This is a genomic window from Henriciella mobilis, assembly GCF_003576315.1.
GTDB classification, from domain to species: Bacteria; Pseudomonadota; Alphaproteobacteria; order Caulobacterales; family Hyphomonadaceae; genus Henriciella; species Henriciella mobilis.
This window is the reverse complement of sequence record NZ_QWFZ01000003.1, coordinates 835,728-888,962: the sequence shown is the minus strand read 5'-3', so window position 1 is coordinate 888,962 and position 53,235 is coordinate 835,728. Positions and strand designations below refer to the sequence as shown.

61 protein-coding genes, 2 tRNA genes, 1 other RNA gene, 1 pseudogene and 1 riboswitch (2 of these 66 running past the window's edge) are annotated in these 53,235 nt (G+C 62.9%); of the genes and pseudogenes, 38 read left to right on the top strand and 27 right to left on the bottom strand.

Going from position 1 to position 53,235, the window contains the following annotated elements; translation table 11 throughout:
• The 5 genes and pseudogenes from D1227_RS04575 to thiC form a co-directional block, all read left to right on the top strand.
• Window positions 1–552, top strand: the 3' portion of a protein-coding gene (locus tag D1227_RS04575; RefSeq protein ID WP_119403942.1) for a hotdog family protein. 162 nt of this gene lie to the left of the window's left edge; the window shows 552 of its 714 coding nt (coding positions 163–714); the start codon falls outside the window, past its left edge; it ends in the stop codon at window positions 550–552.
• 82 nt (window positions 553–634) lie between these two features.
• Entirely contained in the window at window positions 635–1,585 is a 951-nt protein-coding gene (locus D1227_RS04570) for a hypothetical protein (RefSeq protein WP_119403941.1), read from the top strand.
• 42 nt (window positions 1,586–1,627) lie between these two features.
• Window positions 1,628–1,798: riboswitch (TPP riboswitch) on the top strand.
• Complete coding sequence (locus D1227_RS04565; RefSeq protein WP_233349586.1) at window positions 1,793–2,215, top strand: DUF1801 domain-containing protein; 423 nt, start codon at window positions 1,793–1,795, stop codon at window positions 2,213–2,215. Its footprint overlaps the riboswitch before it by 6 nt.
• Window positions 2,212–3,054, top strand: a complete 843-nt coding sequence (locus tag D1227_RS04560; protein WP_119403940.1) for a hypothetical protein — start codon at window positions 2,212–2,214, stop codon at window positions 3,052–3,054. The genes D1227_RS04565 and D1227_RS04560 overlap by 4 nt, the downstream gene beginning before the upstream one ends.
• Before the next feature lie 16 nt (window positions 3,055–3,070).
• Window positions 3,071–4,879 (top strand): annotated as a pseudogene (gene thiC, locus D1227_RS04555) (phosphomethylpyrimidine synthase ThiC); the annotation flags it as partial.
• 128 nt (window positions 4,880–5,007) lie between these two features.
• On the opposite strand, the gene D1227_RS04550 reads toward thiC, so the two are convergent.
• Window positions 5,008–5,901 (bottom strand): hypothetical protein, encoded by an 894-nt coding sequence (locus D1227_RS04550; protein WP_119455219.1) that lies wholly within the window; start codon window positions 5,899–5,901, stop codon window positions 5,008–5,010.
• A 107-nt stretch (window positions 5,902–6,008) separates the two neighbouring features.
• On the opposite strand from D1227_RS04550, the gene D1227_RS04545 reads away from it, so the two are divergent.
• Window positions 6,009–6,512, top strand: a complete 504-nt coding sequence (locus tag D1227_RS04545; protein WP_119403937.1) for a hypothetical protein — start codon at window positions 6,009–6,011, stop codon at window positions 6,510–6,512.
• Window positions 6,513–7,038: 526 nt separating this feature from the next.
• Complete coding sequence (locus D1227_RS04540; protein WP_119404044.1) at window positions 7,039–7,260, top strand: SlyX family protein; 222 nt, start codon at window positions 7,039–7,041, stop codon at window positions 7,258–7,260.
• A gap of 58 nt (window positions 7,261–7,318) precedes the next feature.
• On the opposite strand, the gene D1227_RS04535 is transcribed toward D1227_RS04540, so the two are convergent.
• Window positions 7,319–7,642: a YkgJ family cysteine cluster protein gene (locus D1227_RS04535; protein WP_119403936.1), complete on the bottom strand. Its 324-nt coding sequence runs from the start codon at window positions 7,640–7,642 to the stop codon at window positions 7,319–7,321.
• A gap of 167 nt (window positions 7,643–7,809) precedes the next feature.
• Here D1227_RS04535 and D1227_RS04530 point away from each other — a divergent pair, with 167 nt between their 5' ends.
• Both D1227_RS04530 and D1227_RS04525 read left to right on the top strand, forming a co-directional pair.
• Window positions 7,810–8,280: a VOC family protein gene (locus D1227_RS04530; protein ID WP_119403935.1), complete on the top strand. Its 471-nt coding sequence runs from the start codon at window positions 7,810–7,812 to the stop codon at window positions 8,278–8,280.
• A gap of 8 nt (window positions 8,281–8,288) precedes the next feature.
• The gene (locus D1227_RS04525) at window positions 8,289–8,654 is read left to right on the top strand and encodes a VOC family protein (RefSeq protein ID WP_119403934.1); all 366 of its coding nucleotides are present in this window, start codon (window positions 8,289–8,291) and stop codon (window positions 8,652–8,654) included.
• Between the two features lie 7 nt (window positions 8,655–8,661).
• Here D1227_RS04525 and D1227_RS04520 read toward each other — a convergent pair whose 3' ends face one another.
• Window positions 8,662–8,907 carry a YdcH family protein gene (locus tag D1227_RS04520; protein ID WP_119403933.1) on the bottom strand — a complete coding sequence of 82 codons (246 nt, stop codon included), beginning with the start codon at window positions 8,905–8,907 and terminating at the stop codon, window positions 8,662–8,664.
• A 196-nt stretch (window positions 8,908–9,103) separates the two neighbouring features.
• On the opposite strand from D1227_RS04520, the gene D1227_RS04515 reads away from it, so the two are divergent.
• Window positions 9,104–9,502: an RcnB family protein gene (locus D1227_RS04515; RefSeq protein WP_119403932.1), complete on the top strand. Its 399-nt coding sequence runs from the start codon at window positions 9,104–9,106 to the stop codon at window positions 9,500–9,502.
• A 57-nt stretch (window positions 9,503–9,559) separates the two neighbouring features.
• Here D1227_RS04515 and D1227_RS04510 read toward each other — a convergent pair whose 3' ends face one another.
• On the bottom strand, window positions 9,560–10,093 hold the full coding sequence (locus D1227_RS04510; RefSeq protein ID WP_119403931.1) for a hypothetical protein: 534 nt from the start codon (window positions 10,091–10,093) through the stop codon (window positions 9,560–9,562).
• A 168-nt stretch (window positions 10,094–10,261) separates the two neighbouring features.
• On the bottom strand, window positions 10,262–10,660 hold the full coding sequence (locus tag D1227_RS04505; protein WP_119376029.1) for a DUF4168 domain-containing protein: 399 nt from the start codon (window positions 10,658–10,660) through the stop codon (window positions 10,262–10,264).
• A 186-nt stretch (window positions 10,661–10,846) separates the two neighbouring features.
• Here D1227_RS04505 and ssrS point away from each other — a divergent pair.
• The 4 genes from ssrS (at window position 10,847) to D1227_RS04490 (ending at window position 14,147) form a co-directional block, all read left to right on the top strand.
• A non-coding RNA gene (gene ssrS, locus D1227_RS20555) (6S RNA) lies at window positions 10,847–11,003 on the top strand.
• A 58-nt stretch (window positions 11,004–11,061) separates the two neighbouring features.
• Window positions 11,062–11,922, top strand: coding sequence for a DMT family transporter (locus tag D1227_RS04500; RefSeq protein ID WP_119403930.1), 861 nt, complete (start codon window positions 11,062–11,064; stop codon window positions 11,920–11,922).
• Between the two features lie 39 nt (window positions 11,923–11,961).
• A complete protein-coding gene (locus D1227_RS04495) occupies window positions 11,962–13,416 on the top strand; it encodes a lipopolysaccharide biosynthesis protein (protein ID WP_119403929.1) in 1,455 nt (484 codons plus the stop codon).
• Window positions 13,417–13,424: 8 nt separating this feature from the next.
• The gene (locus tag D1227_RS04490) at window positions 13,425–14,147 is read left to right on the top strand and encodes an inner membrane-spanning protein YciB (protein ID WP_119403928.1); all 723 of its coding nucleotides are present in this window, start codon (window positions 13,425–13,427) and stop codon (window positions 14,145–14,147) included.
• Here the strand turns inward: D1227_RS04490 and D1227_RS04485 are convergent.
• Window positions 14,110–14,673, bottom strand: coding sequence for an NUDIX hydrolase (locus tag D1227_RS04485; RefSeq protein ID WP_119403927.1), 564 nt, complete (start codon window positions 14,671–14,673; stop codon window positions 14,110–14,112). The genes D1227_RS04490 and D1227_RS04485 overlap by 38 nt on opposite strands.
• A 114-nt stretch (window positions 14,674–14,787) precedes the next feature.
• Here D1227_RS04485 and D1227_RS04480 point away from each other — a divergent pair, with 114 nt between their 5' ends.
• Complete coding sequence (locus tag D1227_RS04480) at window positions 14,788–15,393, top strand: MarR family winged helix-turn-helix transcriptional regulator (RefSeq protein WP_119376100.1); 606 nt, start codon at window positions 14,788–14,790, stop codon at window positions 15,391–15,393.
• A gap of 3 nt (window positions 15,394–15,396) precedes the next feature.
• Here the strand turns inward: D1227_RS04480 and D1227_RS04475 are convergent, their stop codons facing one another.
• From D1227_RS04475 to ccmA, 5 genes are read right to left on the bottom strand one after another with little or no spacing between them, the layout of a single operon-like run.
• Window positions 15,397–15,906, bottom strand: coding sequence for a redoxin family protein (locus tag D1227_RS04475; protein WP_233352884.1), 510 nt, complete (start codon window positions 15,904–15,906; stop codon window positions 15,397–15,399).
• An 8-nt stretch (window positions 15,907–15,914) separates the two neighbouring features.
• Window positions 15,915–16,067 carry a hypothetical protein gene (locus D1227_RS19890; protein ID WP_158586560.1) on the bottom strand — a complete coding sequence of 51 codons (153 nt, stop codon included), beginning with the start codon at window positions 16,065–16,067 and terminating at the stop codon, window positions 15,915–15,917.
• Window positions 16,068–16,073: 6 nt separating this feature from the next.
• Window positions 16,074–16,805 carry a heme ABC transporter permease CcmC gene (gene ccmC / locus D1227_RS04470; protein WP_119376023.1) on the bottom strand — a complete coding sequence of 244 codons (732 nt, stop codon included), beginning with the start codon at window positions 16,803–16,805 and terminating at the stop codon, window positions 16,074–16,076.
• 21 nt (window positions 16,806–16,826) lie between these two features.
• Entirely contained in the window at window positions 16,827–17,489 is a 663-nt protein-coding gene (locus D1227_RS04465; protein ID WP_119403926.1) for a heme exporter protein CcmB, read from the bottom strand.
• Window positions 17,486–18,061 (bottom strand): heme ABC exporter ATP-binding protein CcmA, encoded by a 576-nt coding sequence (gene ccmA, locus D1227_RS04460; protein ID WP_119376021.1) that lies wholly within the window; start codon window positions 18,059–18,061, stop codon window positions 17,486–17,488. The genes D1227_RS04465 and ccmA overlap by 4 nt, the downstream gene beginning before the upstream one ends.
• A 135-nt stretch (window positions 18,062–18,196) precedes the next feature.
• On the opposite strand from ccmA, the gene acnA reads away from it, so the two are divergent.
• Both acnA and D1227_RS04450 read left to right on the top strand, forming a co-directional pair.
• Complete coding sequence (gene acnA / locus D1227_RS04455) at window positions 18,197–20,971, top strand: aconitate hydratase AcnA (RefSeq protein ID WP_119376099.1); 2,775 nt, start codon at window positions 18,197–18,199, stop codon at window positions 20,969–20,971.
• Window positions 20,972–21,074: 103 nt separating this feature from the next.
• Window positions 21,075–21,740: a DUF1223 domain-containing protein gene (locus tag D1227_RS04450; protein ID WP_158586559.1), complete on the top strand. Its 666-nt coding sequence runs from the start codon at window positions 21,075–21,077 to the stop codon at window positions 21,738–21,740.
• Window positions 21,741–21,749: 9 nt separating this feature from the next.
• Here the strand turns inward: D1227_RS04450 and phaR are convergent, their stop codons facing one another.
• The gene (gene phaR / locus D1227_RS04445) at window positions 21,750–22,376 is read right to left on the bottom strand and encodes a polyhydroxyalkanoate synthesis repressor PhaR (protein ID WP_119376019.1); all 627 of its coding nucleotides are present in this window, start codon (window positions 22,374–22,376) and stop codon (window positions 21,750–21,752) included.
• A gap of 171 nt (window positions 22,377–22,547) precedes the next feature.
• Between phaR and phbB the strand changes: the two genes are divergently transcribed.
• Window positions 22,548–23,273, top strand: a complete 726-nt coding sequence (gene phbB / locus D1227_RS04440; RefSeq protein ID WP_119376018.1) for an acetoacetyl-CoA reductase — start codon at window positions 22,548–22,550, stop codon at window positions 23,271–23,273.
• Between the two features lie 11 nt (window positions 23,274–23,284).
• Here the strand turns inward: phbB and D1227_RS04435 are convergent, their stop codons facing one another.
• Window positions 23,285–24,052, bottom strand: coding sequence for a thermonuclease family protein (locus D1227_RS04435; protein WP_119376017.1), 768 nt, complete (start codon window positions 24,050–24,052; stop codon window positions 23,285–23,287).
• Window positions 24,053–24,104: 52 nt separating this feature from the next.
• On the opposite strand from D1227_RS04435, the gene D1227_RS04430 reads away from it, so the two are divergent.
• Window positions 24,105–24,181 (top strand) — tRNA-Arg (locus D1227_RS04430).
• Window positions 24,182–24,184: 3 nt separating this feature from the next.
• On the opposite strand, the gene D1227_RS04425 is transcribed toward D1227_RS04430, so the two are convergent.
• Entirely contained in the window at window positions 24,185–25,414 is a 1,230-nt protein-coding gene (locus D1227_RS04425; protein WP_119403924.1) for a kynureninase, read from the bottom strand.
• Between the two features lie 71 nt (window positions 25,415–25,485).
• Here D1227_RS04425 and D1227_RS04420 point away from each other — a divergent pair, with 71 nt between their 5' ends.
• Window positions 25,486–26,457 carry an alpha/beta hydrolase family protein gene (locus D1227_RS04420; RefSeq protein ID WP_233349588.1) on the top strand — a complete coding sequence of 324 codons (972 nt, stop codon included), beginning with the start codon at window positions 25,486–25,488 and terminating at the stop codon, window positions 26,455–26,457.
• Here D1227_RS04420 and D1227_RS04415 read toward each other — a convergent pair.
• The 3 genes from D1227_RS04415 to D1227_RS04405 are packed head-to-tail and all read right to left on the bottom strand — an operon-like array spanning window position 26,454 to window position 29,051.
• Complete coding sequence (locus D1227_RS04415; protein WP_119403922.1) at window positions 26,454–27,413, bottom strand: N-acyl homoserine lactonase family protein; 960 nt, start codon at window positions 27,411–27,413, stop codon at window positions 26,454–26,456. The genes D1227_RS04420 and D1227_RS04415 overlap by 4 nt on opposite strands.
• 43 nt (window positions 27,414–27,456) lie before the next feature.
• Window positions 27,457–27,858, bottom strand: coding sequence for a phosphoribosyl-AMP cyclohydrolase (hisI, locus tag D1227_RS04410; RefSeq protein WP_119376013.1), 402 nt, complete (start codon window positions 27,856–27,858; stop codon window positions 27,457–27,459).
• Window positions 27,858–29,051 (bottom strand): CaiB/BaiF CoA transferase family protein, encoded by a 1,194-nt coding sequence (locus D1227_RS04405; protein ID WP_119403921.1) that lies wholly within the window; start codon window positions 29,049–29,051, stop codon window positions 27,858–27,860. The genes hisI and D1227_RS04405 overlap by 1 nt, the downstream gene beginning before the upstream one ends.
• Window positions 29,052–29,080: 29 nt before the next feature.
• Between D1227_RS04405 and D1227_RS04400 the strand changes: the two genes are divergently transcribed.
• Both D1227_RS04400 and D1227_RS04395 read left to right on the top strand, forming a co-directional pair.
• Complete coding sequence (locus D1227_RS04400) at window positions 29,081–29,977, top strand: hydroxymethylglutaryl-CoA lyase (RefSeq protein WP_119403920.1); 897 nt, start codon at window positions 29,081–29,083, stop codon at window positions 29,975–29,977.
• A gap of 102 nt (window positions 29,978–30,079) precedes the next feature.
• Window positions 30,080–30,874 carry an SDR family NAD(P)-dependent oxidoreductase gene (locus D1227_RS04395; RefSeq protein ID WP_119403919.1) on the top strand — a complete coding sequence of 265 codons (795 nt, stop codon included), beginning with the start codon at window positions 30,080–30,082 and terminating at the stop codon, window positions 30,872–30,874.
• 7 nt (window positions 30,875–30,881) lie between these two features.
• On the opposite strand, the gene D1227_RS04390 is transcribed toward D1227_RS04395, so the two are convergent.
• Together D1227_RS04390 and gloB are read right to left on the bottom strand one after the other, a co-directional pair.
• Window positions 30,882–31,322 (bottom strand): cupin domain-containing protein, encoded by a 441-nt coding sequence (locus tag D1227_RS04390; RefSeq protein ID WP_119403918.1) that lies wholly within the window; start codon window positions 31,320–31,322, stop codon window positions 30,882–30,884.
• A 2-nt stretch (window positions 31,323–31,324) separates the two neighbouring features.
• On the bottom strand, window positions 31,325–32,086 hold the full coding sequence (gloB, locus tag D1227_RS04385) for a hydroxyacylglutathione hydrolase (protein WP_119403917.1): 762 nt from the start codon (window positions 32,084–32,086) through the stop codon (window positions 31,325–31,327).
• A 45-nt stretch (window positions 32,087–32,131) separates the two neighbouring features.
• On the opposite strand from gloB, the gene D1227_RS04380 reads away from it, so the two are divergent.
• Both D1227_RS04380 and D1227_RS04375 read left to right on the top strand, forming a co-directional pair.
• On the top strand, window positions 32,132–32,941 hold the full coding sequence (locus D1227_RS04380) for a class I SAM-dependent methyltransferase (RefSeq protein ID WP_119403916.1): 810 nt from the start codon (window positions 32,132–32,134) through the stop codon (window positions 32,939–32,941).
• 29 nt (window positions 32,942–32,970) lie between these two features.
• On the top strand, window positions 32,971–33,315 hold the full coding sequence (locus D1227_RS04375) for a P-II family nitrogen regulator (protein WP_119376006.1): 345 nt from the start codon (window positions 32,971–32,973) through the stop codon (window positions 33,313–33,315).
• Window positions 33,316–33,389: 74 nt separating this feature from the next.
• Here D1227_RS04375 and D1227_RS04370 read toward each other — a convergent pair whose 3' ends face one another.
• Entirely contained in the window at window positions 33,390–34,001 is a 612-nt protein-coding gene (locus D1227_RS04370; RefSeq protein ID WP_119403915.1) for a methionine biosynthesis protein MetW, read from the bottom strand.
• A complete protein-coding gene (gene metX, locus D1227_RS04365) occupies window positions 34,001–35,137 on the bottom strand; it encodes a homoserine O-acetyltransferase MetX (RefSeq protein WP_119404043.1) in 1,137 nt (378 codons plus the stop codon). Before metX ends, D1227_RS04370 begins: the two co-directional genes overlap by 1 nt.
• A gap of 132 nt (window positions 35,138–35,269) precedes the next feature.
• Between metX and hisC the strand changes: the two genes are divergently transcribed.
• From hisC to D1227_RS04350, 3 genes are all read left to right on the top strand, one after another.
• On the top strand, window positions 35,270–36,352 hold the full coding sequence (hisC, locus tag D1227_RS04360) for a histidinol-phosphate transaminase (RefSeq protein WP_119403914.1): 1,083 nt from the start codon (window positions 35,270–35,272) through the stop codon (window positions 36,350–36,352).
• A gap of 3 nt (window positions 36,353–36,355) precedes the next feature.
• A complete protein-coding gene (locus tag D1227_RS04355) occupies window positions 36,356–37,288 on the top strand; it encodes a prephenate/arogenate dehydrogenase family protein (protein ID WP_119403913.1) in 933 nt (310 codons plus the stop codon).
• 291 nt (window positions 37,289–37,579) lie between these two features.
• A complete protein-coding gene (locus tag D1227_RS04350) occupies window positions 37,580–38,053 on the top strand; it encodes a CC0125/CC1285 family lipoprotein (RefSeq protein ID WP_147373258.1) in 474 nt (157 codons plus the stop codon).
• Here D1227_RS04350 and D1227_RS04345 read toward each other — a convergent pair.
• Window positions 38,050–38,757 carry an SDR family NAD(P)-dependent oxidoreductase gene (locus D1227_RS04345; RefSeq protein ID WP_119403911.1) on the bottom strand — a complete coding sequence of 236 codons (708 nt, stop codon included), beginning with the start codon at window positions 38,755–38,757 and terminating at the stop codon, window positions 38,050–38,052. The two genes, D1227_RS04350 and D1227_RS04345, sit on opposite strands and share 4 nt — an antisense overlap.
• Before the next feature lie 203 nt (window positions 38,758–38,960).
• Window positions 38,961–39,047, bottom strand: a tRNA-Leu gene (locus D1227_RS04340).
• Between the two features lie 88 nt (window positions 39,048–39,135).
• Between D1227_RS04340 and D1227_RS04335 the strand changes: the two genes are divergently transcribed.
• Window positions 39,136–39,738 (top strand): exopolysaccharide biosynthesis protein, encoded by a 603-nt coding sequence (locus D1227_RS04335; RefSeq protein ID WP_119403910.1) that lies wholly within the window; start codon window positions 39,136–39,138, stop codon window positions 39,736–39,738.
• 138 nt (window positions 39,739–39,876) lie between these two features.
• Window positions 39,877–40,350, top strand: coding sequence for a disulfide bond formation protein B (locus D1227_RS04330; protein WP_233349597.1), 474 nt, complete (start codon window positions 39,877–39,879; stop codon window positions 40,348–40,350).
• A 20-nt stretch (window positions 40,351–40,370) separates the two neighbouring features.
• Here the strand turns inward: D1227_RS04330 and D1227_RS04325 are convergent, their stop codons facing one another.
• The gene (locus D1227_RS04325; RefSeq protein WP_119403908.1) at window positions 40,371–40,835 is read right to left on the bottom strand and encodes a DUF3429 domain-containing protein; all 465 of its coding nucleotides are present in this window, start codon (window positions 40,833–40,835) and stop codon (window positions 40,371–40,373) included.
• 137 nt (window positions 40,836–40,972) lie between these two features.
• On the opposite strand from D1227_RS04325, the gene D1227_RS04320 reads away from it, so the two are divergent.
• From D1227_RS04320 to lpdA, 4 genes are all read left to right on the top strand, one after another.
• On the top strand, window positions 40,973–41,608 hold the full coding sequence (locus D1227_RS04320) for a hypothetical protein (RefSeq protein WP_147373257.1): 636 nt from the start codon (window positions 40,973–40,975) through the stop codon (window positions 41,606–41,608).
• Between the two features lie 170 nt (window positions 41,609–41,778).
• Window positions 41,779–42,138 carry a hypothetical protein gene (locus D1227_RS04315; RefSeq protein WP_119403906.1) on the top strand — a complete coding sequence of 120 codons (360 nt, stop codon included), beginning with the start codon at window positions 41,779–41,781 and terminating at the stop codon, window positions 42,136–42,138.
• Window positions 42,139–42,218: 80 nt separating this feature from the next.
• Window positions 42,219–42,584 carry a hypothetical protein gene (locus D1227_RS04310; RefSeq protein WP_119375994.1) on the top strand — a complete coding sequence of 122 codons (366 nt, stop codon included), beginning with the start codon at window positions 42,219–42,221 and terminating at the stop codon, window positions 42,582–42,584.
• Between the two features lie 83 nt (window positions 42,585–42,667).
• Window positions 42,668–44,053: a dihydrolipoyl dehydrogenase gene (gene lpdA, locus D1227_RS04305; RefSeq protein ID WP_119403905.1), complete on the top strand. Its 1,386-nt coding sequence runs from the start codon at window positions 42,668–42,670 to the stop codon at window positions 44,051–44,053.
• A 10-nt stretch (window positions 44,054–44,063) separates the two neighbouring features.
• Here the strand turns inward: lpdA and D1227_RS04300 are convergent, their stop codons facing one another.
• Entirely contained in the window at window positions 44,064–46,637 is a 2,574-nt protein-coding gene (locus D1227_RS04300) for a ligase-associated DNA damage response DEXH box helicase (RefSeq protein WP_119403904.1), read from the bottom strand.
• A gap of 98 nt (window positions 46,638–46,735) precedes the next feature.
• Here D1227_RS04300 and D1227_RS04295 point away from each other — a divergent pair, with 98 nt between their 5' ends.
• Entirely contained in the window at window positions 46,736–47,413 is a 678-nt protein-coding gene (locus tag D1227_RS04295) for a hypothetical protein (RefSeq protein WP_119403903.1), read from the top strand.
• Here the strand turns inward: D1227_RS04295 and D1227_RS04290 are convergent.
• Window positions 47,410–48,885, bottom strand: a complete 1,476-nt coding sequence (locus tag D1227_RS04290) for a serine hydrolase domain-containing protein (protein ID WP_119403902.1) — start codon at window positions 48,883–48,885, stop codon at window positions 47,410–47,412. The two genes, D1227_RS04295 and D1227_RS04290, sit on opposite strands and share 4 nt — an antisense overlap.
• A gap of 123 nt (window positions 48,886–49,008) precedes the next feature.
• On the opposite strand from D1227_RS04290, the gene D1227_RS04285 reads away from it, so the two are divergent.
• Window positions 49,009–50,040 (top strand): ligase-associated DNA damage response exonuclease, encoded by a 1,032-nt coding sequence (locus tag D1227_RS04285; protein WP_119403901.1) that lies wholly within the window; start codon window positions 49,009–49,011, stop codon window positions 50,038–50,040.
• Between the two features lie 62 nt (window positions 50,041–50,102).
• Window positions 50,103–50,441, top strand: a complete 339-nt coding sequence (locus D1227_RS04280; RefSeq protein ID WP_147373256.1) for a hypothetical protein — start codon at window positions 50,103–50,105, stop codon at window positions 50,439–50,441.
• A 27-nt stretch (window positions 50,442–50,468) separates the two neighbouring features.
• On the opposite strand, the gene D1227_RS04275 is transcribed toward D1227_RS04280, so the two are convergent.
• Complete coding sequence (locus tag D1227_RS04275) at window positions 50,469–50,894, bottom strand: PaaI family thioesterase (RefSeq protein WP_199288307.1); 426 nt, start codon at window positions 50,892–50,894, stop codon at window positions 50,469–50,471.
• Window positions 50,895–50,923: 29 nt separating this feature from the next.
• Here D1227_RS04275 and D1227_RS04270 point away from each other — a divergent pair, with 29 nt between their 5' ends.
• Both D1227_RS04270 and D1227_RS04265 read left to right on the top strand, forming a co-directional pair.
• The gene (locus tag D1227_RS04270) at window positions 50,924–52,564 is read left to right on the top strand and encodes a cisplatin damage response ATP-dependent DNA ligase (protein WP_119403899.1); all 1,641 of its coding nucleotides are present in this window, start codon (window positions 50,924–50,926) and stop codon (window positions 52,562–52,564) included.
• 48 nt (window positions 52,565–52,612) lie between these two features.
• A protein-coding gene (locus tag D1227_RS04265) for a hypothetical protein (RefSeq protein WP_119403898.1) crosses the window boundary here: on the top strand, window positions 52,613–53,235 show its 5' portion. The gene runs 130 nt beyond the window's last position; only the first 623 of its 753 coding nucleotides appear in the window; it begins with the start codon at window positions 52,613–52,615; its stop codon lies beyond the right edge, outside the window.

The following is a 53,235-nucleotide window of genomic DNA, read 5'->3' as shown; positions in this document are numbered from 1 at the left end:
GGCGTCACCACGCTGCATGATGGCGACGCGGTGATCATGACGGCCCGGCCCGAAGCCCCGTCCATTGCGCCGCGCCCGGCGCCCTCCTTCGAGGCAGCGAAAAACGCCAGCGAACACCCCCGGCCTTTCGGCGCCGGTGAGCAGTCGGTCTGCTTTGTCTGCGGCCGCAACCGGGCAGAGGGCGAGGGCCTGCGCATCTTCTGCGGGCAGCTCGACGACGGAGAAACCGCCGCCACGGTCTGGATCCCGCACGAGACCTTTGGCGGCGAAGACGGGCTGGTGCGGCCGGAAATCCTCTGGAGCGCGCTCGACTGTCCGGGCGGCTTCTCCCTGCCGGATGTCGACCGCGCGCTGTTGGGTGAGATGAATGCCGAAATCCTCGAGCGCCCGCCTGTTGGCGAGCCACTGATCATCCAGGCCTGGCGCACAGGCGGAAAGGGCCGCAAGCACTTTGCCGGCACCGCGCTCTACCGCCCGGACGGCACGCTGCTCGCCCATGCCGATACGGTCTGGTTTGCCGTGGATACGGCGCAGTTCGAGGCCAATGCCTGAGCCGGCGGCCCCCTTGCAGCGCCCGGCTTGAGGCCATGCGGGCATCGCCCTACCCTCTTTGAAACGCATTGAGGGGACGCCCATGATCAGACCGCTCGCCATCGCCCTGGCACTCGCAGGCCTGCCGTTCGCCGCCGCGGCGCAGGCCGCTGAAACGACCTGTCCAGACGATGCCTTCCAGCAGGTCAAAACCCTGCTCGACCGGATCGACGCCTTGCCAGCAGACAGTGGCCCGCCCGAGGCACTGAACGCCGACGTCCAGTCGCTCCATTCGGCCTGTCCCGGCAATATCGAGGTCCAGCTGCGCGTTGCCATGGCGGCCTGGCTGCTCATCGATTTCGAACCGGACAGCGACGGCGTCGCGCGCCAGGCTGTCTTCGCATCAGACGCCCTTCGCGATGTCGAACGCCGCTGGATGGCAGACGATGCTGCAGAGAGCTGGCCCTACGCCAAGGGGACGCCCCCGGAAAAGCGGGCCGAAGCGCAGGCCGAAGCCCGCGCGTCGCAGATCGACCTCGCCAAACAGATCCTCCAGGGATTTGTCGTGAAAACCATGTTCGAGCGGATGCTTGAGGGTATTTACGATACCGGGTTTGACGGCCCGGACGAGACGGCCTGTCCGTATGCCTCGTCCGATCTCCTGGCCGCAGAAGTGGAGACACAGTACGAATTCATTGCCCAGCTGGCGCAGCAGGTCGACCAGCAAGGCGCCGTCATTCCCAGCCTTCCGAATGTCTACCGGCTGAACCTGCTGCGTGACCGCTGTGAGGCCGCGGGCCGCCCGATCGCAGAAGGCGTCGCGGAATACTATGTGCAGCTCGCCGACTTCGCGCAGGCCTATTCTGGCCGCCCCCTGCCTGACGGCTCGCCCGCCCCGGATGACCTTCCGGAGCAGCTGGCCAAGGCCGCGCTAAGCCAGCTCGACGCCTATGAGACCCTGCCAGAAGACCCAAGGGCGGATGCAGAACAGGCAGACGCCACCATTGCCGACATAAGACGGCGCGCCAACGCCGTCCTCGCCGAGGCCGGCTGAGCGCTTGCCCCTATGCAGCGCCTGCCACTTCCGTTAGGGTCAACCATATCCGAGGGGCGCGCATGGCAAGCGCTGAGATCGGGCCGAGGATCATTCAGGGAAAGTGGGAAACGGTTTCCCGCCCGGAATGATCCCATCGCAAAGATGGCCGCCTGAGCACCCTTTGAACCTGATCCGGGATGAACCGGCGTAGGAACGGAGCAAGACTTGGGCGCCAGCGTCACCCTTCCGAATATCCCGGCCGCCGTGAAAGCGGTCTATGACGGCTATCCGAAGCCCGCGCGCATCCAGCTCCTGAAGCTCCGCGACCTCGTCTTCGAGACCGCCGAAACCCTGCCCGAAACCGGCCCCATCACCGAGACACTGAAATGGGGCGAGCCGTCCTACCTGAACAAGGCCGGCACGACGATCCGCCTTGCCTGGTCAGACAAGCGCCCGGATGTCGTCGGCCTCTTCGTCAATTGTCAGACAAGCCTGCTCGACGACTGGCGAGAGCACTATTCCGAAACGCTCGACCTCATCGGCAACCGCGAAATCCGCCTGCCCCTCGGCGCGCCGCTCCCGCTCGAGCCCCTCCGCCACTGCATCGCCATGGCGCTCACCTACAAGAGCCGGAAGGATGAGAAATGACGCTCCAGAAACACCGCTTCGCATGGCTAATGCCGCCCCTGTTGTCGTTGCTCTGCGCCTGTGCAGGCACGAATAGCGATCCGGAAATCCTGCCAGAAGCGCAGGCGCTGGAGCCGGGGACAACCCTGCACTATGTGCGTTCCAATCAGGACCTGACCAATCCGAGGGACATCTACGTCCACCTTGTCAGCCCCACAGAGCTCGCCGTTGTGAAGCGGCAGGCGCCGTGCACGGATGCGGCACTCGTAACAGCGAGCTTTGATCCCGAGACGGGCGAAGCGCTGACCATGACAGGCGGCCGGCTTGACCGGAATGGCGAACAGGTCGCCCAGACATTTTTGACGTTCGATCCCGACACGCGGATGATTGAGATCCGCTTCGGCAGCCCTGACGGGACGGAACCGCAACTGGCGGAGACCGCGCCGCCCGCGCCCTGGCGCATGTATGACTTCGACCTTGCAGAGTTTGCGCTGTTCGGGCCGGCAGGCATGCAGGGAACGGAGGACTTCACCTTCGGCCTTGCATTGGCCTGGCCTGCCGACGATGCCCCGCCATTTCAGATCCTCGGCGACTACAATGCCGAATTATCTAACTCCCAACTCGGAGACGACGGGCTGGCGAAGTGGAACATGTTCAAAGTGACCGGCGACGGTATCGAGGAGGGCGACCTCTGGCTCGATGCCCGCTCCGGACACGTTGTCCAGGCGTATTTCCAGCGACCCAATCACCCTGGATATGACGACTTCAACCTACGCCTTGTGGAAACCATGGAGGGCGCACCAGCCTGGACCACGCTTCTCCAATCGCACTGGACGACCTGTCCGGAAGATTCTGACTAACTGAAAGTCCCCCATCATGAACAAGCCCACCCCTCAGTCCGACTTCTCAACCCCGAAAGTCACGACCGGCCCGCTGCCCGCGAGCCGCAAGGTCTACACCCATCCCAAGGCCGATCCGAGCCTCAGCGTCCCGCGCCGGATGATCGACCTGCACCCGTCGGCCAATGAAGAGCCGGTGCCGGTCTACGACACCTCCGGCCCATACTCCGACCCGTCGGTCACCATCGATGTCGAGAAGGGCCTTGCGCGCCACCGGACCGACTGGGTGCTGGAGCGCGGCGGCGTCGAGGAATATGAAGGCCGCGACGTGCGCCCGGAGGATAATGGCGGGGTTTCCGGCAAGCATCTTGCCCGCGAATTCCCCACGAAACATCGCCCGCTCAAGGCAACGAATTTCGACCCGACCGGCAGTGTCGCGCTCAACCCGAAGCGCACCGACGCCGACCGCGAGGCCAACCGCAAGCCGGTCACCCAGTATGAGTTTGCCACCGCCGGCATCATCACCAAGGAAATGATCTACGTCGCCGAGCGCGAGAATCTCGGCCGTCAGGAAATGCTGGAAAACGCGGAAGCGCAGATCGCCCAGGGCGAGAGCTTCGGCGCCGAGATCCCGGCCTTCATCACCCCGGAATTCGTCCGCGACGAGATCGCCAAAGGCCGCGCCATCATCCCGGCCAATATCAACCATCCGGAGCTTGAGCCACAGATCATCGGCCGCAACTTCCTGGTCAAGATCAACGCCAATATCGGCAACTCCGCCGTGACCTCCTCCGTGGAAGAAGAAGTCGACAAGATGGTCTGGGCGACGCGCTGGGGCGCCGACAATGTCATGGACCTGTCGACGGGCCGCAACATCCACAACACCCGCGAATGGATCATCCGCAACAGCCCCGTCCCGATCGGCACCGTGCCGATCTACCAGGCGCTGGAAAAGGTGAACGGCGTCGCCGAGGATCTCACCTGGGAGATTTATCGCGACACGCTCATCGAGCAGGCCGAGCAGGGGGTGGACTATTTCACCATCCATGCGGGCGTGCGCCTTGCCTATATCCACCTCACCGCCAAGCGCGTCACCGGCATCGTCTCGCGCGGCGGCTCGATCATGGCGAAATGGATGCTCGCCCACCATACAGAGAGCTTCCTCTACACCCATTTCGAGGACATCTGCGACATCATGCGCGCCTATGATGTCTCCTTCAGCCTCGGCGATGGCCTCCGCCCCGGCTCCATCGCGGACGCCAATGACGCGGCCCAGTTCGCAGAGCTGGAGACCCTCGGTGAGCTCACCAAGATCGCCCACGCCAAGGGCTGCCAAGTGATGATCGAGGGGCCGGGCCACGTCCCGATGCACAAGATCAAGATCAATATGGACAAGCAGCTTCGCGAATGCGGCGAGGCGCCCTTCTACACGCTCGGGCCGCTGACCACCGACATCGCGCCAGGCTATGACCACATCACAAGCGGCATCGGCGCGGCGATGATCGGCTGGTACGGCACGGCCATGCTCTGCTACGTGACGCCCAAGGAGCATCTCGGCCTGCCGGACCGCGACGATGTAAAGGTCGGTGTCATCACCTACAAGCTCGCCGCCCACGCCGCAGACCTCGCCAAGGGCCACCCCGCCGCGCAGGTGCGCGACGATGCGCTATCCCGCGCCCGGTTCGAGTTCCGCTGGGAGGACCAGTTCAACCTCTCCCTAGACCCCGAAACCGCCCGTGACTATCACGACCAGACCCTCCCGAAAGAAGCCCACAAGGTCGCGCACTTTTGCAGCATGTGCGGCCCGAAATTCTGCTCCATGAAGATCACCGCCGAAGTCCGCGACTATGCGGCTGGCATGACGGATAATGAAAAGGCCGACCTCGAGCGCCAGGCGCGGGAGGCGGAGGAGGGCATGAAGGCCAAGAGCGCGGAATTCATGGCGCAGGGGGCTGAGATTTATGTGGAGCGTGATTAGCGAAGAGGAATATCTGATCGCCAGAACTTTAAACGCTTCATCGGTTTGAAAGTCTCTATAAAAGTCTGCTCGTCAGTCGGGGAGCAGCGAGGACCGAATCCGATTGATCTCACGGCGGATGAGCCGCGAAAAATTGTCGGCAGGCTAATATATCTGGTTTGCCCGTATGCGCCATTGCGAATTTTTACTTCAAATGGTTTAGCGAACGGCCCAGGAAACTTGCCTTTTGCGAGTTGCATGATTCCATCGTCTAAACCCGAATCTGAATTCGAATTGATCTGGACAGAGCGAGTCATTCGAATTTCTTGTTCGCTTGAAAAGCGGTGATCTTTGAAACAAAATTGCTCAAACACGAAGTAGGTGGCGAGAAGCTCCAGCGGAATTTGTGGAAACAATTTCTTCGCTTGATCCATCATGTATAGATTGGCTTCTACTAAATTTTTTAGATAGCCATCCTCATAGATTACCTTGTGCAAACGAATTCCGGGATACTTCCAGAACCAATAGGCATTGAAACCAATTACGCATCCTGATGCGCGGTCAGCGTATCGTTCCCATTGCGAGAGGTCGTCGCCATTTTGAGTGAACGAACCAATGAGCATGCATTGCCCATCTTCAAAACCTTTCAGACGCTCTTTGTATACATCAATTGAGCTTGAGCTGTATTCCGTTGATAGCTTGGCAATTTCGTCTCTAAAGCGTTGTTTGGCGAAGGTGAACTCTGATGCGTCATTTGTTTTTTGATACTCTGAGAGCCAAATACTCTGACCTTCCAGAATAGCTTTCGCCGCTTCCAAACTTGTATAGTGGTAGATTAATTCGCCGGGCTTCGGATCGAAATAGTGCCGAACGTACTTACCGTCGAAGAGAATTTTTTCGACGTCGGTCATCTTCCGTACACCGACGGCATCAAGCGCTTGCTTCAAAGGGAGTGGTAGCTTGGAGACAGCCAAAGTATTTATCGGTTTCTCTTTTTTGATCAGTGCGGATGACCATAATGGTACGTAAAGCGAGCAGACTAGTTGCGTTAGATGACATTGTCAGCTCTGCTTTCGATGACGAAGAATTACTCATCAGTCCAGTTTTACGCGGCCATCTTGTGGTTGAGGCTCTGCTGGTGGAGCTAATATTGACATCTGAGCATGACGAAAACAGCGTTTGGCGTTGGAGTTTTCCCAAGAAAACGGAATTTGCGGCAGACAACGCTCTTATGCCGGCACAATTGAAGAAGGCGCTGGATCTGCTGAACGACTTTCGAAACGACATCGCGCACATATTCGATCATCAAGTGTCAGCCGAACAGGTTCATAAGCTTGCTAAGGATTTAGAGCACCATGGAGTTGAGTTTTCTGACTCACTAGGAAATCGACCGTTCGAAGATGTCGTTGCAGATTATGATGGCATTTGCGGTATGCTTTACGAACTGCTGTGGTGCTTAAGTTTCGAAGTGGCGCAATGCCTTCTTTCAGCTGGCGGCCGGGATTTGTTTTCCGAAGAATAGCTTCGGACATTCAGGCCCAATGGCAGTTTCTGCCAATGGGCCACAGCCAGCTTCTTTCGATCTGATTTTGCGGGTCAAGGGCGCTTCGCGTCCGGAGGATTTCACCCTTGACCCGCAAAATCAGATCGGACACCCAAACAGGACTCATCAACTCCGTCGCTCAATAGCAGCGAACTCTACCAATTCAGGTAATGTATGCGCCTAACCGACAAAGATGGCTTCGGCCCGAAACGACAATCAAATGGAATGTTCGTGGCCTGTGATCGCCACAGCGGTTCTAAGTCGTGGCTTCCAGAGAATGAAATCTACTTCAAGTCCGAAGACGACCTTATCAAACATCTTCAGGCCGACAGTAGCCTATATACACGAATTGATGTTCCTCACGCGCAAGGACGGGGTAAAGTAGATGGAAATGCGCGAGTTGCACATAAGCTGCTGGTTGACGGAAAGCCCATCGGCAAGACGTAAGCAGGTGATCTCACCTCGCCGCTCCGCTCCCCTCACACCCGCCGCTAATCCCTTCGCCATGTCAGACACACCCGACACCGCCTCCCGCCTCGACGAGCTTGAAATGCGCGTGGTTCATCAGGACCAGACGATTGAGGACCTTAACGCGGCGATCACGGCGCAGTGGAAGCTGATCGAGCGGCTGGAGCGGCAGGTGGAACGCCTCGCCGAGCGCGTCGCGGACGCTGAACAGTCCACCGGCCCAGCCGCCCCCGTCGACCGGCCTCCCCCGCACTATTAGGGCGCTCTCCCCTTCACCCCCGGGAGAAAGGACAGGAGCGCCAATTCCGAGCGTGGGGTCAGGCGGCTACGGGCGGGCGGACCTTTTCGCCCAGCAAGCCATTTGCGCGGATCGCCTTCTGGCACTCGAAGCTTCCCGCCCTGAAGGCGCGGCAGGCTTCGGGGCGGTCTTTATAGACACCGCAAACCGCCTTGCCGCTGGAAAGGTCGAGATGGACGCAGTGGCCGCACTCGAACTTCACATAGGTCTGCCCGTCCTCGGCAAAGAGGCTCTCGGGCGGCAGGGCGCGCGCGGCGTCCCAGGGAAGGAGGGCAAGGTAGCGCGGATTGCGGCTGAAGCAGCACGCCCCGCAGGACACACAGTCAAACGCCTTGTCGGACATGGCTTGTCAAAAAACCCACCGCGCGGATGCGGCCGCCCGCATCGGCCCGCGGCGGCTGGGAGATAGGGCGTAGCGAGGCCGCCGGCAAGATGGATTTTCGCAGCGGGGCCGTCGGCATGGAGGCGGGGTGACTTGACGCGGGCTCGGGCGCGGGCTTCACCTTCGGCATGAGCCAGGCCATCGCCCCCTTCCATCTCGCTTTCCCCGTCCACGATCTTGCTGCCGCGCGGGCCTTCTATGGCGGGCTGCTCGGCTGTCCGGAGGGGCGGTCTTCGGAGGAGTGGGTCGATTTCGATTTTCACGGCCACCAGATCGTCGCGCACCTGGCGCCTGAGCTTTGTCCCGGCGCGGCCAGTGGCCCAGGCAGCCCTGAGCCCGCTCCATCGCGCAGCGGGGAGCAAACCAATCAGGTCGACGGCAAGGGCGTCCCCGTTCGCCATTTCGGTCTGGTGCTGGACATGCAGTCCTGGCAGGCATTGGCTGAAAAGCTTGATGGAAAGGTCGATTTCCTGATCGAGCCCTATATCCGGTTCAAGGGCGAGCCCGGAGAGCAGGCGACGATGTTCTTCCTCGACCCGTCCGGCAATGCCATCGAGATCAAGGCCTTCGCCGACATCGCGCGCCTGTTTGCAAAATAGGTCTGCCCATGCTTGCCCTGCGCCCCGTCCTTCCCGTAACCGACATGGCCAGGAGCATTGCCTTCTGGAAAGGGCTGGGCTTCAAGCTCGCCTTCTGCGACAGCGAGCCGCCTGAACAAGCCGATTATGCGGGCGTTCGCGGCCACGGTCTCGAGCTGCACCTGCAGACATTCACCCCTGGCCAGCTCTCGGTTACGCAGGTGATGAATATCCGCATCGAGACCAGCTCACGCGAGGAACTCGAAAGACTGCACGCGGCCTGGGCCCGCCAGATCGACATTTCCGCGCCCTTGGAAGAAAAACCATGGGGCACGGTCGAATTCGGGTTCCGGGACCCAGACGGGGCCCCGTTCCAAATCTACTGCGACAGCTGATGCCGGCTCAGTGTGTCCGTTCGTTCAGCATGGCGGCGATCTGGTCCTTCAGGTAAAGGCGCTTCTTGCGCAGCTCGGCCTGATAGGTATCGCTTGCCGGTTCCACATCGGTTTCGATGCGGTGAATCTGCCGGTTTACTTCGTGATACTGCTCGGCGAGGCGCGCAAAATGCGGGTCCGAATGCTTGAGCGTGTGGATATGCTCAACGGCAGCGGGAAACTCTTCCACCAGTTCGTGCGGCGTGTGCGACATGACTAACCTCCTCTTCGGCCTGAATTCACGAGCACCAGATTGCCAGGACCGAGGCCCGCCTGACCATACAGGAATCTACTTATGGCTGGGCGGAATTCGACGCTGAACGCACGATAACGGGCTCAGGGGCGGAACCGGACGCCACGAGCGTCCGTTTTCCTTCCATGCAGAATGCAGGACGAAAGGAAACAGGACCATGACGTCTATCCGTAATTTGTCTGTCGCAGGCGCCGTCGCTGCGGCTTTCGCCGTTGCCGCCAGTGCGCCGGCCTTTGCCGATCCGCCACACTGCCCGCCGGGCCATGCCAAGAAGGGCTGGTGCGGACCGGGCTGGAAGGCCGATGGCTATGACCAGTGGCGCCAGCGCAGCGACGAACAGCGCGCCTATGATGAAGGTTATGAGGACGGCCGGCGCGACGCGATCCGCTATGATGGCCGGTATTATGATGATTACCGGGTGATCCGCGACTATGGCCGCTATGGCCTCAACCCACCGCCGAGCGGCCACTACTATGCAGAGGTGGATGGCGACATCATGATGGTCCAGCTGGCCACCCAGCTTGTCACCGAGCTGCTGACAGGCCACCGCCAGTAGACCTTCCACAGCACCAGAACACGCTGGCGCCCGGACTGCACATTCGGGCGCCTTGCGTTACATGGGCGGGAAAATCCTGTCCTCCAGCCCTTCGCAGTCGGCCGACTGGAGCGGTTTATCCATGAAACCGTCCGGCGCGGCCGTATCAGGCGTGATGGACCAGGTCATCGTGCCCACCTGAGTATCGCCATCGACCTCAGTGACGGAGTCGAACGCGTAGAGCCCATCCTCGCCAAACCCGCCATTCGTCAGCTCGATCCAGAAGCTGGCGTAATAGGCGGCTTCCTCCTGGTGGATGTTGCCGTAATTGGTTCCGGAAACATCGCCCTCTTCAGTGACTTCAATCTCCATGGCCTCGGTGGTATCGGCACTATCGCGATAATAGCAATACTGCCCGGCAGGAAGCGGATCAGCCGCCGCGGTCACGGGATCATCTGCTGTGGCTTCGGCCGCATCCGGAGTAGGGCTTGCTTCAGCTTGGGGGTTTTCAGTCGGAGGCACCGGCGCATCCGCCGGATCGTCATTGGCGGGTGCAGACGGGCTGCAGGCTGCCATCAGCGCCATCGCCGTCGTGAGTATGATAAATCGCATGGCCGTTTCCCTTCCCCAGCTGACTGCCGGCGAGCATTGAGACTTTCGTGCAGCATTACAAGCGATTGCGGCGAGTTGACGACCAGAAGACAAAAAACCCCGCCGGTCGCGCCGGCGGGGCAGGATGATGGGAGATGAATGCAAAGTCTGCACCCTGTCGGGCGGGCCTTAGCCCTCCATCTTGGCGCGCAGCTTGTTGGCGAGGTCTTCGTCCGCCCGCGCCAGCTGCACGATCTGAGTGAACCGGGTCGGGGTCAGGCCCTTTTCCTGGATCGCGGCGACCATGCTCTGCTGCGCATTGGCCTGGATCTTCTGGGCCGCGGCCTTGTCCTCAGCCTGCTGGAGTTGCTGGTTCGCCGACTGGGCGATCGTCGCAACTTCCGCATTGGCGGCGACAAACTGGTCGATCTCGGCTTCCGTCACGGGATCGATTTCAGCCGTTGCCTGCGCTTGCGCCTGAGCGCCTTGCTGTGACTGGGCCTGCTGCGCAAAGGCGGCGCCACCCGTCGCCAGGGCCGCAGCCGCGATAGCGGCCGTCGTGCGGGCGCGGAGAGTCGTAAGAGCCATTAGGGTCTCCTTTCGGTTGGTTGCTGCCTCAGCCAAACAGCCGTGAGGCTACCGCGAAACCCCTTGTCTGCAGCCCTGTTCCTGTTGTGACTGCATGGTAATCTGCACAGCCGGTCCGGCCCGCAGATGACAATTGCGATACCCCCTACCCAAGAGCCTCCACGCACACTATCTGTGGGGGCTGCACAAGGGCTGCGGCGCTCGAGGAAGCCAGCTGTCCGCCGACCTTACGTTCCGTCAAGGGAACTGGCTCTGGGACTGGCCGTGGCCTATCCTAACCGGTGCCCACCTAGTTACTAGGTCGACGGGACACGAGAGCCGAGACGGCGTTTGCGGTCCTTGTGCGCGCCTTCCTCAAAGCTTGACTTTGGCTGCGGCGTGGCAGACGCGAATGTCCGCCAATGTCAGAGACCTTCACCCCCATCCTGCTTTGCCTGCTTTCGGCCGTCACCGTGGCAACGGCGAATTTCGTCGTGAAGCGGGGCGGCGACGTGCTCAGCGCCCGCATGGTGCTGTCGCTCACCTCCGCACTGGGGATGCTACCCTTTGCGTTCTTCGTGCCGCTGCCCGAGCCCGGCCTCTGGCCACCGATCCTGATGGCGATCGGGGCGCATCTGATCTACCAGTTCTGCATGATCCGCGCGCTCCACCGCGGGGACCTGTCCCTCGTCTTCCCGGTTATGCGCGGCCTTGGGCCGATGATGACGGCGATCTTCGCGGTCATCGTCCTCAGCGAGTATCCGGGCGCACTTGGCTGGCTCGGCCTGTCGCTCGCCGCGGCCGCGCTCATCGTCTTTGCCCTGCCCGAGCGCGCCACCGCCAAGGCCCGCAAGCTGAACCGGACAGCGCTTGTCTGGGCGCTGCTGACCTCGGCGGGCATCGGACTCTACTCGGTGACCGATGCCTATGGCGTGCGCGTGGCCGAGAACAAGTTCACCTTCATCGTCTGGCTGTTCCTGCTCGACTGGATCGGCACAACGGCGGTGACCGTCTGGACCCGCCGCGGACAGCTCATAGAACGCCTGCGGCCCCAGCTGGTTGGCGGCATGATTGGCGGGGTCGCGAGCATCGTCTCCTATGGCTCGGCCCTGGTTGCCTTCTCGATGACAAGCGCCGCCACGGTCACGGCGATCCGCGAAACATCTGTGGTCTTCGGGGCGATCCTTGGCGCCGTTTTCCTGAAGGAGGGGTTCGGCAAGCGGCGGATCGCGGCGGCGACCGTCCTTGCGGCAGGACTCTTGCTACTTGAGACGGATATTTAATCCTCCTTTCGCAGTTCGCTGCTAAGGCTGCCTCCAGCCATGAAACTCTTTCGCCATCTTGCCGGCTACCTGCCAGCCAATCTTGCCAGCGCAATGGCCTCGTTCGGGGGCGTGTACGTCTTCACGCGCCTGCTGGGGGCGGAGGAGTATGGACGCTATGCGCTGATGTTCACCGTGCTGGCGCTGATCCACACGGTAACGCTGGCGCCCGGCGAGGCCGCCGCCTACCGCTTCACGGCGCAGGCAAAGGCGCGCGGCGATCTTGCAGACCATTATGCGACGGTGCGCTCCCTGCTACTGCGTTCGCTGCTGATGGCGGGCGTACTCATGCTCGTGCTGACGCTCGCCCTGTCACACATGCCGCGCTACTTGCGCATCCTGCCCTGGATGGCGCTGCTGCTGCCGCTCAGCACGCTGCTGCAGGCGACGCTGGAAGCCCACCGCGCCAACCAGGAAGTCGGGCGGTATGCGGCGATCTTTTCGTTCAAGCTGCTCGGCGGGTTCGCGATTGGCGCGATGATCGCCTGGTTCACCCATATCGGCGCCGCGGCCCCTTTCATCGGGCTGGTCTGCGCGGCCGCCCTGCTGAACATCTTCCAGGTGCCCTGGCTCGCGCGCGCCGCGAAGGGGGGCCATGCGGACGCCGCCCGACGCCGGGCCTATCTTTCCTATGGGCTGCCTGTGGCGGCGGCCCTGTCGCTCGACCTGCTGCTATCGGCCGCCGACCGGTTCCTGATCACGCTTTTCCTGGGCGAGGCATCCGTTGGCGCCTATGCGGCAGGCTATGGCGTTGCCGACAAGACGATCCTGCTGCTGTGCGCCTGGGCGGCGATGGCCGGGGCACCGCTGGTCATGGCGGCCTGGGAAGAAGAGGGCGAAGAGGCGGCCCGTGAACAGGCGCGCGGCCTGGTCTCTACGATGCTGCTCATCGGGCTTCCAGCCGCGACCGGCCTTGCCCTTGTCGCCGAGCCACTGGCCGAAGCCCTGATCGGTGAGGATGTGCGCGACGGGGCGACCCGTATCATCCCGTGGATCGCCTTTGCGGGCCTGATGAACGGCCTGCTGATCCATTATTACACCGAAGCCTTCCAGCTTGCGAAGAAGACGGGCGAACAGGCCCTGCTCATGCTCGTGCCGGCGGGCGCCAACATTGCGGCCAACCTTGTGCTTATCCCCATGCTCGGCCTGATCGGTGCTGTGGTCGCAACGGTTGGCAGCTATGCGCTCGGCATCCTGATCATCGCCCTGCGCGGGCGTCGTTACATTGCCCTGCCCATGCCCTTCCTGGAACTTGCGAAGGTCGCTCTGGCCTCGATCGCCATGTGGCCGGCGGTCGCGCTTGTCCCGCACTTCGGCAGCTGGCCCGAGCTTTTCTGCAAGGCCGCCGCCGGGGGCGCAGTCTACATTGCAGCCGCCTGGCTGCTCGATGCTGGCGGTGCGCGATCATTCATGCGAGACAAGCTCAGCTCATCCAGACCAGCCGAAGCTTCGTAAGCAGGAACATGACCGACCAGAAACCGGGTATCGACACCGCCGCCGACAAGGCGAACCAGATCTGGGGCGACCTCGTCCCCGTTATCGGCTTCGTGCTGATCTATAATGCGCTGCGCATCATCGATCTCGACAATGCCTGGATCAACAAGGACTCGGCGCTCTACTGGGCGACCGCCGCGCTGATCGCGCTGACCCTTGGCGTGATCGTCAACAAGCTGCGCCACAAGCAGCCGATTCCGCCCTTCCTCGTCATCACGTCCTGCATTGTCGGCGGGTTCGGCCTGCTCGGCATCCTCCTGCAGGAAAAGTCATTCATCTATATCAAGCCGACCATCCAGAACCTGTTCCTGGCCGCGATCATCTTCGGCAGCATGGCGGTCGGCCAGAATGTCTGGCGGGTCATGTTCCGCTCGGTCTTCGCCTTGCCGGACCATGCCTGGAACCAGCTCGCCATCCGCTGGGGGCTGTTCTTTATCGCAATGGCCGTGTGGAACGAATTCCTGTGGCGTACCTACGCCCCCGGATTCGAACAGCCGCTGAAATTCGCCGGGATGCTGATCGCACCGGCAGGCAGCTACGAGTTTCTCGGCATGACCTTCGGCAGCAAGGATGCCGAGGATATCTGGGCGAACTGGAAGCTCGGCAACATGGTGATCACCTTCATCTTCGGCGCGGCCAATGTGCCCTACACGCTCAAACACCTCGAGGAGGAACCGGCGGCTGACGGGTGATCGCTTCGGTGCCTGCCGGATTGCCATAGGGCGCGAAGCTGTCTGAACCCCGGCTCTCGGCATAATGGGTGAGCGCCCAGACCACTGTCGGGAAAGCCAGCTCTGACCAGGGAATATCCTTCCAGTCGAACAGGCCGACCTCAAGACTCTCCGGTCCCGGACGAATATCCGAGACCAGCTCGGCGCGAAACATGATCTGAACCTGACCGATGCGGTGCACCGTATACATGCCGAGCACCCGGTCGATTTCTATCGTGGCGCACGCTTCCTCCCGCGCCTCGCGCATGGCCGCTTCCTCGATCGACTCGCCCAGTTCCATGTAGCCGGCCGGCAGCGTCCAGTAGCCTTTTCGCGGTTCGATCGCACGGCGGCAAAGGAGGATCTTCCGGTCACGGACGACGACCGAGCCCGCAACAATGCGCGGATTCTGGTAGTCGATGAAGCCGCACGTATTGCAGATGCGCCGCTCGCGGTCATCGTCTTCGGGAACACGGTGCTCGAAATTCTCCGCGATGCTGTCTGTCATGATGCTGTAATTGTCTCGCTCTATTGGGGAATTGTGTTGATCCGCACACGGTTTGTTTCCACATGGGAAAGTGATTAGAAGACTATGTCGAATACAAACGAGGATAAGGTTGCGATGACTGAGCAACAAGCAGAGGCATCATTTGATCTGTCGGCGTCGCCGAGCCACTTGTTGCACCGTGCGCAGCAATCTGCCGTCAATCTTTCTTCGAGCGCCCTCGCAGAGCAGGGGCTGACACTTCGCCAGTTCGCCGTGCTCGCCGCGCTTGCCAGCGAAGAAGGACAGAGCCAGTCGCGCCTCGTCGACAAGACGGGGATCGACCGCTCGACCCTCGCCGACATGGTCGGACGGATGGAGCGCGCCGGCTATATCAAGCGGACGGACTCCAAGGAGGACCGCCGGGCCAAGACGGTGTCCCTGCTGGCCAAGGGGCGCAAGGCTTACGAGGCTGCCCTGCCGGCGGTCGAAGCTGCCGACAAGCAGGTCCTCGACATGATCCGGGCCAATCGCCGCGTCGGCTTCCTGGCATCCCTGGCCTCGATTGGCGGGCCGGAAGAAGAGGCTGAAGTCCTCGAGGACATGGCCGCCGCCGAGAGCGAGGACGCTGACAAGTCCAAGGCCAAGCCCAAGAAGGCGAAGACCGCGAAAGCGGCAAAGGCCGACAAGGCGGACAAGTCGAAGACCGACAAGAAGAAGAAAAAGAAGAAGAAGAAGAAATAGGCGTCAGCCGGCCAGCGCCGCGCTGACCTCCGCTGCGCGTTGTTCATCGAGCACACCGCGAACGTGCAGGATGATCTTGCCTTCAGGGCTGATCACGAATGTCTCCGGCACGCCCGTCAGGCCGAAATCAAGGCCGCCCTGCCCGCTCCGGTCGACCCCAATCTCGACAAATGGGTTACCAAGCTCGGCGAGGAATTCGCGCGTGGCTTCGGGCGCGTCCTTGTAGGCAAGGCCGTAGACCTGTCCCGGATGCGCACGGGCGAGCCGGGTGATGTCGGCATGCTCTGCCCGGCAGGGCGCACACCAGCTGGCGAACAGATTGACCATGACCGGCTTGTCGCCGGGCGGCGGCGCAAAGCCGATCGTCCGGTTTTCATCGTCCAGCAGGGGAAAGACGCGATCAGGGGCGACCCGGTCTGTCTTGGCGGTGAAGCTCTCCTCCGGCGGACGCATCAGCTGCACAGCGCCGAGCACGCCAAAGCCGAGCAGCGCCGCGAGCGGCAGAATGGCCATCCAGCGCTTCATCGCGTCTCGCTCGCCTGCAGCCGCTCAAGCCGGCGCTTGGCCATGCGCGCCTTCAGCCCGGCATAGATGCCCAGAAGCGCCGGCACGGTGATGCCGATGATCACGATGGCCCAAATGAAGGCCGCATTGGTTTCAAATTGAGGGAGCATGACCGGTCAGCCTCCTGCCAGCTTGCGGGCCATGATCACATCGCCGCGCCGCTGCCAGACTTCGGCGCGCATCAGCGTCAGGGTCAGGGCCGCAAAGAAGATGAGATGGCCGAGCGCACCGATCAGCAGCGGCGTGAGATAGATGGCCGGCATGGCCGGGCCGTCCATCCGGATCACGCTGGCACTCTGGTGGATCGAGGCCCAGATATCGACCGAAAACTTGATCAGCGGCACGTTGACCGCCCCGACCATGGCAAGGATGGCGCCCGCGCGGGCAGCTTTCTGGCGCGTGTCCATGGCGGCACGCAGGGCCATATAGCCGAGGAAGAGAAAGAACATCAGCAGCACCGACATCATCCGCGCATCGTCCCAGAGCCACCATGTGCCCCAGGTCGGCTTGCCCCAGATCGCGCCGGTGGCCAGGCACATCGCCGTATAGCCCGCCCCGATCGGCGCGATGGATTTTGCGGCCATGTCGGCCAGCTCGTGGCGCCAGATGAACCAGACGAAGCTCGCCACGGCGAGCCCCATATAACTGCCCATGGCCAGCCAGGCGGATGGCACATGGATGAACATGGCGCGCATGATATCCCCGCCCTGGTAATCGTCCTGCGGCACGACCCACAGCGCCTGCCAGAGGCTCCAGGCAATCAGCAGAATGCCGGCCACAAGACAGGCCGGCGCGAGCCAGCGCGACAGCTTCATGAACCGGTGGGGATTGGCAAAGATCGAAATCATGGCGCTCTCAATACTAGGCGATCAGTCCACGGCCAAGCGAAGCGCCGCAGATGCGGCGAAAGGCGCAACCGCCAGGGCAAACAGGGTCGAGGCTGCGAGGAACAATATGTTCGGCCCGACGGCCCCCGGTTCGGCCGCGAGCGCGCCGAATATGGCGGTCGGCACGAAGAGCGGCAAGGCGAGCAGCGCGATCAGCAATCCGCCGCGCGGGACGCTGGCCGCCAGCGCACCGGCCACCCCGCCCCAGGAGAAGAAAGCCAGTCCGCCCAGCCCATAGGCGAGCATGGCTGGCAGAAGCTGGTCGGCCGGCAGCTGCAGGGTGATGCCGATAAGCGGCGTCAGCAGGACCAGCGGCAGGCCAGAGACGGTCCAGTGCGCAAATATCTTCGCCGTCGCGATGAGAAAGAGCGGGCATGCCTCCTGCGCCCAGAGCTCCAGCGTGCCGTCTTCAAGGTCGGCCTGGAACAGCCGCTCCATGGAAACCAGCGAAGCCAACGCCAGTGCAACCCAGAGCACGCCTGTCCCGATGGCGGCGAGCTGGTTGGCTTCAGATCCCACGGTAAATGGCACGAGCATCGCCGCCCCGGCGAAGAAACCGATCGGCAGCAGCGCGCCCGCGCCGCCAGCCCAGGCTTCGGCTAAGGCTTGCCCGAAGGCCGCGCGGATGGGGGCGGGCGATCTCACAGCACCACCTCCCGGCTCGCGCCGAATGGAACGTCGCCATGCAGGGCCGCGATGACACCGCCGCCCAGCTCGAGCTGCGCCGCGATCAGGCTGGCAAGCAGGTCCCGCCCTTCCGCATCGAGGGCGTTGAACGGTTCGTCAAGCAGCCAGATCGGGCGCTCGACCAGCAGCAGCCGGCCAAGCGCGGTGCGCCGGCGCTGACCCGCCGAGAGCAGCCGGCCCGGCACATCCATAGGGCGTTCGAGCCCCATGCTCTTCGCTATGCCTTCGGGAGACAGCGTACTGCCCCAGACACGCGCCCAGTGGGTAAGATGCTGGCGCGGGGTTTCATGCGGCTTGATGCCATCGCGATGACCGAGCCAGTGATGCGCACCGCTGCTTTTCACCTCGCCCGTAGCGGGCTGGCTGAGCCCCGCGAGCATGCGCAATAGCGTGGACTTGCCCGACCCGTTCGGCCCGCGCAGCACAAGCGCCTCACCCGGGCGCAGGCTGAGATGCAGGCCCGAAAACAGGATCCGTTCGCCGCGAACAGCACCCAGCCCGTCAGCCTCGATGAGCAGGCCGCCTGTCAAAACCGTTCCCGCAGGTCAATTGCCGCACAATGCTGCGATTGCACATCGCCCGATACGCTAGTAAGACGCGGGCAACGAAGCGCCGCGCGGCCACGCGCGTCCCACCCGATGATGCAAGAAGAGGTCACGCCCACGATGCCATCCCTTGACAGTTTCAAAGCCCGCCGCACCCTCGACGTCGACGGAAAGTCCTACACTTACTACTCGCTCAAGGCTGCGGCCGAGAACGGTCTTGGCGATGTCTCACGGCTTCCCGCATCACTCAAGGTGCTGCTGGAAAACATGCTGCGCAACGAGGATGGCAAGACAGTCACCAAGGCAGACATTGTCGCCTTCAAGGAATGGCTCGACAATAAGGGAAGTGCGCAACACGAAATCGCCTACCGCCCGGCCCGCGTCCTGATGCAGGACTTCACCGGCGTTCCGGCGGTTGTTGACCTCGCCGCCATGCGCGACGCCGCCGAGAAGCTTGGCGCCGATGCCGAGGCCATCAACCCGCTGGTGCCGGTTGACCTGGTGATCGACCACTCCGTGATGGTCGATTTCTTCGCCAATGAGGACAGCTTCGAGAAGAATGTCGAAATCGAATATGAGCGCAATGGCGAGCGTTACGAGTTCCTGCGCTGGGGCTCCAAGGCCTTCCGCAACTTCCGCGTTGTGCCGCCGGGCACAGGTATCTGCCACCAGGTGAACCTGGAATATCTCGGCCAGACCGTCTGGACCCGTGAGGAAGATGGCGAGACCATCGCCTATTTCGACACCTGCGTCGGTACCGACTCCCACACCACAATGATCAACGGCCTTTCGGTCCTCGGCTGGGGCGTCGGCGGCATCGAGGCTGAAGCCGCCATGCTCGGCCAGCCGGTGTCGATGCTGATCCCGGAAGTCGTGGGCTTCAAGCTGACCGGCAAGCTCGCCGAAGGCGCGACAGCGACCGACCTCGTGCTGACCGTCACCCAGATGCTGCGCAAGCATGGCGTGGTCGGCAAGTTCGTCGAGTTCTTCGGCCCCGGCCTTGCCAACCTGACCCTGGAAGACGAAGCGACCATCTCGAACATGGCGCCGGAATATGGCGCGACCTGCGGCTTCTTCCCGGTCGACGAGGAAACCCTTTCCTATCTCTCCGACACGGGCCGCGACCCCGAGCGCGTCAAGCTGGTCGAAGCCTATGCCAAGGCACAGGGCTACTGGCGCCCGGAGATGCCGGATCCGGTCTACACCTCGACGCTGGAGCTCGATCTCGGCAGCGTCGTTCCTTCGCTCGCCGGTCCCAAGCGCCCACAGGACCGCGTCTTGCTGTCAGAGGCCGACACGGCATTCCGTGACGCGCTGAACGAAATTCGGGGCGGCTCCAAGGATCCGAACACCACCCCAGGCTCGCGTGGGGAAGCCCGGTTCGTCGATGAAGGCGCAACGAGCGTCTACACCCATCCGGAATCCTATGGCGTCTCGATGCATTCTGTTGAAGGCACCGACTACCATATCCATGACGGCTCGGTCGTCATCGCGGCGATCACCTCGTGTACCAACACCTCCAACCCGTCCGTCATGCTGGCCGCCGGCCTTCTGGCCCGCAACGCGCTGGAAAAGGGCCTTGCCCGCAAGCCTTGGGTGAAGACCTCGCTGGCCCCCGGCTCCAAGGTCGTGACCGACTATCTCGCCCGCGCTGGCCTCCAGGACGATCTTGACGCGCTGGGCTTCAACCTTGTCGGCTATGGCTGCACGACCTGTATCGGCAACTCCGGCCCGCTGCCGCCCGCCGTTTCAAAGGCGATCAGCGAGAATGACCTGGTCGCCGCCTCCGTCCTGTCGGGCAACCGCAACTTTGAAGGCCGGATCAGCCAGGATATCCGCGCGAACTATCTCGCTTCCCCGCCGCTGGTCGTCGCCTATGCGATCGCCGGCTCACTGCACGTCAATCTGACCACCGACCCGCTCGGCAAGGACAAGGACGGCAATGATGTCTACCTCAAGGACATCTGGCCGACCTCGCACGAAATCGCCGAAGTGATGCGCAAGTCGGTGACACCGGAGATGTTCACGGAGCGCTATGGCGACGTCTTCAAGGGTGACGAGCACTGGCAGAATATCTCGGTTACCGGCTCGAAGACCTACTCTTGGCCGGCCGGCTCGACCTATGTCCAGAACCCGCCCTATTTCGAGGGCATGAGCGTGGAACTCGACAAGGCCGAGGACGTCAAGGATGCGCGCATCCTGGGCCTCTTCGCCGACTCGATTACGACCGACCACATCTCGCCTGCTGGCGCGATCAAGGCATCCAGCCCCGCAGGGCGCTACCTGCAGGAACACCAGGTGTCCCCGGTAGACTTCAACTCCTATGGCTCGCGGCGCGGCAACCACCAGGTCATGATGCGCGGCACCTTCGCCAACATCCGCATCAAGAACCAGATGGTCCCCGGTGTCGAAGGCGGCGTGACCGTCCACCAGCCGTCGGGCGAGCAGATGGCGATCTACGACGCGGCCATGAAGTACAAGGATGAGGGCGTTCCGCTCGTCGTATTCGCCGGCAAGGAATACGGCACCGGCTCGTCGCGCGACTGGGCCGCAAAGGGCACGATCCTTCTCGGCGTGAAAGCCGTCGTCGCCGAAAGTTTCGAGCGCATCCACCGCTCGAACCTGATCGGCATGGGCGTCCTTCCGCTGCAGTTCAAGGACGGCCAGAGCTGGCACAGCCTCGGCCTCGACGGCTCAGAGCAGGTCTCGATCAGCGGCATCGATTCGATCAGCCCGCGCCAGGACCTCGACGTCATCATCAAGAAGAAAGACGGCTCCACGGTCACCGCGAAGACGCTCGTGCGGATCGATACCGAGAACGAGCTCGACTACTTCCGCAATGGCGGCATCCTGCACTATGTGCTGCGCAATCTCGCCCGCGAGGCTGCGGCCTGAGGATCAGGTGAAGCGGCCCGCAATCGGCGAATGTCAGCGATTGCGGGCCGATCACAGCACGGTGATTTCATTTCAGCCGCCGAAAACGCTATCTCACGCAGCGATGAAAAATTTCCCCCCATCCAGCTTGCTCGCGCTTGCAACCCTGACACTCGCCGCCGGCCCGGCCGCTGCGGAGCGTCAGCCTGTGCTGATCGAACTTTTCGCATCGCAGAACTGCAATGCCTGCCCCGCCGCGCATCGCACGCTCAAGGCCGTTCAGGCCGAGCAGGGCGACAATGTCATGGTGCTGACCTGGTCGGTGGATTACTGGGACTATCTCGGCACGCCGGACCCGATGGCGCTGCCTGTGGCCAGCGAGCGCCAGGCCGCCTATGCTGATCGGCTGGGCGTTCGTGCGCCTTACACGCCGCAATCGGTCTATGATGGCGCCAAACAGTGCCCGGCGACACGGCGCGCGGCGGTCGACGAGAACATCGCGCTGCGCACCGCTGCAGACCGGCCCGGTGAAGTTTCAGTCGCGGTTCTGCCCGGCAACCGTTTCAGCCTCGACGGGCATACGCCCGCCCCGGCCGAGGTCAACCTGGTCGAATTCCTCGACGCACCGGCCAATCCGACACCAATGGTACACCCGGTCACGCGGGCATCGACGCTCGGCCTGTGGACGGGCGGCCATGTCAGCTTCAGCTATGACTGCGAGGCGAGCTGCGTCGCCATTGTGCAGGCGCCGAATTATGGCGAGGTCTACGCCACGCATCGGCTGAAATAGGCAAGCAGCCTACTTCTTGGAGAGGCTTTCCAGCTGCTCCTGCATCATCTTCATCTGCGCCTTCAGCGCAGACATGGCTGCATCGCGCTCATCCTCTTCGGCGGTCTTTGCCTCCGGTTCGGGATCACTGCGCTTCGGCTTCTCGGTCTTGCCGTGCGGATCGCCCGCCGGCATCCCGCCGGACATGACCGAGGGAGGCGTGAACATTTTCATCGCCTGCTCGAACATTTCCATGTTGCGGCGCGCCTGGTTCTCGAACATCGCCATCGGATGGGCCCCGCCCATGGCCTTCTTCCAGCGCTCCTGGGACTCGGCGAAGCTGTTCATGCTCATGTCGAGCCAGGCCGGCAGCATGGACTGGGCGCCGCCGCCATAAAAACCGATCAGCTGGCGCAGGAAGGAGAGCGGCAGCGCACCATCGCCCTTGGTTTCGCGTTCGAAGATGATCTGCGTGAGAACGGCGCGCGTCAGGTCTTCGCCGGTCTTGGCGTCGCGGACTTCGAAATCGACTTCGCGCCGCACAAGATCTGCAAGATGGTCGAGCGTGACATACGATGAGGTAGATGTGTCATAAAGCCGCCGGTTAGCGTACTTCTTGATCACAACCGTGCCATCGTTGCCGTTTGCCTTAGTCATTTCGTGCCCTTTTCTCCGCCCTTTGCGGCGAATTTATTGCTGTTTGGCGCCGATCTTCGCATGTCGCCGCCTAACTTTCAAAATCGCCCTTTTGTCTTATACATATCATGCTTACACCAGATTGAGCAGATGCAGCGAAATTTTTGCTGCGCAATAAGCAGGGAGGAATAAATGGGACGAGTGGCCCTCGTGACAGGTGGTACAAGAGGTATCGGGCGCGCAATCAGCGAACGCCTGAAAAAGGACGGATACGCCGTCGCCGCGAACTATGGCGGCAACGAGGAAGCCGCCAAGCTCTGTGAACAGGAACTCGGCATCAAGTGCTACAAGTTCGACGTCTCGGACTATGATGGCGTCGGTGCCGGCCTGAAGCAGATCGAGAGCGATCTCGGCCCGGTCGATGTTGTCGTCAACAATGCCGGCATCACCTGGGACGGCCCGTTCCACAAGATGACCAAGGAGCAGTGGGACAAGGTCATCGATGTCGACCTCACCTCCGCCTTCAACGTGACCCGCCAGGTCTGGGATGGCATGCGTGAGCGCGGTTTCGGCCGGGTCATCAACATCTCGTCCATCAACGGGCAGAAAGGCCAGTTCGGCCAGGCAAACTATTCCGCCGCCAAGGCCGGCCTGATCGGCCTGACCAAGGCGCTGGCCCAGGAAGGCGCCAAGAAGGGCATCACGGTGAACGTGGTCGCGCCGGGCTATATCGATACGGAAATGGTCCGCGCCGTGCCGGAGAAGGTTCTGGAGTCAATCATTTCGACCATTCCGGTCGGCCGTCTCGGCAAGGCCGAGGAGATCGCCTCCATGTGCGCCTATCTCGCCTCCGAGGAAGCTGCCTTCATCACGGGCGCAACAATGACTGTGAACGGCGCGCAGTACATCGCCGGCTAGGCCTTAAAGCCTCAGTCAAGACTTTCGAGATGCAGCGGATGGACGAGTTCAAGGCGCTGGCCGCTCGTCCATCCGCGTATGCGGACGGCTGTCCCTTCCGGGGCTGAACAGGCCGGCCGGGCCGAAAAGGCCATGTCGATCACAAGGTCGGCCCCGCGCATCCGCCGCGTGCAGAGGATGGTGCGTACCTCCTCCTTCGGGCGGGGCGCCTCGTCGCCCAGCACACCCTCAACGATGAGGAAGCCGCGCCTGTCCGGTGCGATATCGCTGGCATTGATGGCGTCATAGGCGATCAGGCGCCACAGGCCGCGCGCCTCTTCCCGGGCGGCCTTCTCGGCCTCCATCAGGGTTTCGCCGCCGCCATCGGTGTCAGGATAGAGCCGGACGCGAACATCGCCGCGCCGCACGAGTTCGAGATTGACCCAATAGTCCGGACCCTTGCTATCGGCCGTCACGACATGGGCCAGCGCGCGGTCATATCGGTCGCGGGTCAGGCCGGGATAGTAGAGCCGGACGTCCCGCCCCATGACGAGATCCTCAAGTTCGCGGGCAGCTTCCTCAGCAAAGGGCTCGCCGGGACGGTCACGGCCCTCGCGCACGGGCGCCTCGATGCCGACAAGGCGGACGCTCTGGCCGGTATCCAGCACCAGCGCGTCGCCATCGATCACTCTGACCACGCGCCCGCGCTCGCCCGGCTGCATGCTGTCGAGCGGCGAGGAAGGCGAGCAGGCGCAGACCACAAACAGGGCAACAGCCGCAAGGATCTTCCTTCTCAGCATCGCCGCCTCTTCAACCCCACGCAAAAACAAGGTATCGCACACTTTCTGGCAAGACCCCGTAGCTCAGCAGGATAGAGCAACAGATTCCTAATCTGTAGGTCGCGCGTTCGAATCGCGCCGGGGTCGCCAGGCTCATGTCACTTTTGAGCGCTGGCGGAAGGCCGGGTCGTCCCAGGCGCGGGTTGCGAGTATGTCGGCGAGCGCATCAAGCGCGTCCCAGACGTCGGTGAACCGCAGGAAAAGCGGCGAAAGGCCGAAACGGATCGTGTCCGGTTCGCGGAAGTCGGCGAGGATGCCGCGATGGATAAGCGCCTGGACAATCTCGTAGCCGTTCGGATGACGCAGACTGACATGACCACCGCGCCTGCGCCCATCGCGCGGTGAAGCGACCTCGAGTCCAAGCGCATCGGCGCGGGCGATAACAAGCTCGCCGAGCGCTCTCGCCTTGTCGTGGACGAGGCTCATGTCGATGCTCTCAAAGACTTCGAGCGCGCCTGACAGGGCCGCAAGGGACAGGATCGGCGGGGTGCCGGACGCAAAACGCTGGATGCCGCTTGCCGGTGCATATACCGGCTCAAAGGCAAAGGGCTTTTCATGGCCCATCCAGCCCGGCAGCGGACTTTCAAGCCGAGAAATCGTATCGGCACGTACATAGAGGAAGGAAGGCGCCCCCGGGCCACCGTTCAGGTATTTGTAGGTGCACCCTGTTGCGAGTCGCGCACCCGCCTCTTGCAGGTTCACATCTGTGACGCCGGTCGCATGGCTAAGGTCCCAGACAATCACGCCTCCAGACGAATGCGCAACGCCTTCGGCGGCCGCCATATTGCGGATCTCGCCGGATCGGTAGTTTACCGCGCTGAGAACCAGCACGCCGCCTGAGCGCTCAAGATGGGCGAGCCCGTCACCGGATTTCGCGCGCACAAAGTCACGTCCACTGAGCTGCGAGAGCGCTTCGATGATATACTGGTCGGTCGGGAATTCATCTTCCTCGACAATCAGTGCCGGCGTTCTCGCAATCGACCGGGCGGCGGCTGCAAGTTTGAACAGGTTGATCGAAACACTGTCAGCGATGATGACTTCATCCTGGCGCGCGCCGATCAGGCGGGCGAGCGATGCGCCGACCGTGCGCGGCAGGTCAAACCAGCCGGCCGAATTCCACGCCTTGACCAGTTCATTGCGCCAGTGGCCGGACGCCGTCCGCTCCAGCTCATCGAGCGCAGAATGCGTTGCAGGCCCCAGGGAATGGCCAACAAGGTAGGTCTTGCCGTCCGGCAGGTCGAACAATTCGCGCGCATGGCCAAGCAGGTCGTGGCTGTCCAGCGCCTCTGCCTCGCCCCGGTCTGCGGGAATGACATAACTCATGAGGACCTTTCCCTTGCAACGGATTACGCGTGCCGTACTCATTGAACCGTCGGAAAGGGAAAGGGCAATGCATGAGATGCCGCGCAATCATGATCGCCGCAGGCGCCGCGCTTGCCGCTGCCTGCACAACGCCGCCGCCGGGCGAAGCCCCTGCAGGCGACGAAGCCGCGGTTGAGACAGAGCGCCCCGCCAGTCTGATGCAGTGGTCCGACCTTCTCAGCCGCGACAGGCCGGAGCCAAGCCGGTCAATCGAGATCGGACCCGATCCGGACATCGATGTGGTTGATGTCTGGCTGCCGGAGGGCGCCGGCCCGCACCCGACGGTGTTGATGATCCATGGCGGCTGCTGGCAGAAGGCCATCGCGGACCGCACGCTCATGAACTATGCGGCCGAGGCGCTCCGCATCGAGGGCTTCGCTGTCTGGAACGTGGAGTATCGCGGCGTCGACGAAGAAGGCGGTGGCTATCCCGGAACGTTTCTGGATGTGGCAAATGCGGCTGACGCGCTAGCCAGGCATGGCGCAGCGCTCGGTCTCGAAACCCGTCGCGTCGCAGCCTTCGGTCATTCTGCAGGCGGGCACCTGGCAGTCTGGACGGCGGCGCGCGCAAACCTGCCCGAGGCCAGCCCGCTTTTCGCGGCAGCGCCTCTGGAGCTGGCTGGCGTGATCAACTCCGGCGGGCTCGCAGACCTCGAAGCCTCCGCGCCTGTCACCGCGCCGACCTGCCTCGCCAATATCCTGGACACTCTGACCGGTGCCCCGAGCGAGGAACGGCCGAACGTCTTCTCCGACACTTCACCGGCTGAGTTCCTGCCGCTCGATACGCGTATTATCAGCGTGAATGGTGCACTGGACCGGATCGCTCCGCCGGAACTTGGCCGCGGGCTTACAGAGAAGATCAAGGCAGCCGGTGGAGCGGCCGACTATGTCAACGTTCCCGCGAGCGGTCATGTCGAACTCGTCGCGCCGGGCACGCTGGCCTTCGACATGCAGATCGCAGCCCTGAAGCAGCTCCTTGGCGATCCGGCGGCCGAGAGCGACTAGCGCATCACCTCAGGCAGGTCGTCCGTATCGGCCGGCTCGTGCTGGATGATGACCTTGGCGCCGAGTTCGGCGGCACGGTCCTCGAACGCTTCCATCGATTCCAGCGTTTCGGCCTCGCTCGTATTGAATTGCGGCACGCGCTTCAGCTCGCGGCTTTCAGTGCGGTGATAGAGATCGCCGGTCAGCATGACAGGACCGGTCTCCGGCAGGTTCACCAGCAGCGCGGCATGGCCAGGCGTGTGGCCGGGCGTCATGAAGATGATCACCGAGCCGTCGCCGAAGACATCGTGATTGTCGAGGATGATCTCATGCTGGAGCACCTCGAAGCCGGGGAACTGGCTGCCCGCATCCGCGCCGCCTTCGGTTTCGGCATCCTCAGCAGGCGCTTCTTCGGAGACGTCGGGCTCAGGGAACATGTGATCGTATTCGAGCTGGTTCACGAGCCAGGTCGAACCATCGATGAGGTCGACCTGTCCGGAATGGTCGAAATGGCTGTGCGAGATGGAGACGTATTCGATATCCGACATGGAGAGGTCGCGCTCGGCGAGCTGCTCGGCGATCGTCTTTTCGAGAGAAACGGTGAAGACACCAGTCGTCTGTTCGTCCTGCGTCGTCAGGATGCCCGGCAGGCCGAGGTCCCAGAGCAGGTCGCCCTCAGGGTGGCGGATGAGCCAGCAGGTGTCGGTAAAGGTGTCGGACTGGCCAGCATAGTCGCCGGCGGTCGAGAAGATATCGAGGTCGGAGACGTAGATGCTGCCGCAATCGAGCTTGATGAGCTGCAGCGCATCGACACCTTCTTCGGAAGCCGTCTCCGGCGCGACGACCGCATCGGTCGCGCCAGTATCGGTTTCCGGTGCATCGGTCTCGCTGTTCGCCCCCTCGTTCCCCGCCGGGCCTGAACACGCCGCCATGGCAAGGATGAATGCGCTGGCCGTTGCAAGTACGATCTGTTTCATCAGACTAACCCCGTAAAAAATACCCTGTGATTCCCTGCGGACTCTAACCGTCCGTCCCTGTGAAAGAAAGCGCAGACCCGGCCGCGTCGATGCGGCGATAAAAACAGCTCTTGCGATCGGTGTGGCAGGCAGCGCCGCGCTGGCGCACTTTCAGGAGCACCGCGTCCTGGTCGCAGTCGACCAGAATGTCGGCAACTTCCTGGGTATGGCCCGAACTCTCGCCCTTGACCCAGAGCGCCTCGCGCGAGCGCGACCAGTACGTCGCCCGGCCGGTCCGGATCGTCTGCGCCAGCGCATCGGCATTCATCCAGGCCAGCATCAGGACCTCATCGGTCTCGACGTCCTGTGCAATCGCCGCGACGAGCCCGTCGGCGTTGAACCGTGGCCTGATTTCGAGGGTCTCGTCCTGAGAGGCCCCTTCAAGCGGGTGTTTGTATGTCGACATCAGATGACGCCCTCCTGCCTGAGTCCGGCCTGCGCTTTCTCGTCATAGCCGATCGCCGCGAGAATCTCGCTGGTATTTTCACCAAGCGCCGGCCCGGCCCTGTCGACCCTGCCCGGCGTGTCCGACAGTTTCGGGAAGACGCCCTGCATCGGCACCTCGCCAAGAAGGGGATGCGCGACTTTGATGATCGCTTCTCGCGCCGCGATATGGGCATCCGCCAGCATGTCCCTTGCCGTGTTGACGGGGCCGCAGGGCACACCGTGTTCCTCGCACCGGGCCAGCACGTCAGCGACCGGGTGCTGGCGCGTCCAGGCGCTGATCTTTTCATCCAGGTCCTGCTGGTTCTCGCCGCGCGCATCATGCGTGGCGTAGCGCGGATCATCCGCCCAGTCCTTGCCGCACATCGCAGACAGCCGGCGGAACAGCGTGTCCTGGTTGGCCCCGATGATGACCAGTCCGTCCGCACACGGGTAGACGCCGGACGGGGCGATCTTCGGCAGGATCGGCCCGGTGCGCTCGCGCGTGTGCCCAGCCAGGGCATATTCCGGGATGAGGCTTTCCATGAAGGCCATGACGCTCTCATAGATAGCCGCATCGACGACCTGGCCCTTGCCGGTGCGCTCACGCGCAAATAGCGCCAACATTGTCCCAAGCGCCGCAAACGTGCCGGTCATTGTGTCGCCCAGCGAGACACCCGCGCGGGCAGGCAGCCGGTCCGGCTCACCGATCAGGTGACGCAGGCCGCCCTTCGCTTCCCCGACGCTGGCATAACCCGCCTTGTGGCTTTCCGGACCCGTCTGGCCATAGCCGGAGACCCGCGTGATCACGAGGCGCGGATTGATGGCATGCAGGACGTCCGGGCCAAGGCCCCAGCGTTCGAGCGTGCCCGGCCTGAAATTCTCCACCAGCACGTCCGCTGTTTCGACAAGGTCCTTGAGGATGGCCTGGCCACGTTCGGTGCGCAGGTTCAGCGTCATCGACTTCTTGTTGCGCGCGATGATCGGCCAGAAGAGGCTCTGGCCATCGACCTTGGCGGCGCCCCAGCCGCGGGCCGGGTCCGGTGCGTCGGGCGCCTCGATCTTGATCACTTCGGCGCCGAAGTCGCCTAGCAGCTGGCCGCAGAAAGGCCCGGCGATCAATTGGCCGAGTTCAAGGACGCGTAGGCCGGCAAGCGGTAATATTGGGTCTGTCATCTGATCTCCAACAGCACTAGAAGACGCTCATGACAAGACGCATCGATATAGTTGAAGTCGGCCCGCGCGATGGACTGCAGAACGATCCGGGCAATCTGACGACGGCCCAGAAGCTGGAATTCATCGCCCGGCTGGAGGCATGTGGCGTAAGGCGGATGGAGTCCGGCAGCTTCGTCTCACCCAAGGCTGTGCCGAAAATGGCCGACAGCGCTGAAGTCTTCATGGGCCTCGACCGGTCCCGGTCGACCCGTCATATCGCGCTGGCGCTTAACGAGAAGGGCGTTCGCCGCGCCATCGATGCAAAAGCCGACGAGATCAATTTCGTGCTTGTCGCGGGTGAAGGCTTCGGCCGGCGCAACCAGGGCATGAGCCCATCGGAAAGCGCCGACATGCTGGAGCAGTGCGCCCCGCTGATCCATGAGGCCGGCATTCCCCTGTCTGCAACCATCTCGGTGGCGTTTGGCGACCCTTATGATGGAGAGGTGGACCCGGCTGTCGTGGCCAACCTCGCGGCCCGGGCGCAAAGGGCCGGGATCGGCGAGCTGGCCCTCGGCGATACGATCGGGGTGGCCTCGCCCTGGCAGGTGCGTGCCCTGATCGAGCGCGTGCTGATCGAGGCGCCCGACGTCTTCCTGCGCATGCACTTCCATGACACGCGCGGCGCCGCGCTTGCCAATGTCGCCGCCGCCATCGAGGAGGGCGTGGACGTCATCGACGCCAGCTGCGGCGGGATTGGCGGCTGCCCCTTTGCGCCGGCGGCGACCGGGAATGTCGCGACAGAGGATGTTGTCTACATGCTGGAGCGCTCGGGTTTCGAGACCGGGCTGGACCTGTCGAAGCTGATCGAAACAGCCAAATGGCTGGAAACCGTTCTCGGCCATCCCGTCAGTTCCAGCTTGAGCAAGGCCGGCCCTTTCCCCGCCTGATCGCTGCCCTCGCGTCAGACTTGCGCGGCAATTGCGCTCGCGTTCTTGTCGACGAATATCAGAGCCCCTCGCACAGCGGCTCGAAGAGGAGGGAGACAACAGATGACACATCGATTCCAGGACCGCGTGGTCTGTATTACCGGGGCCGCCAAGGGGATCGGCCGGCAGGCTGCGCTCAGCTTCGCCGCAGAGGGCGCCATCATCGTCGCGACCGATATCGAGGCTGAAGCAGGCCAGTCGCTCGTTTCCGAGATCGAGACAGCCGGCGGCCGGGCGCAATTCCTCGAGCACGACGTCACCTCCGAAGACGCATGGGCCGGTGTCATCGATGGCATTCGCAAGGATCATGGACGCCTCGATGTGCTGATCAACAATGCCGGGATTGGCATGACCGGCCTTGCACACGAGATGGAGCTGTCGCTCTGGCGCAAGATGATGGCGGTGAATGTGGACGGTGTCTTCCTGGGTGTGAAGCATGCCCTGCCGCTGATGAAATCGGCAGGCAAAGGCAACATCATCAACGTCTCATCCATAGCCGGCATCCGCTCGACCGCGAATTTTTCCTGCTATTGCGCGACGAAGGCCGCCGTGCGCAGCTTCACCAAATCCGTCGCGCTTGAATGCGCTGAGGCCAAGGACGGCATCCGGGTCAATTCCATCCACCCTGGCATCGTCTCGACCGCCATCTGGGACACGCTGATCGGAACCGCCGAAGGGGCTGACAGCAACATGCCGCGCGATGCAACGCTTGCCGGCATGACCGCCGAGGGTGTCCCGTTCGGGCGCGCCGGCACGATCCAGGAAATTGTGAACGGCATGCTGTTCCTCGCCTCGGATGAAAGCAGCTACATGACCGGGGCGGAACTGGTCATCGATGGCGGCGCGACCGCAGGCTGAGCTTTGCTCAGGTTTGCGGGCGCCAGCCCTCAGGCGCGAGTTCGAAGCCGGCAAACTCGAAGCCCGGCGCCACGAAGCAGCTCACCAGCGTCCAGGCGCCAAGGCTCTCAGCCGTCTGCCAGTGATCCTTCGGCACGACCAGATGCGGGTTCTGCCCGGCGCGGAGATCGGGCCCGAGCGTGTTTGCCGCCGCGCCCTTGCCGTCCGGCGGAGAGATGGTCAGCGACAATGGGCCGCCGGCATGCCAGGCCCACACCTCGTCGGCGTCGACCCGGTGCCAGGCGGACACCTCATCGGCTTCGAGCAGGTAGTAGATTGTCGTGCAGGCGCCCCGGCCCTCGCCCGCGCTGCGATAGATTTCGGCATAGTGCCCGCCTTCGGGGTGGGGTTTGAGGCCAAGCAGGCGGATGATTTCCCTGGCGCCGAGATCGCCGGATAGCGCCGGCATCCTCAGAAATTGTCCTTGCGCTGTCGGATCTCGGCAAAGGTCGAGACCGGATCGCCGGGATGACCCATTGCAGCCTGAAGGGCTGGATCGTCCGCGCGCAGGAACGGATTGGCCTCAAGCTCGCGCGACAGGATGGTCGGCACGGTCCAGTCGCCGCGCTGGCGCTTCAGCTTCACGTCTTCGGCGTAGGCTGCGAGCTTTGCATTGTCAGGGTCGACCGTCACGGCAAACCGCGCATTGGCGGCCGTGTACTCATGCGCGCAGTAAATTTTCGTCTCGGGCGGCAGGTCTTTCAGCCGGGAGAGCGAGGACCACATCATCTTCGGGTCGCCCTCGAACACCCGGCCGCAGCCGAGCGCGAACAGCGCATCGCCGACAAAGGCCACTTTCGCGTCGGGAATGTAGTAGGCAATGTGGCCGAGGGTGTGGCCCGGCACGTCAATGACCTTCACCGTCAGCTCGCCGAGCTTCAACGTGTCGCCACCGCGCATCTGGTCTTCGATGCCGGGGATTTTCTGCGCCTCGCCTGCCGGACCGATGATGCGGCAACCGGTCTCGTCCTTGATCTTGAGGTTGCCGCCAGCATGGTCCGGATGCCAATGCGTGTTCCAGATGGCATCGATGGTCCAGCCGAGAGACTTTGCCTCTTCGAGATACTTGGCACCGTCAGGCGTATCGATGGCAACCGTCATGCCGCTTTCGCGGTCATGGACAAGGAAACCGTAATTGTCATTCAGGCAGGGGAATTGGTGAATGTCGAGCATGACCCCATTTAACGCTATGATACCCAGTCGAAACAAGGGGTTTTAATGAGACTGTCCGCGGAGGAACTCGACGGATTTTATAGCAGCCGCCTCGGCGAGGCAGCGGCTTACCTCATCATGAAGCGTCTGGGCGACCTTTGGGGCGACTGCAAAGGCCTCAATGTATTGGGCATGGGATATGCCCATCCCCTGCTGTCGGCCTATGCCGGAACCGCCCGCGCCTGCATCGCCGCCACGCCCCAGACATCGCCGCAAGCCGTCTGGAGCGCGAGCGACCGCGGGATATCGACCTGCCTCGCCGAAGAAGACCGCCTGCCTTTCGGCGACGGCGCCTTCGAGCGGATCGTCCTGCTCCACGCCATAGAGGAAGCCGACAGCCCGCGCGCGGTCCTGCGTGAAGCCTGGCGGCTGCTGGCACCAGAAGGCCGCATGCTCGTCGCGGCTGCCAACCGGACCAGCCTCTGGTCCCTCTTCGAGAACACGCCCTTCGGCCATGGCCGCCCATGGACGCGCCGCCAGTTGATTGCCTATCTCAACGACCACCTCTTCCAGGTCACCGCCAGTACGACGGCCGTCCATGTCCTGCCGATCCAAATGGATTTTCTGGCGGCCAGCGCTGAAGGCTGGGAGAAGGTCGGTGCCCTGCTCACACCCGGGCTGGGCGGTGTGGTCATGGTCGAGGCGACGAAAAGACTCTATGCTCGGCCCGGCGGCGGCGCCGTTGCGCCCGTGACCGGTTTGGCACCCGGGCGCAAAGGAGTTGCACAACTGCCTAGAAAAGAGGCAGACGTGGAAAGCGTTCGAAAACACCGAAATTCTCGCGTTGACCGCTCATCGGGCGCGCGCTTTGATTAACCTGTTAGAAATTGGGAGGCTTTGGGGCCATGAAACTTATTACCGCCATCTTCAAGCCAAGCCGGCTTGATGCCGTCATCGACGCTCTGAGCGAAGCAGGCGTTGCAGGCCTGACTGTCTCGGAAGTCCGCGGCTATGGCCGGCAGCAGGGCAAGACGGAAGTCTACCGCGGCGCCGAATACGAAGTTCGCCTTCTGCCGAAGGTGAAAGTCGAAGTTGCCTGCGCGACCGGCGATGTCGACCGGCTGTCGGAAGCCATCATCAGCGCGGCCAATACCGGCACAATCGGCGACGGCAAGATTTTCGTATCCGGTCTGGACTCGGTCGTCCGGATCCGCACCGGCGAAAAGAACGAGCAGGCGCTCGCAAGCTAAAGGCGTCTCTCTCGGGAGTGCCAGAAAGCCGGCTGGGGGTCAGGGCCCAGCCGGCTTTTTCATGTCTGGTCTGTTCAGTTTCGGCTTCGGCGCAGGTGCAGGATGACTTCGTCCGCACCCCAGTTGAGCCGCGACAGGCCCGTACTCCGAAACTCGCCCACCTTGCCATTCCGCATCGGCGCCATGGCGACCATTTCCAGCCCCATGGCATGCGTCAGGTCAATCATGTCGCGGGCTGTCGATGGGTGCAGCGCGCCGTCATCGTGCCAGTCCCGATGGCCTGGCATGCGCCCGGTTGTGACGAGGGAAAAGCGCCGCTGCCACAGTCCGAAATTGCGGAAGGATACGATCATTTCCGGCGCGATCCGGGCAAGTTCCTGCAGCACGAAGGCCGGCCGGCGCATCTGCTGGATCGCCTTGGACAGGATGGCGACATCGAAACCGTCATCGGGAAAGACTTCGAGATCACTGTCGGCGTCGCCCTGTATGACAGACAGCCCGCGCGCCAGCGCAATGCCCGCCTCATGCGGCGACAGCTCCAGCCCGCGAGCATTGACCTGCTTCTGCTCTTTCAGCAGCGCGAGCAAGTCACCATTGCCGCAGCCGACATCCAGAACCCGCGCACCGGCGGGAACACGTGAGGCGATGGCGAGGTGGTCGGCGCGGATCGAACGGGTTTCGCTCATCAGATTCCCCGCAATTCAGCATTTGCGGTGAGGAAACCGGCAAGCGCCTTTTCATAGACCGGCTCATCCAGCAGGAAGGCATCGTGGCCCTTGTCGCTCTCGATTTCGAGGTGGCTGACTTCAGCGCCAGCCGCCGCCAGCGCGCGCGTGATCTCGCGGCTTGCCTCAGGCGGATAGTGCCAGTCCGAGGTGAATGAGAACAGGCAGAAGCGGACCGGGGTCCCCTTGAAGGCTTCAGCAAGCCGGCCATTGTAGCGCGCAGCCATGTCGAAATAGTCCATGGCGCGGGTCACATAGAGATAGGAATTGGCGTCAAACCGGTCGACGAAGGAATGCCCCTGATATCGCAGGTAGGATTCGACCTGGAAGTCCGCATCGAAACTGAAGCTTGCCTTTTCTCGGTCTTGCAGGCCGCGGTCGAATTTCCGCTTCAGCGCCGACTCAGAGACATAGGTGATGTGGGCGGCCATCCGCGCAATGGCGAGGCCGCGCGCCGGGCGGCGCCCCTCGGCGAGATATAGCCCGTCACACCAGTCAGGATCGGCCATGATCGCCTGTCGTCCGACTTCGTAGAAGGCAATGTTCTGGGCCGAATGGCGCGCGGCCGTTGCAATCGGGACGGCCGTGAAGACCTTTTCCGGCGCCTGCACGGCCCATTCCAGCGCCTGCATGCCGCCCATGGAACCACCCATGACCGAGAAGAGGCTGTCTATGCCGAGCGCCTCGATGAAGGCGCGTTGGGCGCGGACCATGTCGCCGATGGTGATCACCGGAAACCGCGTGCCCCAGGGCTTGCCATCCGGGCCGGGCGAGGCCGGGCCCGTCGTGCCCATGCACCCGCCGAGCACATTGGTCGCGATGACGTGGAAGCGATTGGTATCAATCGGCTTGCCGGGCCCGATCATGCGCGGCCACCAGGCTGGCCGCCCGGTGACAACATTGTCGGAGCCGGCGAACTGGTCACCGGTCAGCGCATGGCAGACCAGGATCGCATTCGACTTGTCGGCGTTCAGTTCGCCCCAGGTTTCATAGGCGATGCGAACAGTCTCCAGCGTCTCGCCACAGTCGAGCGACAGCGGCCCCGGCAGGGCCAGCTGCTTGACTTCACTTGGCGAAAGGCGCGTGGTATCCGGCATCGTGCGCTTGAGGTGTCCGCAGCGGCGCCGGAAGTCAAGCAGCCTCTCCATTGCGACGCCGCCTTGCACATCGCCGACTTGATTTTCGGCCCGTCTTTGCTCAGGAGGACGGCCAGACATGGAGCGATCAGCATGAGCGGGCCAAAGCCACTTGCGAACATTCTAGAGATCACCCCCTACAAGGGCGGGCAAAAGCTCGACCACGGGTGGAAGCTTTCATCGAATGAAAACCCCCTCGGATGCAGCCCGGCCGCCCGCAAGGCGCTGACCAAGGCGGCCGAACACCTGGAGATGTATCCGGATGGCGCCTGCTTTGGCCTGCGTGAGGCGATCGGCAAGAAATACGGGGTCGATCCAGACCGTATCGTGTGCGGGGCCGGCTCGGACGAGATCTTCCAGCTGCTCGGCCGCGCCTACCTGAAGCCGGGCGACGAGATCATCCAGTCGCAACATGGCTTTCTCGTCTACCGGCTCGTCGCCCAGCAATCGGGCGCCAAGTGCATCAGTGCGCCCGAGACCGATCTGACAGCCAGTGTCGACGCCATCCTCGAGCGGGTCACGGACAAGACACGGATTGTTTTCCTCGCCAATCCGAACAATCCGACCGGCAGCTATATCCCCTTTGATGAGGTCCGCCGCCTGCACAAGGGTCTGCGCGACGACATCCTGCTCGTCCTCGACGGGGCCTATGCCGAATATGTCCGCCAGAACGATTATTCCGCCGGAATGGACATGGCCGGGGAGGAACCGAACGTCCTGGTCACGCGGACCTTCTCGAAGATTCACGGGCTGGCCGGCCTGCGGGTTGGCTGGGCCTACGGCCCGGAAAGCGTGATCGATGCGCTGCACCGCGTGCGCGGCCCGTTCAACGTCACATCCGTCGGTCAGGCTGCCGCGATCGCGGCGCTGGCCGATGACAGCTTCGTGACCAAATCAGCCGACCACAACAATGATGAGCTCGACCGGTTGAAGCCGGCCCTCGAAAAGATGGGCTACAAGGTCTATCCAAGCGTCGCGAACTTCCTGCTGATCCAGTTCGAGGATCGTGATGGCAAACGCGCCGAAGATGCTGACGCCTTCCTGCGCGCGCGCGGGATCGTGATCCGGGACATGAAGGCTTACGGGCTGCCAGACTGCATGCGCCTGTCCATCGGGACAAAGCAAGCCAATGACGATGTCCTTGCCGCGTTCGAAGCCTTCGCGAAAGCTGACTGAGGCATGCCGGGTCCCGTCTTCGACCGTATTGCGATTTTCGGGGCCGGCCTGATCGGCTCTTCCATTGCGCTTGCCGCGCGTGAATACCGGGCTGCGAAGAAGGTCGTCCTCTACGACAAGAGCGAAGATGTCCGTGCACGCGCCCGCGCGCTAAACCTGGGCGAGGTGGCCGAGACCATGGAAGCGGCCTGCTCCGGCGCAGACTGCATCATCCTTTGCGTACCTGTCGGCGCCATCGGCGAGACAACCGCGGCCATCGCCCCCTATCTGCAAGCCGGCGTGATCCTGACGGATGTCGGTTCGGTGAAGGAAAAAGCGCTGGAATCGATGTCCGCGCATTGCCCCGAAGGTGTGTTCCTCATTCCGGGCCACCCGATTGCGGGGACCGAAAAGTCCGGCCCCGAGGCCGGCTTTGCTTCGCTGTTTCGCAATGCCTGGCACATCCTCACCCCTCTGCCGCAACAGGACGAGCCCTATAATTCGGCGGTCGACCGGCTCGCCAGCTTCTGGGAAATGCTGGGCGCCAAGGTCGAAATCATGGAGGCGGCACGCCACGACCGCGTCCTCGCCATCACCTCGCACCTGCCGCACCTCATTGCCTACAATATCGTCTCGACCGCTCATGACATGGAAAGCGTTGGCGAGGGCGAGGTGGTGAAATACTCCGCCGGTGGTTTCCGGGACTTCACCCGGATCGCCGCGTCTGACCCGACCATGTGGCGGGACGTCTTCCTGAACAACAAGGATGCCGTGCTCGAGACGCTGGGCCGGTTCAGCGAAGACCTCGCCGCTCTGCAACGCGCGATCCGCTGGGACGACGGCGAAACGCTGTTCCGCGAATTCGAGCGCGCGCGCGGTATCCGGAAGGCCATCGTCGAAGCCGGACAGGATACGGACGAGACGAATTTCGGCCGCAACCGCCCCCCGAAGAAGTAGCAAGTATATCCCGGAGAATGCGGGCGGAGCGGCGGCTCTCCCCTCAGCGAAGACCGCTCCGCCATTGGCATTCTGCCGGATGGATCGCGCCCGTGACCGCCGGTCGGGCAGGAAAGCGGTCCGGCGCGAAACCCGCATGGCACCTGAAGCGGCTCAGGGGGATCCGCAGGCGCCAGGCTTGTGTCTATCACGGCCGGACTGAACAGCATGGGGCCGCCTCGTTGCGGAAGGTTCATGTCAGGCCATGATGTCCCACTGGCGGCAGCGCCCCCGCCATGGCAATATGCCATCATGATCAGATCCCTACTCATCGCGGGCCTGCTTGCTTCCGGCGCAGCTGCCTGCACCACCGCCAAGCCCTATGGTCCGGCCAGTTCGCCATCAGCCCAGGGCTACCTCGTCCAACCGATAGAATCGAACCGCTTCCGGGTCAGCTACACAGCGCTCAGTTCCGACGACGCCCGGCGCTATGCCTTGCGGCGGGCGGCCGAGGTGACCTTCGAGAATGGCGGTCAGTGGTTCCGGGTCGTGCGCAGCACCACCGATACTGAGCACAGCGGCGGCGGCGGGTCTTCAGTGTCTGTCGGCGGGAGCAGCGGTTCCTATGGCTCAGGCGTGGGCGTCGGCGTGGGGATCGGTTTCCCGGTCGGCGGCGGCAGCGAGAAGACCACCGAAAGCCTCGAGATCGTTATCGGCACGGGCGACAAGCCGGATGAGCCGGACGTCTATGACGCCTCCTCCGTACTCGCCAACATTACAGGTTAGGGCTCGATTTCCTCACCCTTCCAGTCGAACACCTTGCCACTCGCCTCAGGGCCAAGGGCATCAAGGACATCGAGCAGGTGACCGGCTGATTGCTCAGCGGTCTGAAGCTGCTTGTCCGGCACATTGCTCTGGAACGGCTTTGACAGGTCTGTATCGACGGTCCCCGGATGCAAGCCGACACAGACAAACGCCTCATTGCGGCGGGCCTGCTCGATGGCGAAGTTGCGGATCAGCATGTTCAGCGCTGCCTTGGATGCGCGGTAGGCATGCCAGCCGCCAAAACCATTGTCGCCAATCGAACCGACCCGTGCGGAAAGGGCTGCGAAGACAGCCCGTCCCTCCCTCGGCATGCGCGGCAGGAAATGCTTGGCGACCAGCCCCGGCCCGAACGTGTTGATGCGGAAGACCTCGTCATAGGCCGCCATGGACTGGTGTCTGAAGGACTTTTCAGGCTGCAGGCGCTCGCCGTCCGACAGGATGCCGCTGGCGACGATGACAAGATCGGGCGACCCGGCACGTTCGGCTGCTTGTGCGATGCTGTCCTCATCCAGGATATCGATCTTTCCCTGGACCACGCCATCGGGCCAGTCGCCGCCGCCAGAGCGTGAGAGCGCATGTATCGGGCCGGCATGGCCGCGCTCATGCAGCGCCAGGGTGAGGGCGCGGCCAATGCCGCCGGTCGCGCCGATAATGACTGCAGACATGATGCCTCCTGCTGTTCAGGAGACGAGCTAGGGCGGATCGCCAGAAAGTGAATGTGTCCGAAGGGACAGCCGCCCTGAGCCTGTTTCATGGGAGGCGCCAAAGCGCCGAAACGGAAACGAACCTAAAGCCCCTGCCGGGGCACTCATTTGCTAAAATCAGTCCACCGGACTGATTTTTGGCGCGTCGCGCCATCGCAAATGAATGGTACCGGTGGTCGGACTCGAACCGACAAGAGCCGAAGCCCGGGGGATTTTGAGTCCCCTGCGTCTACCAATTCCGCCACACCGGCATACAGATTGCGAGCAAAGCCTCTGCCTTATGGCAGGCAATGCGTCAATCTTCTCGACCAGCAGAAAAAACTCGACTAGGCGAATCTCATGACACGCTACCCATCCCCGCGAACGTTTCTCCAGTCGATCGAACTCATGGCGGAAGAGGCGCCCGAAGAAGGCTTCTCCCTCAGGATGATCTTTGACCGGCTGGACGAGCGGGCGTTTGGCGCGGCGCTTTTCATCCTGGCCCTGCCCTGCTGCATCCCGTTTCTCTATGGCGTCCCGCAAGTTGTCTCGCTGCCCATGATGGTGCTGGCGGGCCAGATGGTCGCCGGACGCGAGGAGCCCTGGCTGCCGCAGAAATTCGGCCAGCGCATGATCGACAAGAAGGGTCTGACACGGACCGCGAAAGGCGGGCGCAAATGGTTCGGCTGGCTGGAAAAGATCGCCCGCCCGCGCCTTACCTTCCTGATGGGCGCGCGCGGCGAGCGGATTATCGGCCTGTTCCTCGTCTTCTTTTGCGCCTCCATTCTGGTCCCCCTCCCGTCGACCAATACGGTGCCCGGCTTTGGCGTTGCGATCGTTGCATTCGGCCTGATGGCGCGCGACGGCATCCTGGTCATTATCGGCAGCATTATCGGCACCGCCTGGATCGCAACCTTGCTGACCCTGGTCGCCCTCGGTGTGAGGACGCTCACGGGTAGTTGATGTAGGCGCGCTCCATCGCCGCATTGCGCGCTTTCCCCTCAGTCGTCATTTTCCCGGTCGCGTGAACCTGTCACGGATGTCTGAGGCAATATGACTGCGGCGCTTTCTCCTGTCCTGCGAACATGGCGATGGCCACTCATGGCGCTGCTGATCTCGGCGGCCATGCTGGCTGCTGCCCATGCCTTCGAGCGCTTTGCCTACCTGCTGCCATGCCAGCTCTGCCTGCGTCAGCGCGAAGTCTACTGGGCCGCGATCGCGATGGCTGTCACCGGGCTCGTTCTCTGGAACATCCGTCAGAACCGGCGTTTTCTGGTTGCGTTCAACGTGATGCTGGCCCTGGTCTTCCTGACCGGTGCGGTCGTTGCCGTTTTCCATGCCGGGGTTGAGTGGGACTTCTGGCCCGCGCCGACCGGTTGCGGTGCTGAAGCTGTGGACGTCATCAATATCGACCTTGGCGGTATCGATGAGCGCACTGCAACCGCCTCCTGCGAGGATGCCCCGTGGACGATGCTGGGCCTCTCCATGGCCGGCTGGAACGCGCTGGTATCACTCGGCCTGACCGTGGTCAGCTTCATCGCCGCCACAACCGCACTGCCGCGCGAAACCGCCTGAACCACCCCGGCCTTCTTAGCTTACGCCATGAACTGGCGAATGCCCCACGCCCCGACCAGGCTCGCGATGACGATTACGCTGACCGTCACCCGGAGCGTCTTGAACCAGCTGGGGACCGACCCCGACAGCCAGTCCCAGGCGAGGTGCAGCGCAAAGAAGACGGCGTAGGCCAGGAACCAGGCCGGACTTGGCACCTGCTGTATCAGGATCGCATAAGGCACGATCACCCACCCGGCCAATGCGGGCAGGATCGAAATAGCAAGCGGCGTCCATCCCGCTTCGGGGTTTGACAAGGCCAGCCCCCAGCGTATGCCGCCGAGAAAGCTGAGGATGACGGTGGCATAGACCATCAGCCAGAAACTGGCGGTCAGATTGGTCGGTGGCTCAAGCGCAGCCATCGCTGCGACAAGGCCAATGAAGGGCAGGGCTCCGGCCAGGGTCAGGACCGTGGCGGCACGCCGGAAAGTCAGAATATCGTTGCTCATCTCAGCCCGGATATGGATCGCTTCGTCCAGATTTCATGCCGCCATCACGCAAATGTAAACACAAGCTTTCAGACTGAACGCAATCTGAAAGTAACCATTCATGCGGCGTCAATTGCAATGAGTGTAGGGATATGGACATGTCCCGACGGCTCATTGCCCTGATGATTGCTGCTCTCGCCATCGTGTTTGCGTTTGGCGCGCTTTCGGCCATCCGCTGGCCGAGCATCATGATGTTCGTGACGATGTTCATCCATCCCGACCCCGCGCTTGGCCTTGATAATATCAACTGGCGCGAACTCGGCATCGTTTACGGCGCGCCATACTTCCTGGCATCGCTCTGCTACTATGCGGCCGCGGTGTCGGTCGCCAGCCGCCGGCCCGGCTCGATCATCTGGTATGGCATGGCCATGGTGGCGTCGCTGCCGATCTACTATCTCGTCGATTTCGAACAAGGCTGGTGGCGAGACCCCAGTGGTCCTGAAGGCATGGTCGCGGGCGGTTCGGTGATCATCTTGCTGCTGGGCCTCGCCGTGCTCCACCTGCGCCTGCGCAAGGTCCGCCCGGCTGCCATTGCGGCGGACGAGGAAGATGGACAGGTGGTGCTGAGCCAGGAACAGTTCGAAGCGCTCATGGCCCGGACTGAACCGAAAGCCAATCCTGAACCCGCTGAGCCGAAGCCCCGCCGCCGGCGCCCGGTTCCCGCAGCCATCGCCCGCCAGCGCGCTCATTTTGCCGCCGAAGGCCGGCGCATGCGCGCCCGGAAGGGGCGTTAGCAAGACGTCCGGGCGAGCCGCCAGACTCAATCAATCCGTTACATCTTGTTCATGAACTGTTGATGGCATTGCCGTAAAATCAGGTTTGTCCGCCTTAAACGGGGAGTGTCGCCATCATGAGATTCCGCCAGTTCTGTGGTTTCTGCCTAGGCCTACTGGGAACGTGGTTCATGTGGCAAGTTGGCGTGGGTCTCGCACACTTCATCCATGCAACCTTCGGCGTGAGCTTCCCCGGTGTCCTTTTCGAGCCGCAGGTAATGATGCGCCTGATGTCGGCTGTTGCCGCCTTTCTGGCTGGTCTTGCCGCGCTCACCGAGCGCAAGGGCGGCGCCTGGCTGGCAGGCCTGTCGACCTTCATGTTCGCAACCGTCACGATCGGCCTGATCCAGGGCCGTCATGACGTATCGCTGTGGCGCGACAACTATATTTACCTGTCGATCCTGACCACGCTCTTCCTCGCGCTCGTTGTGTTGCGCCGGGAGGAAGATAGCGAGCCGAGTGAGACCTACGACGCGGTTGAAGCCCGCTAAGCCAAGCCTTGCCGCGCTTGCAATAAGGCCCAATTCACCGTTGGATAGCTGGACTTAACAAGTCCCGACGGGAGGTGGGCATGCCGATAAGGCGACTGGCCGGACTGGCCGGGATCATCGTGGCCGCATGGATGCTCTGGGAGACCGTGCAGCCTATCCAGATGCAGATATCGCGCGGCAGCGACCTGATGACGGAGCTGCTCAACCCGCCTGTGGCCCTGCTGCGGCTCACGTCCACCCTGCTGATGATCCTTGGCGGATTGCTGGCGATCCTGGCCGTTCGTGGCGGCGCCTGGCTTTTTTCGGCCGGTGCGGTGATCTTCGCGGTCATGACGGGGGCAATGGTCGGATCGGGCGCCGATGCGTCTCTCTGGTCCGATGAGGCCGTGCTCGCACCCTTCCTTCTGGTGATTTCCGGCGTACTGGTTTTTCGATCGCGCAAATGACGCCTTCGCCGCATTGATTTCGTTGCGTCAATGCTTAGGTTCGCGGTCGATTCACAGCACTGACCTTTTGAGGCGGAATTTCCATGTCAGACACCTATGACGTCGTCATCATCGGAGGCGGCCCCGGCGGCTATAACTGCGCGATCCGCGCCGGACAGTTGGGCCTGAAGACGGCCATCATCGAGAAACGCGGCGTGCTGGGTGGCACCTGCCTGAATGTTGGCTGTATCCCGTCAAAGGCGCTGCTGCACGCCTCGGAACTCTTTGACGAAGCCAATCACAGCTTTGCCGGCCTCGGCATCAAGACCGGCAAGGTCGAGCTCGATCTGAAGCAGATGATGTCACAGAAGGACGAGGCCGTGAAAGGCCTCACGCAGGGCGTCGAATTCCTGATGAAGAAAAACAAGGTCGATTACATCAAGGGCTTCGGCAAGATCACCGGCCAGGGCAAGGTCGAGGTCGACGGCAAGACGCTGGAAACGAAGAACATCGTCATCGCAACCGGGTCCGAACCATCCACCCTGCCCAATATCGAGATCGACGAGGAACGCGTTGTCACCAATACCGGCGCCATCGCGCTGAAAGAAGTGCCGAAGAAGCTGATCCTGATCGGCGCTGGCGTCATCGGGCTTGAGCTCGGTTCGGTCTGGTCGCGGCTTGGTTCCGACGTGACCGTGGTCGAATATCTCGACCGGATCATGCCAGGCGCGGACAATGAGGTCGCCAAGGAAGCCCAGCGCATCTTCAAGAAGCAGGGGCTCGACTTCCGCCTCGGCCAGAAGGTCACGGGCGTGGAAAAACTGAAGTCCAAACTGAAGCTCTTCATGGAGCCTGCCAAGGGCGGCGACGAGGAAGTGCTTGAAGCCGACGCCGTGATCGTGGCAGTCGGCCGGCGCCCCTATACTGAAGGTCTCGGCCTGGAAAAGGTTGGCGCAAAACTGGACAAGCGCGGCTTCGTCGAAACCGATCACTTCAAGGCCGCCGATGGCGTCTGGGCGGTCGGCGACTGCATCCACGGTCCGATGCTGGCGCACAAGGCCGAAGATGATGGCGCGGCGGTTGCTGAACTGATCGCCGGCAAGGCGGGCCATGTCGACTACAACCTTGTTCCGTCCGTTGTTTATACCAATCCGGAGATCGCCTGGGTCGGCAAGACGGAAGAGCAACTCAAGGACGCCGGGATCGAGTACAAGAAGGGCAAGTTCCCCTTCCAGGCCAATTCCCGCGCGCGCACGAACCACGAGACGCTGGGCTTCGTGAAAATCCTCGCAGATGCGAAGACAGACCAGATCCTCGGCGCGCACATGGTCGGCGTCGGTGTCGGCGAGATGATCCACGAGATCTGTGTCGCCATGGAATTCGGCGCCGCCTCAGAGGATGTCGCCCGCACTTCCCACGCGCACCCGACGCTCTCGGAAGCGGTCCGTCAGGCAGCTATGGGCGTCGAGGGCTGGACGATGCAGATGTAGGAAGTCCCGCTCAGCGCTGCATCGCATCGCGGATCAGCGCTGACTCGGCTTCTTCCATGATCGCCTCGGCGGCGCTTTCGGAATTGACCGGCTCCTTGCCGATTTCGAGCATGACAGGCACTGCGAACGGGCTGATCCGCTCCAGCGCGCGGTGATCGATCTTGCCGCGAATACGCACAAGCATGTCCGACAGCCTGCGAATGTCGAGCAGGCCGGTCGCCGCATCCTGACGCGCCGCCTGCAGCAGGATGTGGTCGGGTTCGTGTGAGCGCAGGACATCATAGATGAGGTCGGTCGAGAAGGTGACCTGCCGGCCGGTCTTCTCCTTGCCCGGCAGGCGCCGCGCGATCATGCCTGAAATCTGCGCGCACTGGGCAAAGGTCCGCTTCATCAGCGGGCTCTCATCAAGCCAGGCTTCAAGATCGTCGCCGAGCATGTCCGGATGAAACAGGCCGTCCATGTCGACACCTGACATATCGTCCATGGCCCAGACCGCCATGGCATATTCGGATGCTACAAAGCCGAGCGGCTTTGCGCCGGCGCGCTCCAGCCGCCGGGTCAGCAGCATGCCAAGCGTCTGGTGCGCCAGCCGCCCCTCGAAGGGATAGGTGACGAGATAGTGGCGATTGGCCCGCGGAAAGGTCTCCACGAGGAGATGGTCCGGCGGCGGGATCTCGGACTTTTCCTTCTGGATCTCGATCCATTCGCGCACCTGGTCCGGCAGGCCGCTCCATTGGGCCGGGTCGTGGATCATGTGGCGCACACGGTCCGCCAGGAAGGTCGTCAGTGGGAACTTGCCACCATTGTAGGACGGGATTGCCGGCTTGTCGGCCTTGGCGCGGGTGACGAGCACGTCGAGCTCCGAGACGCCAAGGAAGCGGAGGATCTCTCCGGCGAACAGGAATGTGTCGCCCGGCGTCAGCGTCGAGATGAAATACTCCTCGATCTCGCCAAGCTTGCGGCCGGCCCGGATCGCTCTCTGTTCACCGCGCACAGACCTCGTCTCTTGCCCACCGCTCGCTTCGCCCTTCTTTCCAACGAAACTGGCGATGCGGACGTTCAGCAGCTGCGCCTCGACGATCGCGCCGACATTCATTCGATGCTGCTGGGCATCGCGTGCCGTGCGGACGCGCCAGACGCCGTCGCGTTTCACGATACGGTGGAAGCGGTCATAGGTGGTGAGCGCGTAGCCGCCCGTCGCGACGAGGTCGACAACCCGCTCATAGGTCTCCCAGTCAAGACCGGCATAGGGCGCAGCGCGGCGGATCTCATCGTACAGGGCCTCAAGTTCGAAGCCTTCCCCGCACGCCCGGCCCATGATGTGCTGCGCGAGGACATCGAGCGCGCCGGTGCGCATCGGCTCGCCGTCAATTTCGCCTGCCTCGACCGCCGCTTCGGCCGCCCGGCATTCCAGCACTTCGAACCGGTTGGTCGGCACCAGCAAGGCCCGGCTCGCCTCATCCATGCGGTGATTGGCGCGCCCGATCCGCTGGATCAGCCGGGCCGCCCCCTTCGGCGCGCCCATCTGGATCACAAGGTCGACCCCGCCCCAGTCAATGCCAAGGTCGAGCGTCGAGGTGCAGACGACGCCCTTCAGCACGCCCTTCGCCATGGCGGCTTCGACCTTCCGGCGCTGCTCGCGGGCGAGCGAGCCATGATGCAGCGCAATCGGCAGGGCATCCTCATTAACCCGCCACAGCTCCTGGAACAGCATTTCGGCCTGGCTGCGCGTGTTGACAAAGACCAGCGTCATCTGGCTCGCCTTGATCGCCTCATAGACTTCGGGAACCGCAAAGCGCCCCGAATGGCCCGACCAGGGAATGCGCTCGCGCGAGACCATGATGCCGATATCCGCATTGACCCCTCCCTCGGCGCGGATCAGGCGCGTTTCGCGGTCCTCCCGCGTCGGCAGCCATTCGGCCAGCAGGCCCGGATCGCGCACCGTCGCCGACAGTCCGATGAACCGGCAGGCGGGCGCCCATTCGGCCAGCGTTGCGAGGCCCAGCGACAGGAGGTCACCCCGCTTCGACGCTGCAATCGCGTGAATCTCGTCGATGATCACGCATTTGAGGTCGGAGAAGAATTCCGCGGCGTGGTCGGAGGCAATGAACAGCGCGAGCTGCTCCGGCGTGGTCAGCAGGATATCCGGCGGATTGGCGCGCTGGCGCTGGCGTTTGGATTGCGGCGTGTCGCCTGTGCGGGTCTCGATGCGGATACCGAGCCCCATCTCAGCGACCGGCGTGTTGAGATTGCGCTCAACATCGGTGGCGAGGGCCTTGAGCGGTGAAATGTAGAGCGTGTGGAGCGCCGGGCGCTTCTGGTTCTGGCCACCCGCTCCGGCTGCGCCTGCGCGATGGACCGGGCTCAGGGCTGCTTTGCCACCGGCATCGTTCAACTCGATCAGGCTGGCGAGAAAGCCCGCCAGCGTCTTGCCGCCACCCGTCGGCGCGATCAGCAGCGCGCTGTCACCGGCGAGGGCTGTTTCTGTCAGGGCAAGCTGATGGGCACGCGGCGTCCAGCCCCGCCCGGCGAACCAGTCGGAGAAGACTTCGGGCAACAAGCTGGGGGGCGGCTGGTCGGGCATATCTACCTAGATAGCGCCTCGGACCAATTCCTGCATCTTGTTCACATGACTTTCAGCCTGGCTTGGCTTTTATAGCGTCTCCAGATCGGGAGACAGCCATGCACCACCAGGTCCTGCTCGCATCCATCGCCGTCCTGTTCGCCTTTCCTGCCGCGGCCGACCCGCTGATCGAACAGGCGCACGCATCGACGGGGGCGGCCGGCCCGCTCTACGCCTATGAGATGGAGTATTCCGACGGCGAGATGCATGCGACCGGCAAAGTCGATCCAAGCCAGCCTGAAGGCCAGCGGATCACGATCTACACCCCCGACGAAAGCGAATGGGACGACGACTTTCGCGATACGATGACATCCATCGATTCCGAGGTGACCGGCGATATTTTCTGCGATGACCTCGCTGCGCAGATTCCTGCAACCGCCCGCCGGGTGGAGGAAACCGACGACACGGTCCAGTTCGCCTTTACGCCTGTGCCAGACGAAGAGTCGGACGACATGGAGCGCAAGATCCTCAAGAAGGTCAAAGCCAGTGCCACGCTCAGCAAGGCGGATGGGCAGGTTCTGTCCTTCAGCATGTCCCTGCCCAAACCGTTCAAGCCGGCCATGATCGCAAAGATCAATTCGTTCCAGCTCGACGCGACCTGCGTGCGGGCGCCGGACGGGCGCACCTATCTCGAAGCCATGCAGATGGACGTGTCCGGCTCTGCCATGATGCAGGCCTTCAGCCAGAGCGTGACCCAGCGGATCACGAAACTGCTCGACCCGGTCACGATGCCCTAGTCGTTATACTCGGCTTCGGCTTGGGAAGCCTGCATCTGCGCGTCGAGCATGTCGGTCTGGCCCTGGTCGATGCCGGCAATGACATCGCGAGTGAAAGCGACGATGTCGAAGCGCCCGCCATCGGCCGTGTCGAAGCCGCGGCGGACAATGACAAGCCCATGCGACGGGACGATCACCATGTACTGGCCGCGATTGCCGATCCCGGCATATGTATCGCTGGGAATGCCGTCGAACCGGTCTAGCAGCCAGAAACTGCCGCCGTAGCCAAGCGAGTCCGGATCGGTCCTGTCCGGTTGTGCCGGGCCCGGGCTGGAGACGAAATCGACCCAGCCTTCCTTCAGGATGCGCTCGCCCGCCCACACCCCGTCCTGCAGGTAGAGCTGTCCGAGGCGGGCCATGTCGCGGGCCGTCATCCAGACCTGGCTGGAAGAAACAAAATCACCGCCCCAATCGGTCTCAAGCGTCGTGTTGAGCGCGCCGATCTTCCACAGCAGGTCGGTATAGGGAAAGCGCCAGTAGCGCTGGTCGTCATCCATCGCCTCGCGCAGGCCGCGCATGGCTGCCAGCGTATCGTAGTTGGCGTATTTGAACCGCTCGCCCGGCGTTATTTCGAGCGGGTTGACGAGCGCAGTATCAATGACGCGCGCACCGCCGAAATAGGTCCGGTCGGTCCGGCTGCCTGTCACCCCGGAATCCAGGCCGCTGGCCATCTGAAGTACGTCGCGCAGCGTGATCTCGCGGCGCGGATCGCCCCCGGCTGTCCAGGCTTTCACGAGCGCTGGATAGTCCAGATCCATGATGCCCTGCTCGAGGGCCGCGCCGATGATGGTTGCCGTGAGTGACTTCGCGACCGACCAGGTCCGCTGCGGCGTGGTCGCGTCGATGCCGCGCGCATAGCGTTCCGCAACGAGCTGACCGTCCTTGACAATGACAACCGCACTGGTGCGCGTGCCTCGGCCATAGGTCTGGCCGTCGAAAGCGAAACTGACCGACGGCTCGGTACGCTGCTGGTAGAAGGACGTATCGATCAGCTTCACGTCCGAGCCAATGGCCGTGGAAACATCCCGTTGCAGGCGCGATACTTCTCCGGAAAAGCGCGGCAGCCAGTCGGACGCCGAGGGGTCAGCACCAATCGGCAACAGGGAGCAGCCAAACCCGGAGCGCCAGACGGCGATACGCGGCGGTTCGCCCTTCTTGTAGCGCACCGCGACGCTGCGCTGGCGATCATTGATCTTGGCCTCGGACACGGTCCGCATCGGCTCACGGTAGTCGGTATAGATTCCGTCGAGCTCGTTGAAGTCGATCTCGGCACGGGACTGGTCAGCGGTAAAAGTCGCCGAGCAGGTGAACAGCGCCTTGTAACCGGCGGCCAGCGCCTTCTGCATGATCTCGGTCTCGCCGCCTTCCTGTGCAGTCGCTATTGAGGGAAAGGCAAGCACGCCGACAAGCGCGCTGAGGACGGTCCAACGCATAAAGGGCTCCCTGGTTCTTCACCGGCGCGTTCTGCCGGCGCTTAGACACGCGACTCTCTCACATGCGGAAAAGGCAGAAACATGGCAGTCCCAATCCGCACGCGCAGCCCTATATGAAAAGCCATGATCCGACCGGACCTGCTGCTCAAGCCAACCCCAAAGGGCCTCTACTGCCCGCCAGGCGATTTCTATATCGACCCGGTGCGCGGCGCGGTCGACCGGGCCGTCGTCACCCATGGTCATGCCGACCATGCCCGCGCGGGCCACGCCCATGTCCTCGCAACGCCTGAAACGCTGGCCATCATGGCGTCGCGCTATGGCGAAGGCTTTGCCGGGGCGACCCAGCCGCTTGAATATGGTGAGACGGTCGAGATCAATGGCGTGACCGTCTGGCTGTCGCCGGCCGGTCATGTGCTGGGTTCAGCGCAGGTCGTCGTGGAATGGAAGGGCCTGCGCATGGTCTGCACGGGCGACTATAAGCGCCGCCGCGACCCGACCTGCAGGGCGTTCGAGCCTGTCCCCGGCACGCATGTCTTCATTTCCGAAGCGACCTTCGGCCTGCCCGTCTTCCGCCATCCCGACAGCGACCAGGAAATCGCCAAGCTGCTCGCCAGCGTGCGCGCATCGCCAGACCGAACCCACCTCGTCGGCGTCTATGCGCTCGGCAAGGCGCAGCGCGTCATAAAGCTGCTGCGCGAAGCGGGCTATCACGAAACGCTGTATATCCACGGCGCGCTGGAAAAGCTGTGCAAGCTCTATGAAGAGCACGGCATCGATCTCGGCCCGCTGGAAACCGCGACCCTCGACACCAGCGAACGCGGCGCGCAGGAGCGGTTTCGCGGCCAGATCGTGCTCGGCCCGCCCGCCTCCTTCCATGATCGGTGGGGCCGGCGTTTCCCCGATCCGCTGCCCTGCTTCGCCAGCGGCTGGATGGGCGTGCGACAGCGCGCCAAGCAATCGGGCGTCGAACTGCCACTGATCATTTCCGACCATGCCGACTGGGACGAGCTCACGGACACGGTCCGAGAGGTCGATCCGGAGGAACTCTGGATCACGCATGGCCGCGAGGATGCACTGGTCCGCTGGGCGGAGCTTCAGGGCCGCAAGGCGAGGCCGCTGCGCCTGGTTGGCTATGAGGAAGACGCCTTCGAATAGGCATTTGCACCGCCCGGCGATCAGGCGCATAGTCCCGCAACCCGCAAATGAAGGAGGCCGCCATGCGTGCCATGCTGATTTCGGGGCTGGGAGGATTGATGCTGGCCGCCTGCCATGGCGCCACCTGCGTGGAGTCCGATCCACAGGCTTTGCAGGTCGAACCTCAGGAGATTTCAGCCTTCGGCGCCCGGAGCGTCGCCCTTGATGCTGTCTATGAGCGCCATCCGACGCGCGCGCTTGTCGATTTCGCGAATGTCGAACAGACCGGCACCAGCCCAGCCGTCTACCAGGTCCATGTCGAGATGACCGGCTCGCCTGAAGCGCGCGCCATATACGATGTCGAAGTGTCCGAAACACCCGATGGCAAACTCGACGTGACAGGCTTCACCAAGTCACAATGAAACGGCTGCACAGCTATAATGACAGCCTTACTTCAGGATCTTGAAGCTCGCACTGGCGCGTGCAACGGGCTCGCCATCGGCATGCACGAGGCAGTCGGTAAAGCAGAGCGAACCGCCCGTCTTCACAAAATGCGTATCGACATCCAGCCAGCTGCCAATCCGGGCGCCGCCCATATAGTCCGTCGCCAGACTGACCGTGACGAGCCCCTTGAGGTTTTCCCGGCCTTCGGCCTTCAGCGCCTCGCCGGCGCTCAGTCCCATGGCATTGTCGGCGAGGGAGGCAATCAGGCCGCCATGGACAAGGCCGCGCGAATTGCAGTGTTCTTTGCGCAGGCGCACGCCGATGACCACCTTCCGGCTCTCGCGCCTTGAAAAGAGCGGCTCCCATGGATCGGTGAAGGGAGAGGTGCGGAAGTGCCGCTCGAAACCGGCTGGCACATCTTCGGCTGTCATTGTCATCGCCATCTCCTATCTCTGTTGCGATGCAGGCCTTTTCCGACCTTCTCGAGCGACTGATCCTGACGCCTTCGCGCAATGGGAAGATCGACCTCCTTGTAAATTATTTCACTAGTGAAGTAAATCCAGCTCGCGGCTGGGCCCTGGCGGTGCTGACCGGCGAACTCGACATACCGGGCGTGAAAGCCGGCTCGATCCGCCGTCTCGCAGAGGCAAGATCCGACCCTGAACTCTTCCGCATGTCCTATGACTATGTGGGCGACCTTGCAGAGACGGTCAGTCTCATCTGGCCGGGCACGCGCGGCGCGAACCGCGTGCCGCCCATCGAGGACATCGTGGAAACATTGCTCGATGCCACACGTGCAGAAGGCGAGCGCCTGGTCGCCGGCTGGCTCGACCAGCTCGATCCGAAAGGCCGCTGGGCGCTCATCAAGATGGTGACCGGGGGCCTGCGCATTGGCGTGTCGGCCCGCCTGACCAAGCTTGCCCTGGCCCAGATGGGCGGGGTCGATGCCGGCGAGATCGAGGAGATCTGGCATGGCCTTGAGCCGCCCTATGAAAGCCTGTTCGACTGGCTGGACGGGACCGCTGGCAAGCCCGCGCCCGACATCAAGGCACCGTTCAGGCCGGTCATGCTGGCCCATCCGCTGGTCACCAAGGACAAGCGCGACGACCCGGATGCCGTCGACCCCGCCATGATCGATCCGGAGGTCTTCGCCGCCGAATGGAAGTATGACGGCATTCGGGTCCAGGCCGTCTCGGAGCGCGGCACGCGGCGCATCTACACGCGAACGGGCGATGACATCTCGCACACCTTCCCTGATGTGCTGGCCGGCATGGATTTCGATGCCGCGATTGATGGCGAACTCCTGATCCGGGCCCCGAATGGCGAGGTTGCTCCCTTCAATGACCTGCAGCAAAGGCTCAACCGCAAAACGGTCTCGAAGAAGCAGATGGAAACGAGGCCGGCATTCATCCGCGCCTATGACATCCTCGTCGACGGCGGGGAAGATCTGCGCACCCTGCCCTTCCGCGACCGGCGGGCCCGGCTGGAAGATTTCGTTGCGCGGGCGGGAAGCGAACGGATCGACCTCTCGCCGCTGGTGCCGGTCACGACGCTGGATGCGCTGGAGGCCGCGCGCAACGCACCGCCCGCACCGGAAATCGAAGGCCTGATGCTGAAGCGCTGGGACAGCCTCTACGAAGCCGGGCGGCCCACCGGCCCCTGGTACAAGTGGAAGCGCGACCCGTTCCTGGTGGATGCCGTGCTGCTCTACGCCCAGCGCGGACATGGCCGGCGATCCAGCTTCTATTCGGACTTCACCTTCGGCGTCTGGCGAGACGGAGCAGACGGCCCTGAACTGACGCCTGTCGGAAAGGCCTATTTCGGCTTTACCGATGAGGAGCTCAAACAGCTCGACAAATTCGTCCGGGAAAACACGATCGACCGGTTCGGTCCTGTGCGGGCAGTCACCGCATCAGCTGAGGAGGGCCTCGTCCTGGAAGTTGCCTTCGAAGGCCTGCAGCGCAGCCCGCGGCACAAATCCGGCCTCGCCATGCGCTTTCCGCGGATCAATCGCATCCGGTGGGACAAGCCCGCCGGCGAGGCCGACCAGCTCGCCACGCTCGAAAAAATGCTGCCGCCCGACCCCCTCGCCAGGTCGTAAGTGTGGAATAACTGGTCAGAGGCGCCCGCATTTGCCAAAGGTCTCAAGATGAAGTCCGGCACGCCCCTTCTCCTGCTCGCCGTCGCCATCCTGCAATGGCTGGCGCCGCTGCTGCCCTTGTCCGGCCATGGCCGCACCATCGGCGCGCAGGCCGTGGAAGAAGGCATTCCGCCAGAGCTGCCGCCGGGCGTGTTCTTCTCGATCTGGGGCGTCATCTTCACGCTCTACCTGATCTTTGCGCTACTTGCCGTCTTCAAGGCCAGCTTTCTGGAAGAACGTCTTGGCCAGCCTCTGCTGTTCGCGGGGGCGGGCAATGTCATCTGGATGCTGTCCGCGCAATATATCGGCAACGAGATTCTCAACCTCATCCTTCTCCTGCCCATTGCCGCGCTGGCCTGGTGGGCGGCACGCCGGCTGCACCGGATGGGCGGATGGGACGGGACAGCGCGGCGGCTGGTCGCCTGCGCCCTGACGGGCCTGCTGTCCGGCTGGGCGGCAGTTGCCATCTCCATATCGATCCCGCGTGTCGCGCGCCTGCTGATAGGGCTGGCGCCGACAGACCATGTCTGGATCTCGCTCTGGTTTGCGCTCGTTCCGGCCGCGCTGCTGGCCTGGCTTTTCGCAACCCGGATCAGCCGCAGCCTCTGGTTCTTCGTGGCGCTCGGCTGGGG

Bases quoted from the DNA above. Each gene is read 5' to 3' on its own strand.
- D1227_RS04570 (WP_119403941.1), top strand. From the start codon at position 635: ATGATCAGACCGCTCGCCATCGCCCTGGCACTCGCAGGCCTGCCGTTC.
- D1227_RS04560 (WP_119403940.1), top strand. From the start codon at position 2,212: ATGACGCTCCAGAAACACCGCTTCGCATGGCTAATGCCGCCCCTGTTG.
- D1227_RS04550 (WP_119455219.1), bottom strand. From the start codon at position 5,901: ATGACCGACGTCGAAAAAATTCTCTTCGACGGTAAGTACGTTCGGCAC.
- D1227_RS04545 (WP_119403937.1), top strand. From the start codon at position 6,009: ATGGTACGTAAAGCGAGCAGACTAGTTGCGTTAGATGACATTGTCAGC.
- D1227_RS04540 (WP_119404044.1), top strand. From the start codon at position 7,039: ATGTCAGACACACCCGACACCGCCTCCCGCCTCGACGAGCTTGAAATG.
- D1227_RS04535 (WP_119403936.1), bottom strand. From the start codon at position 7,642: ATGTCCGACAAGGCGTTTGACTGTGTGTCCTGCGGGGCGTGCTGCTTC.
- D1227_RS04530 (WP_119403935.1), top strand. From the start codon at position 7,810: ATGAGCCAGGCCATCGCCCCCTTCCATCTCGCTTTCCCCGTCCACGAT.
- D1227_RS04525 (WP_119403934.1), top strand. From the start codon at position 8,289: ATGCTTGCCCTGCGCCCCGTCCTTCCCGTAACCGACATGGCCAGGAGC.
- D1227_RS04520 (WP_119403933.1), bottom strand. From the start codon at position 8,907: ATGTCGCACACGCCGCACGAACTGGTGGAAGAGTTTCCCGCTGCCGTT.
- D1227_RS04515 (WP_119403932.1), top strand. From the start codon at position 9,104: ATGACGTCTATCCGTAATTTGTCTGTCGCAGGCGCCGTCGCTGCGGCT.
- D1227_RS04510 (WP_119403931.1), bottom strand. From the start codon at position 10,093: ATGCGATTTATCATACTCACGACGGCGATGGCGCTGATGGCAGCCTGC.
- D1227_RS04505 (WP_119376029.1), bottom strand. From the start codon at position 10,660: ATGGCTCTTACGACTCTCCGCGCCCGCACGACGGCCGCTATCGCGGCT.
- D1227_RS04500 (WP_119403930.1), top strand. From the start codon at position 11,062: ATGTCAGAGACCTTCACCCCCATCCTGCTTTGCCTGCTTTCGGCCGTC.
- D1227_RS04495 (WP_119403929.1), top strand. From the start codon at position 11,962: ATGAAACTCTTTCGCCATCTTGCCGGCTACCTGCCAGCCAATCTTGCC.
- D1227_RS04490 (WP_119403928.1), top strand. From the start codon at position 13,425: ATGACCGACCAGAAACCGGGTATCGACACCGCCGCCGACAAGGCGAAC.
- D1227_RS04485 (WP_119403927.1), bottom strand. From the start codon at position 14,673: ATGACAGACAGCATCGCGGAGAATTTCGAGCACCGTGTTCCCGAAGAC.
- D1227_RS04480 (WP_119376100.1), top strand. From the start codon at position 14,788: ATGACTGAGCAACAAGCAGAGGCATCATTTGATCTGTCGGCGTCGCCG.
- D1227_RS04475 (WP_233352884.1), bottom strand. From the start codon at position 15,906: ATGGCCATTCTGCCGCTCGCGGCGCTGCTCGGCTTTGGCGTGCTCGGC.
- D1227_RS19890 (WP_158586560.1), bottom strand. From the start codon at position 16,067: ATGCTCCCTCAATTTGAAACCAATGCGGCCTTCATTTGGGCCATCGTG.
- ccmC (WP_119376023.1), bottom strand. From the start codon at position 16,805: ATGATTTCGATCTTTGCCAATCCCCACCGGTTCATGAAGCTGTCGCGC.
- acnA (WP_119376099.1), top strand. From the start codon at position 18,197: ATGCCATCCCTTGACAGTTTCAAAGCCCGCCGCACCCTCGACGTCGAC.
- D1227_RS04450 (WP_158586559.1), top strand. From the start codon at position 21,075: ATGAAAAATTTCCCCCCATCCAGCTTGCTCGCGCTTGCAACCCTGACA.
- phaR (WP_119376019.1), bottom strand. From the start codon at position 22,376: ATGACTAAGGCAAACGGCAACGATGGCACGGTTGTGATCAAGAAGTAC.
- phbB (WP_119376018.1), top strand. From the start codon at position 22,548: ATGGGACGAGTGGCCCTCGTGACAGGTGGTACAAGAGGTATCGGGCGC.
- D1227_RS04435 (WP_119376017.1), bottom strand. From the start codon at position 24,052: ATGCTGAGAAGGAAGATCCTTGCGGCTGTTGCCCTGTTTGTGGTCTGC.
- D1227_RS04425 (WP_119403924.1), bottom strand. From the start codon at position 25,414: ATGAGTTATGTCATTCCCGCAGACCGGGGCGAGGCAGAGGCGCTGGAC.
- D1227_RS04420 (WP_233349588.1), top strand. From the start codon at position 25,486: ATGAGATGCCGCGCAATCATGATCGCCGCAGGCGCCGCGCTTGCCGCT.
- D1227_RS04415 (WP_119403922.1), bottom strand. From the start codon at position 27,413: ATGAAACAGATCGTACTTGCAACGGCCAGCGCATTCATCCTTGCCATG.
- hisI (WP_119376013.1), bottom strand. From the start codon at position 27,858: ATGTCGACATACAAACACCCGCTTGAAGGGGCCTCTCAGGACGAGACC.
- D1227_RS04405 (WP_119403921.1), bottom strand. From the start codon at position 29,051: ATGACAGACCCAATATTACCGCTTGCCGGCCTACGCGTCCTTGAACTC.
- D1227_RS04400 (WP_119403920.1), top strand. From the start codon at position 29,081: ATGACAAGACGCATCGATATAGTTGAAGTCGGCCCGCGCGATGGACTG.
- D1227_RS04395 (WP_119403919.1), top strand. From the start codon at position 30,080: ATGACACATCGATTCCAGGACCGCGTGGTCTGTATTACCGGGGCCGCC.
- D1227_RS04390 (WP_119403918.1), bottom strand. From the start codon at position 31,322: ATGCCGGCGCTATCCGGCGATCTCGGCGCCAGGGAAATCATCCGCCTG.
- gloB (WP_119403917.1), bottom strand. From the start codon at position 32,086: ATGCTCGACATTCACCAATTCCCCTGCCTGAATGACAATTACGGTTTC.
- D1227_RS04380 (WP_119403916.1), top strand. From the start codon at position 32,132: ATGAGACTGTCCGCGGAGGAACTCGACGGATTTTATAGCAGCCGCCTC.
- D1227_RS04375 (WP_119376006.1), top strand. From the start codon at position 32,971: ATGAAACTTATTACCGCCATCTTCAAGCCAAGCCGGCTTGATGCCGTC.
- D1227_RS04370 (WP_119403915.1), bottom strand. From the start codon at position 34,001: ATGAGCGAAACCCGTTCGATCCGCGCCGACCACCTCGCCATCGCCTCA.
- metX (WP_119404043.1), bottom strand. From the start codon at position 35,137: ATGCCGGATACCACGCGCCTTTCGCCAAGTGAAGTCAAGCAGCTGGCC.
- hisC (WP_119403914.1), top strand. From the start codon at position 35,270: ATGAGCGGGCCAAAGCCACTTGCGAACATTCTAGAGATCACCCCCTAC.
- D1227_RS04355 (WP_119403913.1), top strand. From the start codon at position 36,356: ATGCCGGGTCCCGTCTTCGACCGTATTGCGATTTTCGGGGCCGGCCTG.
- D1227_RS04350 (WP_147373258.1), top strand. From the start codon at position 37,580: ATGATCAGATCCCTACTCATCGCGGGCCTGCTTGCTTCCGGCGCAGCT.
- D1227_RS04345 (WP_119403911.1), bottom strand. From the start codon at position 38,757: ATGTCTGCAGTCATTATCGGCGCGACCGGCGGCATTGGCCGCGCCCTC.
- D1227_RS04335 (WP_119403910.1), top strand. From the start codon at position 39,136: ATGACACGCTACCCATCCCCGCGAACGTTTCTCCAGTCGATCGAACTC.
- D1227_RS04330 (WP_233349597.1), top strand. From the start codon at position 39,877: ATGGCGCTGCTGATCTCGGCGGCCATGCTGGCTGCTGCCCATGCCTTC.
- D1227_RS04325 (WP_119403908.1), bottom strand. From the start codon at position 40,835: ATGAGCAACGATATTCTGACTTTCCGGCGTGCCGCCACGGTCCTGACC.
- D1227_RS04320 (WP_147373257.1), top strand. From the start codon at position 40,973: ATGTCCCGACGGCTCATTGCCCTGATGATTGCTGCTCTCGCCATCGTG.
- D1227_RS04315 (WP_119403906.1), top strand. From the start codon at position 41,779: ATGTGGCAAGTTGGCGTGGGTCTCGCACACTTCATCCATGCAACCTTC.
- D1227_RS04310 (WP_119375994.1), top strand. From the start codon at position 42,219: ATGCCGATAAGGCGACTGGCCGGACTGGCCGGGATCATCGTGGCCGCA.
- lpdA (WP_119403905.1), top strand. From the start codon at position 42,668: ATGTCAGACACCTATGACGTCGTCATCATCGGAGGCGGCCCCGGCGGC.
- D1227_RS04300 (WP_119403904.1), bottom strand. From the start codon at position 46,637: ATGCCCGACCAGCCGCCCCCCAGCTTGTTGCCCGAAGTCTTCTCCGAC.
- D1227_RS04295 (WP_119403903.1), top strand. From the start codon at position 46,736: ATGCACCACCAGGTCCTGCTCGCATCCATCGCCGTCCTGTTCGCCTTT.
- D1227_RS04290 (WP_119403902.1), bottom strand. From the start codon at position 48,885: ATGCGTTGGACCGTCCTCAGCGCGCTTGTCGGCGTGCTTGCCTTTCCC.
- D1227_RS04285 (WP_119403901.1), top strand. From the start codon at position 49,009: ATGATCCGACCGGACCTGCTGCTCAAGCCAACCCCAAAGGGCCTCTAC.
- D1227_RS04280 (WP_147373256.1), top strand. From the start codon at position 50,103: ATGCGTGCCATGCTGATTTCGGGGCTGGGAGGATTGATGCTGGCCGCC.
- D1227_RS04275 (WP_199288307.1), bottom strand. From the start codon at position 50,894: ATGACAGCCGAAGATGTGCCAGCCGGTTTCGAGCGGCACTTCCGCACC.
- D1227_RS04270 (WP_119403899.1), top strand. From the start codon at position 50,924: ATGCAGGCCTTTTCCGACCTTCTCGAGCGACTGATCCTGACGCCTTCG.